Origin of the sequence: Paenarthrobacter sp. YJN-D (assembly GCF_015040335.1) — a bacterium.
GTDB lineage: Bacteria > Actinomycetota > Actinomycetes > Actinomycetales > Micrococcaceae > Arthrobacter > Arthrobacter nicotinovorans.
This window is the reverse complement of sequence record NZ_CP053549.1, coordinates 4,268,497-4,326,167: the sequence shown is the minus strand read 5'-3', so window position 1 is coordinate 4,326,167 and position 57,671 is coordinate 4,268,497. Positions and strand designations below refer to the sequence as shown.

52 protein-coding genes and 1 tRNA gene (1 of these 53 running past the window's edge) are annotated in these 57,671 nt (G+C 62.5%); 31 read left to right on the top strand and 22 right to left on the bottom strand.

Features of this window, described 5'->3' with window-relative positions; translation table 11 throughout:
- Positions 1-3,079 precede the first annotated feature (3,079 nt).
- From trxA to HMI60_RS20150, 5 genes are all read right to left on the bottom strand, one after another.
- A complete protein-coding gene (gene trxA, locus HMI60_RS20170) occupies positions 3,080-3,406 on the bottom strand; it encodes a thioredoxin (RefSeq protein WP_014923339.1) in 327 nt (108 codons plus the stop codon).
- 34 nt (positions 3,407-3,440) lie between these two features.
- Positions 3,441-4,397: a thioredoxin-disulfide reductase gene (trxB, locus tag HMI60_RS20165; RefSeq protein ID WP_018778491.1), complete on the bottom strand. Its 957-nt coding sequence runs from the start codon at positions 4,395-4,397 to the stop codon at positions 3,441-3,443.
- A gap of 228 nt (positions 4,398-4,625) precedes the next feature.
- Positions 4,626-6,269, bottom strand: coding sequence for an ABC transporter substrate-binding protein (locus HMI60_RS20160; RefSeq protein ID WP_039243547.1), 1,644 nt, complete (start codon positions 6,267-6,269; stop codon positions 4,626-4,628).
- A 140-nt stretch (positions 6,270-6,409) separates the two neighbouring features.
- Positions 6,410-8,422 carry a murein biosynthesis integral membrane protein MurJ gene (murJ, locus tag HMI60_RS20155; RefSeq protein WP_193590302.1) on the bottom strand — a complete coding sequence of 671 codons (2,013 nt, stop codon included), beginning with the start codon at positions 8,420-8,422 and terminating at the stop codon, positions 6,410-6,412.
- A gap of 26 nt (positions 8,423-8,448) precedes the next feature.
- Positions 8,449-8,952 (bottom strand): NUDIX hydrolase, encoded by a 504-nt coding sequence (locus HMI60_RS20150; protein WP_018778494.1) that lies wholly within the window; start codon positions 8,950-8,952, stop codon positions 8,449-8,451.
- A 196-nt stretch (positions 8,953-9,148) separates the two neighbouring features.
- On the opposite strand from HMI60_RS20150, the gene HMI60_RS20145 reads away from it, so the two are divergent.
- From HMI60_RS20145 to HMI60_RS20125, 5 genes are all read left to right on the top strand, one after another.
- The gene (locus HMI60_RS20145) at positions 9,149-10,621 is read left to right on the top strand and encodes a CCA tRNA nucleotidyltransferase (protein WP_018778495.1); all 1,473 of its coding nucleotides are present in this window, start codon (positions 9,149-9,151) and stop codon (positions 10,619-10,621) included.
- Positions 10,618-11,199, top strand: a complete 582-nt coding sequence (locus HMI60_RS20140; protein ID WP_193590301.1) for a histidine phosphatase family protein — start codon at positions 10,618-10,620, stop codon at positions 11,197-11,199. The genes HMI60_RS20145 and HMI60_RS20140 overlap by 4 nt, the downstream gene beginning before the upstream one ends.
- Before the next feature lie 603 nt (positions 11,200-11,802).
- A complete protein-coding gene (locus HMI60_RS20135) occupies positions 11,803-11,943 on the top strand; it encodes a hypothetical protein (RefSeq protein WP_018778497.1) in 141 nt (46 codons plus the stop codon).
- Between the two features lie 151 nt (positions 11,944-12,094).
- The gene (locus HMI60_RS20130) at positions 12,095-13,603 is read left to right on the top strand and encodes a glycosyltransferase family 87 protein (RefSeq protein ID WP_055976730.1); all 1,509 of its coding nucleotides are present in this window, start codon (positions 12,095-12,097) and stop codon (positions 13,601-13,603) included.
- Entirely contained in the window at positions 13,596-15,041 is a 1,446-nt protein-coding gene (locus HMI60_RS20125) for an NAD(P)/FAD-dependent oxidoreductase (RefSeq protein ID WP_193590300.1), read from the top strand. Before HMI60_RS20130 ends, HMI60_RS20125 begins: the two co-directional genes overlap by 8 nt.
- A gap of 5 nt (positions 15,042-15,046) precedes the next feature.
- On the opposite strand, the gene HMI60_RS20120 is transcribed toward HMI60_RS20125, so the two are convergent.
- Positions 15,047-15,652 carry an NAD(P)-dependent oxidoreductase gene (locus HMI60_RS20120; protein WP_018778500.1) on the bottom strand — a complete coding sequence of 202 codons (606 nt, stop codon included), beginning with the start codon at positions 15,650-15,652 and terminating at the stop codon, positions 15,047-15,049.
- An 83-nt stretch (positions 15,653-15,735) separates the two neighbouring features.
- Between HMI60_RS20120 and HMI60_RS20115 the strand changes: the two genes are divergently transcribed.
- Positions 15,736-16,134 carry a helix-turn-helix domain-containing protein gene (locus tag HMI60_RS20115; RefSeq protein WP_055976736.1) on the top strand — a complete coding sequence of 133 codons (399 nt, stop codon included), beginning with the start codon at positions 15,736-15,738 and terminating at the stop codon, positions 16,132-16,134.
- A gap of 47 nt (positions 16,135-16,181) precedes the next feature.
- Here HMI60_RS20115 and HMI60_RS20110 read toward each other — a convergent pair whose 3' ends face one another.
- Complete coding sequence (locus tag HMI60_RS20110) at positions 16,182-16,883, bottom strand: ABC transporter ATP-binding protein (RefSeq protein ID WP_018778502.1); 702 nt, start codon at positions 16,881-16,883, stop codon at positions 16,182-16,184.
- Between the two features lie 24 nt (positions 16,884-16,907).
- A complete protein-coding gene (locus HMI60_RS20105; protein WP_079582549.1) occupies positions 16,908-17,987 on the bottom strand; it encodes an ABC transporter permease in 1,080 nt (359 codons plus the stop codon).
- Positions 17,988-18,180: 193 nt separating this feature from the next.
- Here HMI60_RS20105 and HMI60_RS20100 point away from each other — a divergent pair, with 193 nt between their 5' ends.
- The 8 genes from HMI60_RS20100 (at position 18,181) to HMI60_RS20065 (ending at position 31,602) form a co-directional block, all read left to right on the top strand.
- Positions 18,181-19,461 carry a sensor histidine kinase gene (locus HMI60_RS20100; protein ID WP_055976744.1) on the top strand — a complete coding sequence of 427 codons (1,281 nt, stop codon included), beginning with the start codon at positions 18,181-18,183 and terminating at the stop codon, positions 19,459-19,461.
- Complete coding sequence (locus tag HMI60_RS20095) at positions 19,458-20,114, top strand: response regulator transcription factor (protein ID WP_018778505.1); 657 nt, start codon at positions 19,458-19,460, stop codon at positions 20,112-20,114. Before HMI60_RS20100 ends, HMI60_RS20095 begins: the two co-directional genes overlap by 4 nt.
- Positions 20,115-20,264: 150 nt before the next feature.
- The gene (locus HMI60_RS20090) at positions 20,265-24,113 is read left to right on the top strand and encodes an NPCBM/NEW2 domain-containing protein (protein ID WP_193590299.1); all 3,849 of its coding nucleotides are present in this window, start codon (positions 20,265-20,267) and stop codon (positions 24,111-24,113) included.
- A 118-nt stretch (positions 24,114-24,231) separates the two neighbouring features.
- The gene (locus HMI60_RS20085) at positions 24,232-26,211 is read left to right on the top strand and encodes a penicillin-binding transpeptidase domain-containing protein (protein ID WP_055976754.1); all 1,980 of its coding nucleotides are present in this window, start codon (positions 24,232-24,234) and stop codon (positions 26,209-26,211) included.
- A 15-nt stretch (positions 26,212-26,226) separates the two neighbouring features.
- Positions 26,227-27,483, top strand: a complete 1,257-nt coding sequence (locus HMI60_RS20080) for an FAD-dependent oxidoreductase (protein ID WP_193590298.1) — start codon at positions 26,227-26,229, stop codon at positions 27,481-27,483.
- 68 nt (positions 27,484-27,551) lie between these two features.
- The gene (locus HMI60_RS20075; RefSeq protein ID WP_055976759.1) at positions 27,552-29,234 is read left to right on the top strand and encodes an ABC-F family ATP-binding cassette domain-containing protein; all 1,683 of its coding nucleotides are present in this window, start codon (positions 27,552-27,554) and stop codon (positions 29,232-29,234) included.
- Positions 29,235-29,650: 416 nt separating this feature from the next.
- The gene (locus HMI60_RS20070) at positions 29,651-30,418 is read left to right on the top strand and encodes a DeoR/GlpR family DNA-binding transcription regulator (protein ID WP_193590297.1); all 768 of its coding nucleotides are present in this window, start codon (positions 29,651-29,653) and stop codon (positions 30,416-30,418) included.
- Positions 30,415-31,602 (top strand): MFS transporter, encoded by a 1,188-nt coding sequence (locus HMI60_RS20065; RefSeq protein ID WP_193590296.1) that lies wholly within the window; start codon positions 30,415-30,417, stop codon positions 31,600-31,602. Before HMI60_RS20070 ends, HMI60_RS20065 begins: the two co-directional genes overlap by 4 nt.
- On the opposite strand, the gene HMI60_RS20060 is transcribed toward HMI60_RS20065, so the two are convergent.
- Complete coding sequence (locus tag HMI60_RS20060; RefSeq protein WP_227453618.1) at positions 31,547-32,251, bottom strand: phosphatase PAP2 family protein; 705 nt, start codon at positions 32,249-32,251, stop codon at positions 31,547-31,549. The two genes, HMI60_RS20065 and HMI60_RS20060, sit on opposite strands and share 56 nt — an antisense overlap.
- A 55-nt stretch (positions 32,252-32,306) precedes the next feature.
- On the opposite strand from HMI60_RS20060, the gene HMI60_RS20055 reads away from it, so the two are divergent.
- The 8 genes from HMI60_RS20055 to HMI60_RS20020 all read left to right on the top strand — a co-directional run bounded on the left by HMI60_RS20055 (position 32,307) and on the right by HMI60_RS20020 (position 41,490).
- The gene (locus tag HMI60_RS20055; RefSeq protein WP_055976772.1) at positions 32,307-33,812 is read left to right on the top strand and encodes a bifunctional phosphatase PAP2/diacylglycerol kinase family protein; all 1,506 of its coding nucleotides are present in this window, start codon (positions 32,307-32,309) and stop codon (positions 33,810-33,812) included.
- A gap of 153 nt (positions 33,813-33,965) precedes the next feature.
- Positions 33,966-34,907, top strand: a complete 942-nt coding sequence (locus tag HMI60_RS20050) for an ABC transporter ATP-binding protein (RefSeq protein ID WP_018778515.1) — start codon at positions 33,966-33,968, stop codon at positions 34,905-34,907.
- A 14-nt stretch (positions 34,908-34,921) separates the two neighbouring features.
- Entirely contained in the window at positions 34,922-35,812 is an 891-nt protein-coding gene (locus tag HMI60_RS20045) for an ABC transporter permease (protein WP_227453617.1), read from the top strand.
- Positions 35,813-35,838: 26 nt separating this feature from the next.
- Positions 35,839-37,128 (top strand): sensor histidine kinase, encoded by a 1,290-nt coding sequence (locus HMI60_RS20040; protein WP_039243532.1) that lies wholly within the window; start codon positions 35,839-35,841, stop codon positions 37,126-37,128.
- Positions 37,125-37,814, top strand: a complete 690-nt coding sequence (locus tag HMI60_RS20035; protein WP_018778518.1) for a response regulator transcription factor — start codon at positions 37,125-37,127, stop codon at positions 37,812-37,814. Before HMI60_RS20040 ends, HMI60_RS20035 begins: the two co-directional genes overlap by 4 nt.
- Before the next feature lie 184 nt (positions 37,815-37,998).
- The gene (locus HMI60_RS20030; RefSeq protein ID WP_039243531.1) at positions 37,999-39,441 is read left to right on the top strand and encodes an amino acid permease; all 1,443 of its coding nucleotides are present in this window, start codon (positions 37,999-38,001) and stop codon (positions 39,439-39,441) included.
- 72 nt (positions 39,442-39,513) lie between these two features.
- A complete protein-coding gene (alr, locus tag HMI60_RS20025) occupies positions 39,514-40,683 on the top strand; it encodes an alanine racemase (RefSeq protein ID WP_193590294.1) in 1,170 nt (389 codons plus the stop codon).
- Positions 40,684-40,719: 36 nt separating this feature from the next.
- Entirely contained in the window at positions 40,720-41,490 is a 771-nt protein-coding gene (locus tag HMI60_RS20020; RefSeq protein WP_193590293.1) for an IclR family transcriptional regulator, read from the top strand.
- Here the strand turns inward: HMI60_RS20020 and HMI60_RS20015 are convergent.
- From HMI60_RS20015 to HMI60_RS20005, 3 genes are read right to left on the bottom strand one after another with little or no spacing between them, the layout of a single operon-like run.
- Positions 41,481-42,251: an IclR family transcriptional regulator gene (locus HMI60_RS20015; protein WP_193590292.1), complete on the bottom strand. Its 771-nt coding sequence runs from the start codon at positions 42,249-42,251 to the stop codon at positions 41,481-41,483. The two genes, HMI60_RS20020 and HMI60_RS20015, sit on opposite strands and share 10 nt — an antisense overlap.
- Before the next feature lie 42 nt (positions 42,252-42,293).
- Positions 42,294-43,034 (bottom strand): cyclase family protein, encoded by a 741-nt coding sequence (locus tag HMI60_RS20010; RefSeq protein WP_193590291.1) that lies wholly within the window; start codon positions 43,032-43,034, stop codon positions 42,294-42,296.
- Positions 43,031-43,480, bottom strand: coding sequence for a hypothetical protein (locus HMI60_RS20005; RefSeq protein ID WP_193590290.1), 450 nt, complete (start codon positions 43,478-43,480; stop codon positions 43,031-43,033). Before HMI60_RS20005 ends, HMI60_RS20010 begins: the two co-directional genes overlap by 4 nt.
- A gap of 179 nt (positions 43,481-43,659) precedes the next feature.
- Here HMI60_RS20005 and HMI60_RS20000 point away from each other — a divergent pair, with 179 nt between their 5' ends.
- From HMI60_RS20000 to HMI60_RS19990, 3 genes are all read left to right on the top strand, one after another.
- Complete coding sequence (locus HMI60_RS20000; protein ID WP_193590289.1) at positions 43,660-44,556, top strand: 3,4-dioxygenase subunit beta; 897 nt, start codon at positions 43,660-43,662, stop codon at positions 44,554-44,556.
- 74 nt (positions 44,557-44,630) lie between these two features.
- On the top strand, positions 44,631-45,938 hold the full coding sequence (locus HMI60_RS19995) for a M18 family aminopeptidase (protein ID WP_193590288.1): 1,308 nt from the start codon (positions 44,631-44,633) through the stop codon (positions 45,936-45,938).
- A gap of 223 nt (positions 45,939-46,161) precedes the next feature.
- Complete coding sequence (locus HMI60_RS19990) at positions 46,162-47,574, top strand: amino acid permease (RefSeq protein WP_193590287.1); 1,413 nt, start codon at positions 46,162-46,164, stop codon at positions 47,572-47,574.
- A 107-nt stretch (positions 47,575-47,681) separates the two neighbouring features.
- Here HMI60_RS19990 and HMI60_RS19985 read toward each other — a convergent pair whose 3' ends face one another.
- Positions 47,682-48,359 (bottom strand): DUF1345 domain-containing protein, encoded by a 678-nt coding sequence (locus tag HMI60_RS19985; protein WP_227453616.1) that lies wholly within the window; start codon positions 48,357-48,359, stop codon positions 47,682-47,684.
- Complete coding sequence (locus HMI60_RS19980; RefSeq protein ID WP_179128458.1) at positions 48,356-48,511, bottom strand: hypothetical protein; 156 nt, start codon at positions 48,509-48,511, stop codon at positions 48,356-48,358. The genes HMI60_RS19985 and HMI60_RS19980 overlap by 4 nt, the downstream gene beginning before the upstream one ends.
- Before the next feature lie 119 nt (positions 48,512-48,630).
- On the opposite strand from HMI60_RS19980, the gene HMI60_RS19975 reads away from it, so the two are divergent.
- From HMI60_RS19975 to rplI, 5 genes are all read left to right on the top strand, one after another.
- A tRNA-Leu gene (locus tag HMI60_RS19975) sits at positions 48,631-48,713 on the top strand.
- Between the two features lie 281 nt (positions 48,714-48,994).
- Complete coding sequence (gene rpsF, locus HMI60_RS19970; protein ID WP_011776755.1) at positions 48,995-49,300, top strand: 30S ribosomal protein S6; 306 nt, start codon at positions 48,995-48,997, stop codon at positions 49,298-49,300.
- Between the two features lie 50 nt (positions 49,301-49,350).
- Complete coding sequence (locus HMI60_RS19965) at positions 49,351-49,923, top strand: single-stranded DNA-binding protein (RefSeq protein ID WP_018778530.1); 573 nt, start codon at positions 49,351-49,353, stop codon at positions 49,921-49,923.
- 128 nt (positions 49,924-50,051) lie between these two features.
- Entirely contained in the window at positions 50,052-50,291 is a 240-nt protein-coding gene (rpsR, locus tag HMI60_RS19960) for a 30S ribosomal protein S18 (RefSeq protein WP_003800144.1), read from the top strand.
- Positions 50,292-50,309: 18 nt separating this feature from the next.
- Entirely contained in the window at positions 50,310-50,762 is a 453-nt protein-coding gene (rplI, locus tag HMI60_RS19955; RefSeq protein WP_018778531.1) for a 50S ribosomal protein L9, read from the top strand.
- 127 nt (positions 50,763-50,889) lie between these two features.
- On the opposite strand, the gene HMI60_RS19950 is transcribed toward rplI, so the two are convergent.
- The gene (locus HMI60_RS19950) at positions 50,890-51,312 is read right to left on the bottom strand and encodes a DUF1801 domain-containing protein (protein WP_193590286.1); all 423 of its coding nucleotides are present in this window, start codon (positions 51,310-51,312) and stop codon (positions 50,890-50,892) included.
- 59 nt (positions 51,313-51,371) lie between these two features.
- Here HMI60_RS19950 and HMI60_RS19945 point away from each other — a divergent pair, with 59 nt between their 5' ends.
- Positions 51,372-52,223 (top strand): PhzF family phenazine biosynthesis protein, encoded by an 852-nt coding sequence (locus tag HMI60_RS19945; RefSeq protein ID WP_189076616.1) that lies wholly within the window; start codon positions 51,372-51,374, stop codon positions 52,221-52,223.
- A 34-nt stretch (positions 52,224-52,257) separates the two neighbouring features.
- Here HMI60_RS19945 and HMI60_RS19940 read toward each other — a convergent pair whose 3' ends face one another.
- From HMI60_RS19940 to HMI60_RS19915, 7 genes are all read right to left on the bottom strand, one after another.
- Positions 52,258-52,821: a hypothetical protein gene (locus tag HMI60_RS19940; protein WP_064722377.1), complete on the bottom strand. Its 564-nt coding sequence runs from the start codon at positions 52,819-52,821 to the stop codon at positions 52,258-52,260.
- Positions 52,822-52,824: 3 nt separating this feature from the next.
- On the bottom strand, positions 52,825-53,376 hold the full coding sequence (locus tag HMI60_RS19935; protein WP_193590285.1) for a hypothetical protein: 552 nt from the start codon (positions 53,374-53,376) through the stop codon (positions 52,825-52,827).
- On the bottom strand, positions 53,373-53,969 hold the full coding sequence (locus tag HMI60_RS19930; RefSeq protein ID WP_193590284.1) for an ATP-binding cassette domain-containing protein: 597 nt from the start codon (positions 53,967-53,969) through the stop codon (positions 53,373-53,375). Before HMI60_RS19930 ends, HMI60_RS19935 begins: the two co-directional genes overlap by 4 nt.
- Complete coding sequence (locus tag HMI60_RS19925; protein ID WP_193590283.1) at positions 53,966-55,360, bottom strand: hypothetical protein; 1,395 nt, start codon at positions 55,358-55,360, stop codon at positions 53,966-53,968. Before HMI60_RS19925 ends, HMI60_RS19930 begins: the two co-directional genes overlap by 4 nt.
- A gap of 31 nt (positions 55,361-55,391) precedes the next feature.
- Positions 55,392-55,520, bottom strand: a complete 129-nt coding sequence (locus tag HMI60_RS21195; protein ID WP_255520222.1) for a hypothetical protein — start codon at positions 55,518-55,520, stop codon at positions 55,392-55,394.
- A 435-nt stretch (positions 55,521-55,955) separates the two neighbouring features.
- Positions 55,956-57,503, bottom strand: coding sequence for a DUF6297 family protein (locus HMI60_RS19920; RefSeq protein WP_227453615.1), 1,548 nt, complete (start codon positions 57,501-57,503; stop codon positions 55,956-55,958).
- Positions 57,490-57,671 carry the 3' portion of an ABC transporter ATP-binding protein gene (locus HMI60_RS19915; RefSeq protein WP_018779439.1) on the bottom strand. The gene runs 496 nt beyond the window's last position, so the window shows 182 of its 678 coding nt (coding positions 497-678); the start codon falls outside the window, past its right edge; the stop codon is at positions 57,490-57,492. Before HMI60_RS19915 ends, HMI60_RS19920 begins: the two co-directional genes overlap by 14 nt.

Genomic DNA, 57,671 nt, shown 5'->3' with positions numbered 1-57,671 from the left:
TTCTAGCGATTCGACGACTGGCTTTTAGGCCGCTGAGTAGCCGGCTCCCCTATTACGACCTCATCAGCCGGCGCACCTGCAGGCGCTGCATAGGGCCATCATCTCCGCTTGTTTCACGTGAAACGCAGAGGGGACCATTACCTCGTCGTGGTCTAAACTGCCCGTTACAACTGTGCATATCGCAGTGGATAAGCCTGTGGATATCTTTGGGGATAACGTTCGGCCGATGCGGGTCGAACGAGCGAGCGAATATGACTCGACGGCTTCCTCAGAGCCCGTCCGCCGGATGGCCTGAAGTGATGCGGCAAGGCCTGTTCTGGGTTTGATCCCGAGTGGTAGAAATTGAGCTTCAACAGGGGTTTATGACACGTAAAAGCGCTGTATTCTTGCGCAATTTCGGAACTTTCGAGCCTCAGCAGTTTGGGCTTTGTGCATTGGAATCAACTTCCCCAAAAGATGCCATAGATGTCCCACTGTCTTGGCTCTCTTAGTGGGATGGTGAGATTGAACACCCGCAGTGGATAAGCCTGTGGATAACTATGTGCATAAGAAGTGGGCTCCCCTGCGGATAACTTGGGGATGACGGCTAGGATCAATCCTGATCCATCCGAGAGCACGACAGAGTTGAGGCCTTCGCCTAGGCCGGCGATTGGCGCGGACGGTAGGGTGATCCCCTCCCGCTCTCAGCCTGGGATGACAGAACGGGAATGAAGGCCGACACCTGTGGCTGCTGACGGAGCATTGCGCCGAACGTGCCTAAGATGCCGAGCACCTAGGTGCGTGAATCATCGGATGTTCTGTCACGAATGGCCATAGCGACTGAGATACGAGCTGCCTCATGTTGACGTCCATGCATTCCTCTGGCTCCGCATAAACAGTGCGCCACCTGGAGGCACTGAACGGTGGCCGCAGTTGGCCTGGCGTGGGGACCGAGTAGCTGTCAGAGTTCCCCTGCCTCAGCAATCAGAACCCGGGATCAGCATGGCAAGTATCTCGTGATCCTATTCGGCCGTCGTAGTAGGCATCGTCGCAGTCCGCCCCACACACAAGGGTTCAGCGAGGAGACGCGCTGAGTCTACTGAGAGAATAGGTGCCCTCCGTAGCCGCTGGCTAGAGAGTGTTCTGTGGTTCGGTTTCACGTGAAACGACCCATAGCCAGGCATGCCGTTGGTGTTCCGTCGCGAAGAGTTGTCGCCATTAGCCCACAGGGCAATGTGCGGAGTCCTGAGGCGCTGCCGGCGTAGCGGACAATCGACAGCTGAATACCTGAAATCACATGGCGTAATGTGGACGTGCTGCGATCGTCGACATGGGCTTAGGCCGTCAGGCTGAACACTCTTGCGGTCGGGTGACACGATAATCCTCAAGAGAAGAGGCAATCCCGCCCTTGAGCTACTTCTCGGTGGCTTCGATTCAAAAGGCAAAGCAGCAAGCCCCATGGGCGTTCCGGTCACGCGCCATGCTCCTCATGAGATGCTCGCTCCGCAGCAGCAAGCAGCAAGAGTCCTAACGGCGGCAGTCTTTGGCTGTCTTGCTTGTGATCAGATTCGAGTGTGCTTCCCGGGACACTGGTCGTCGTGAAATTACGGATACGTTTCACGTGAAACAGACATTCCGTGTCTCTGTGGGGTTACCGCGGAGAGGTCTCCTCGGAACGAGTCTGCTTGGAGGTGGAACGTTCTGATGCTTTCGTGAATGGGCCTGGTTTAGAGTCTTGAACCTTCAGTTCGCGGAAGTCGTCTAAAGGGCTACTCCGGGTCATACAAGCGCTTCTACACTAGCCTAGAGGCTGTTGGTCGCAACTCTGCCACTTCATGCCACTTCAGGGCCCTGGCAGCCATGGAAGCACGCCTAGAGCGGACAGCATGCCGCTGCTTCGGAATCTGCTTCGGGAAAAGCCGCGATCGCCTTACAGAGCCGGCTGAGCAACCGGAGCGGCCTCCCTGAGGGCATACGTCCCGGTAGGGGCCGATGAAAGAACTTCCGAAGGCCCATAGCACTGAAGGCGCATACGCGTCTGCTGTGCAGCCGCTGGTACGACTCCTCGCCGACCGCAGCGCATACTTCATCGCTGGGTCCTGAGACATCTACTCCGTCGCGTTTCCGGACGAGACGGTGAATGAATCCAATTGTCGGGATCGGATTCATTCACCGTTGGCCTACCCTGTAGTGCTGTCGTAGTGCCATCACCGTGGTGTCGAACGGATCCGATTGGTCTCGTTTCACGTGAAACACCGAGCAGCGGGTGCTGGTCATTTCAGTGCCTGGAGGTCGTTTCACGTGAAACAGGAGGACCCCGTCCTACCGAATTCCGAATAGGGACTTCGATTGCCCTCTTGCCCTGTTAAAAGTGGTAGATGTCATTGTGATGCAGGAAGTGGGCTGATCAACTCGCCATAAAATCTGAACTTGGGCTTTGAAGACCGCGCTCTTGCCGCGAAAGCTCTGATTCTCGACTCCATCAGCGTCGTCTCCGTAATGGTGCGGCGAGGTACACATCCCAAATGGGAACACCGGCCTCTACCAAAGACGAAGCTGTCACTCTTCTTAGCTGAGCCCAGGTGCTGGGTCATCCCATAGCCCTCCCAGGCCGCAACTTGCCCCTCTTCGGCCAGAACGTGAGAATACTTGCGGCCCCTTGATCTATGGAGGAGCCATGACCACACCATTCGGGTTGTCTCAGGACTTAGCTCGCGGTCGAATCGGCATTAACTCTGAGCTTCGCGTGCATCACGTTACGCGCACTGTCGGGCTGCGGGTCTATTCGCGCTAACAGACAGAAGACGTGATGTGGAGGAGGGTCGGGTGGGAAGGTGGCGGGGTGTGGAGGAGGGTCGGGTGGGAAGGTGGCGGGGTGTGGAGGAGGGCCGGATATGAGGGAGGTTTGTGCGATTTGCCCCTACCCCAGGTAGGGAAAGGCGCTAATTCGCCGTCGCATGCAACAGAACGCTTCCAGTCGACGCACTGGCAGGTATGAGACTGGTAGAGGCTGATCTTTACAAACAACAAAAAAACCGGCGGCTCCGCTCCCTTGGGAGCGGAACCGCCGGCTGCAGACTATCCGGTTAAGGCGTAAGCCTTAGGACAGGACGTCCGCGAATTCCTTTTCGAAGAACTGCTTCGGCTTGGCGCCGATCACGGTGCTCTTCACTTCTCCCCCGCTGAACAGGTACACAGCAGGGATGGAGGTGATGCCGTACTCGGCAGCGATTGCCGGGTTGTCATCGACGTTCAGCTTTACGACGTCAACCTTCTCGCTGTACTCAACGGAGATCTCGTCGAGGATGGGACCGAGTTTGCGGCAGGGGCCGCACCACTCTGCCCAGAAGTCCACGATGACCGGCTTTTCGGAAGCCAGGACATCCGTGCTGAAGCTTGCGTCAGTTACGTCTTTTGCGTTGCTCATAACTTTTCCCTTCGTATGGTTGCTTGGATGCAGCTTAGGAGTGCAGGTCTGCGAGGTAGTGTTCGACGTCGAGGGCAGCGACACAACCGGAACCCGAAGCCGTGATGGCCTGGCGGTAAGTCGGATCGATGACGTCGCCCGCAGCAAACACACCCTTGATGTTGGTCCGCGAACTACGACCCTCAACGGCGATGGTTCCCTCGGGAGTCAGTTCGACTTTGCCTTTGACCAGATCCGTACGTGGATCGTTGCCGATAGCCACGAAGACACCCGTGACTGCGAGCTCGGACTCGGTTCCGTCCACCAGGTTCTTCAGCTTCAGGCCAGTGACCTTATCCTCCCCGAGGACGTCTTCAACAGCCGTGTTCCAGACGAACTTGATCTTCTCGTGAGCCTGGGCGCGGTCACCCATGATCTTGGAAGCCTTCAGGGTGTCGCGGCGGTGGACAACGGTGACCGACTTGGCGAACTTGGTGAGGAAGAGTGCTTCTTCCATCGCGGAGTCGCCACCACCGATCACTGCGATGTCCTGATCCTTGAAGAAGAAACCGTCGCAGGTTGCACACCAGCTAACGCCGTGGCCTGAGAGTCGCTTCTCGTTAGGCAGACCGAGTTCGCGGTACGCCGAACCGGTGGACAGGATGATGGCCTTCGCCTGGAAGGTCTCCCCCGTGCCGATGGTGACGGTCTTGATGTCGCCGTCGAGATCCAGCTCGGTGACGTCCTCGAACTGAATTTCAGTGCCGAATCGGGCAGCCTGCTTCTCGAAGTTCTCCATAAGGTCCGGGCCCATGATGCCATCAGGGAATCCCGGGTAGTTCTCAACGTCCGTGGTGTTCATCAGTTCGCCACCGGCAGTGACGGAACCGGCAATGAGCAGAGGCTTCATGTTGGCACGGGCGGTGTAAACAGCGGCTGTGTAGCCGGCGGGGCCTGAACCTACGATGATGACGTCACGCACCTGCGATGCGCTGTTTTCTGCAATGCTCACGTGGCGTGAACCTCTTCCTTAGTCGATGCTGCGGCTTTCGGGGCAGCCACCTGACTCAACCCCTTATGTGTTCCAAATATTCCGTTGGAGTTGGGGACCCTAAAAGCCACCAACATTCAGGGTACCGTCTGGACACCTGCCTTATCGAAGCGGTGACGCTGGCACAGACAGCAGTAAGGGCCGCCCCGACGAATCGAAACGGCCCCTCTGGTAACTCCCGGGATGTGACTACTGAACGGAAACTTCAGCGAGCCGGAGCCCGAAGTTGTACTGCGTCTTGGGTGCGGCCAGCTTGGGCAGCGCCTTGATGACAACAATGACGTATTGGGCCTTTGTGGGGCTTGCCAGCGGAATGGTCAGTTCCGGGGAGGTGAAGCTGTTGGTGCCTACGAGCTTGGCGCCATCCATGGCCGGCCGATCGTTGGTGAACACGCTGATGTTTCCACCGGAACCGCCCAGCTGGTTGAGGACCACGGACTTGATATCCGCCGGTTCCTTCAGCTTGATCATGAGCGGCACCTCTTCTGACAGGCCGCCCCAGTTGGCCGAGGCAAACTCCATGTCAGACCAGTAGCTGGCTGCGTTGCCATCGAAAGCCTTGCCGAGGTCCTTATCGAACGTCGCTGCGAACGGGAAGTTGCCGAGGCGGGTGATCTCCTCGATAGCCGGCGGAGCCGCAGGCGGAGCTGTCTCCGTGGGCGGGGGCTCCTCGCTGGTGGACTCCGAGGGCTGCGGCGTGGAGCTGCTCTGCGTGGCAGCAGGCTGGCCGCTGGGCAGGAGACTTCCCAAATTGGTGACCGCGAGGACAAGACCCACGATCAAGACGGCGGCAAGGAGGCCGCCCACGAGCCAGCGCAGCGACCGAGGCTCCTTTTCGGGAGCCTCTTCCTCATAAACGTCGTCTTCGTCTGAGTAATCCTCTGTGACAGCCGACGACGCCGGGAAGCTGCTTGCCGCCCGGTCGTAGCCTGATTCGCCGCTTCGGTTGGAAGCCGCGGTGCCCGCAGCAGACGCGCCACCGGCTGCGGCGCCACTCTCCGCGTAGCCGTAGTCTTCCTCTGACCACAGGGACACCTTGGGTTCGCGGGCCTGTTCGCGGCCGGGAGCTGCCTGCGACGAAACAGCCTCCGACGAAACAGCCTGCGTGGGCGTCTCAGCGGCCGGACCGGGTGTGGCAGCTGCCGACGAGCCGGCGGCAGCACCGGCGTCGTTGTTGTTCTTTGAACCGGCGTTCTTCTTCAGCGCGGAAGCGGCGGCAACACCTGCTGCACCGGCCCCGGCGGCGGCAGCTGCGAGCTTGCCCGCGATGCCGCTCTTGGCGGACGACGGATTGGACGCCGGCATGGGCGGCACGTGGGGTGCGCTGCGTGCGGGTGCGGCAGGCTCAGGTTCATCATCCGACTCGGGGGTGATGGCATAGCCGTTTTCGTCGTACTGGATGTACTCGGCCTCGTGCTCGTCGTCCTCGTAAAGGCCGTCGTAGGTTTCCGGCTCATAGGTGCGCGCCTGGCCGAAGATCTCACTGCCCAGAGTCTCTGTGAAGAACGGTTCGATGTAGGGCGGGTTGGTAGCCACCACCAGGTCCAACAGATCAGGTGCGGTGCTGTGGTTGGTGATCAGGTAGGTGGTGTTTTCGCTGATGCCGAGGTCCAGGATCTGGACGTGCCCGGGGCGCTCCCCTGTGGCCACTTCGCGGGCGCTCTGGGCAACCTGTTCGGCGTTTCCGGGACCGGCAACAAGGATGCTCACGGGACGGTTGAGGACCTGGTCCACGCCGTCGAGCACCTGATCTTGGTCATGCGAGGTCAACACATTGGCCGTGACCTTGTAGCGGCCGCCAAGTACTGATCCGACGTCGATCGGGTGGGACACGTGTTCCTCCTAGGCTGTCCGGGAGCTGCGGGTCCTGCATACGGCCGGCCCGGCTAGCCGGTTCCACCGCTTTTGCAACTACCTATATTCGTTTCTAGCCTAGCGGATTCAGTGCCGCCGCCCATGTTGGCGGCACCGGCTCACTTCCTGCGGTTTCGCGGAACAGGGAAGTACGGATTGCGTCCGGCCTCGCCTTGGTACGTCCGGCGGCCCGGAAGCGGTACCGATGGGCGGAACTTGCCGCCCTGCGCTGTGCTCGGTTCGTCTTCCTCCGGAAGATACACCTTGGGTGCATCCGGCTGGTCCGGTGCGGGTTCGGGGGCGCGCTGGGGAGCCACTGCGGGTCCGGCGCGGAAGGACGCGGCGTCGAACTCGCCGGAGATACGCGGGATCAAGCCGGTATCGTCCGAGACCGTGGCGCGCGCCGCCGTCGTGGGTTCTGCGGGGGCGCCAGCAGGCGCGGGCGTGCCGCGGCCCAAGCGGCTCATCAGCGGACGCAGGAGGTCACGAAGTTCGGTGACGTGGAAAACGCGAAGCAGGACAAGGTAGGCCAGCAGCATGACGGGTCCGACGACGGCCACCGTCACCAAGGCGGCCGGGCGGCTGCTCCACGCGAAACCGTCAGAACGGTAACTGCCAAGCAGCCACAGTGCGAGGGCGCCGGCCAGGGCGGAGCCCAGCCCCGCGTAGCCCATGCGGATGTATGAATTGGCGATCCGGGGACCGTCCAGGTGCCCCAGCAGGCGGCGCAGGAACACCACGCTGATCACGACGGACAGGATGTTGCCCAGCATGTACAGGATGGCGATCGCGTAGATGATCTGGCCGACGGGGAGGAACTGGATGAAGAAGGCGCCCACAACGTAGATGACGGCCAGCCACAACTGGACATACAGGGGCGTACGGGCGTCCTCGTTGGCGTAGAACACGCGGGACATCATGAAGTTTGCGCTCAGGAACGGGGTGCTCAGGGCAAGGATGGTGAGTGTCTGCGCCAGCATCACGCCGTCTTGCCTTTCACCACCGGAGAAGAACATGCCCAGCGGCCCCGCCAATGCGAACAGCGCCAGGGCGCCGAAGACCGTGGCAACAGCCATGGTGCGGAGGCCATGCGAGAGGGCGTCGCGAAGCTCGGCTTTGTTGCCGTCCTGCGAAGCGCGTGTCATGCGGTTGAAGAGGACCGTGGCCAGGGACAAAGCGATGATCGAGTGCGGCAGCAGGTACAGCTGGCTGGCCACCTCCAGGACGGCGTTGCCTGGCAGGACAGCGGCAGCCGCCCGGTCTCCGGCGTTGTCCAGGCGGAGGCGCTCGGCGCCGGGGATCGTGGCGATCCTCATGACGTACAGGAACGCCAGCTGCCCGACGGCGGCAGTCGCCAGTGTCCAAACGCTCAGCTTGGCTGCCTGGCCGAGTCCAACGCCGCGCCAACCAAAGCGGGGACGCAGGCCAAGGCGCAGCTTGAAGACCGGGATCAGCAGGATGGCGGTTTGGGCCACCACGCCGAAGGTGGAGAAGCCGGCGAGGAGGAACGTTTGGGTTGGCCCCCAGTTGTCCAGAGTGTGGGGGTTTACGATGTTGGCGCCGAGGATCCAAATGAACAGTCCCAGGCCGGCAATGGCCACGAGGTTGTTGAGGATGGGGGCCCACATGGCGGGCCCAAAAGCCCCGTGGGCGTTGAGGACCTGCGTGAGCAGGGCATACAGCCCGTAGAAGAAGATCTGGGGCAGGCACCAGAGGGCGAAGGTGACCGCCAGGGCCTTCTGCTGCTCGGAGTATCCCTGGGTGGTGAGGTCGATGACGAGCGGCGCCGCGAGGGTCACCAGGGCCGTGAGTGCCAGTAGCACCAGCACAGCCAGCGTCAGGAGCCTGCTGATGTAATCCGCGCCCCTGTCCGGAGCCTTGCTGGCCTTGATGATCTGCGGAACCAGGACGGCGTTGAACACGCCGCCTGCCACCAGCAGGAAGATCAGGTTTGGCAGGTTGTTCGCGTTAATGAACGTGTCATTGACCGTGGAACCCAGGCCGAGGGCGGCACCGAGCATCCAGGTTTTGGCGAAACCAAGGAACCGGGAAACGAGCGTCCCTGCGGCCATGATGGCGCTGGAACGTGCTTCTCCGGATTGAACGGACTGGGTTGTTTTGGCTTCAGACATCGCCTTTATCGTCCCATGTACCCGGGTCAGAGGTGTTCGGGCAGCACTTCCCGTGCCAGGTCGGCGATGCGGCGTTCGTTCGGGAAGGACAACTTTCGGGCCAATTCCTGGATGGGAACCCACGCAGCATCCACGGCTTCCTGGTCCGGATCATTCTCGATGGTCAGCTCGCCACCGGTTGCCCTGAGCAGGAAGTGGTGCACCGTTTTGTGGACGCGGTGGCCGCTCACAGTGAACCAGTAGTCGATGCTGCCAAGCGGTGCCAGGATGCTGCCTTCGATCCCGGTTTCCTCGGCGATCTCGCGTACAGCAGCTTCCTCGTTGTTCTCCCGGCCTTCCGGATGGCCCTTCGGCAGGCACCACTCGAGACGGCCACCCCTGTTAAGGCGGGCGATGATCGCAACCCGGAGTTCGCCGTCGGACGTGTCAACTACGACACCACCGGCGGACACTTCCTCAACCGTCGGAAGCGAGGCCTGCACCGGGTGCTGCGGGGCAGGCGCGACGTGGGCACCGATTGCCGACGGCAACGGTGCGTTTGTCCTCCTGCCAGGAGCGCTCGGAATCGGGTTGGCCATGTGGTCCACTCTAACGACTCTTGCCCCGGAGTGATGACCGGGACATGGCCACAAGATGGACTGCAGGAGATGCCCGGCGGACGCATGCCTGATTTCGCATGGAACAGTGGCCCAATGCAGCGCAAAAATCTGCCAAGCTTAAGGAACTATGGCGCACGTATTGGACAGCTCTTCTGTTAACTTCACCATCGATCCGGTGGTGCTCGACCTCGGGCAGCGCTTTGTCGATGCCGGATTCGAGCTGTCCTTGGTGGGTGGCCCCGTGCGTGACCTCTTTCTGGGCCGGACCTCTCCGGACCTCGATTTCACCACCGACGCCACGCCGGACCAGACCATCACCGTCATCAAGAAGTGGGCGGACAACTTCTGGGAAATCGGGCGCGCCTTCGGCACCATCGGGATGCGGAAGAGCGGCTTCCAGATTGAAATCACCACCTACCGGGCCGAGGCGTACGACCCCGATTCCCGCAAGCCGGTGGTCGCGTTCGGCAACTCCCTGACCGACGACCTGCTGCGCCGGGACTTCACCATCAACGCCATGGCACTGCGCCTGCCGAGCCTGGAGCTGGTAGACCCCTTCGGCGGCGTCCGCGATCTGCACGCTTCCGAGCTCGCCACACCCGGCGCACCTGAGTCGTCCTTCTCGGACGACCCCCTGCGCATGATGCGCGCTGCCCGTTTCGCATCCCAGCTGGGCGTGTCGGTCCATGACGACGTGCGCCTGGCCATGTCCAACATGGCCGATCGCATCAAGATCATCTCGGCAGAGCGCGTCCGCGAAGAGCTGGTCAAGCTGATTAACGGTGCGCACCCGCGCGTAGGCATCGACCTGCTGGTGGACACTGGGCTCGCCGAATTCGTACTGCCCGAGGTCTCCGCCTTGCGCCTGGAATCCGACGAGCACCACCGGCACAAGGATGTGTACCAGCACTCGCTGCAGGTCCTGGAACAGGCTGCTGCGCTGGAAACCGGTCCTGACGGTCCGGTTCCCGGCCCCGACTTCGTGTTGAGGTTCGCTGCGTTGATGCACGACGTCGGCAAGCCGGCGACGCGCCGATTCGAACCGGGCGGTGCGGTGAGCTTCCGCCACCACGACGTCGTGGGCGCCAAACTGACGGCCAAGCGGATGAAGGCACTGCGGTTCGACAACGAGTCCATCAAAGCTGTTTCCCGCCTGGTTGAACTGCACATGCGGTTCTACGGCTACGGTGACGCCGGCTGGAGCGACTCCGCGGTCCGCCGTTACGTGACCGACGCCGGCCCCCTGCTGGAACGCCTGCACCGGCTCACCCGTTCAGATGTCACCACGCGTAACCAGCGCAAGGCCGACCGTTTGTCCTTCGCTTACGATGACCTTGAGCACCGCATCACGGCGCTCTTGGAGCAGGAGTCGCTGGCAGCTGTCCGGCCCGACCTGGACGGAGCGCAGATCATGGCACTGCTGGGACTGAAGCCCGGACCCGTGGTGGGACGCGCCTACAAGTTCCTCCTCGAAGAGCGGATGGAACACGGGCCGCTCTCACCGGAGGAAGCTGAGCAGAAGCTCCTGGCATGGTGGGAAGAACAACCCGAGTCCGCCGCCGTCGTCGAGCCTTCGACCGAAACTGAGGAGCCCTCATGAACGCTGTGACTTCCCCGCGTCCGCAACTTTGGATCCTTCGCCACGGTGAAACGGAGTGGTCCAAGAGCGGTCAATACACGGGACTGACGGATCTCCCCCTCACTGTCGAGGGCGAGCAGCAGGCCGTGGAGGCGCGGAAGGTGCTGGAAGGCATCGACTTCGACCTCGTCCTGACCTCGCCGCTGCGACGCGCCCGGAGGACAGCGGAACTCGCCGGCTATCCGGACGCCGTCCACGAGCCACTCGCCGTGGAATGGAACTACGGCGACTACGAGGGCATCAGCTCCGATCTCATCCGCAAGGACAACCCGGAGTACCTCATCTGGACCGACGGAGTGCCCAACGGAGAGACGCTGGATGAAGTAGCTGCCCGGGCCGACAAGATCATTGGGCGTGTCCTGGAATCGGGCATGGACAATGTCCTGGTTGTGGCACACGGACATTTCTCCCGGATCCTCACAGCGCGTTGGCTCGAAATGAACGCCCGCGAAGGCCGGCACTTCATTCTCGGAACCGCGAAAGTGTGCACGCTTGGTTGGGATAAGCGGACGCCCGCAATTGTCCGCTGGGGCCTCTAAACCATAAAATTTGAAAACTTTTGGCAAATTAGCCAATTGTGCTGGTCAAACTCCGTGTTCATGGGGTAGCTTATATCTTGTTCCCAGAGCGACCCGCCGGGAACCAGGCGCGCATTCACCGGTTAGTCAGCCGGGACAATGCCACAGCAGGCTGTTACGGCCAGAAAAGGAGGTTGGGAAAAATGATTACTTTGACTAGCGGACGGAAGTTGACCGTCACTGCTACCCCGGCCTCTGCTGATGACGCGCGCCGTTTTTGCTCTCTGACCCACTCCTGATTCACCGGACCGGCCTGACGCCGGCGGTGTTCATGGCCACCACTCTCCGTGGTTGGCGTTCTGAGTAGTCAGTTGTAGGCGCGGACCCACGCAGCATGCCGCGGGTGCGCAGTTTCCCCAAAGTTCGGAACCAGCTTCTTGTTGGGTCGACTGCAGGAAGCACGCGCTTTTATGCACGACGATTCGGGTTCTCCTGATTCGGTCCGCAAAATCCCCTTATTGGCTTCGGCTATTTATGTCCTTTTGGCTGTTATTTCCTTCGAAATAAATAGCTCTAATTGTTGTGCCTAAATGCCGGGTAGTTCTTTGTGAAAGGAGGTGAACCATGCAAAAACGCCCCGAAGAGATGCGTTTCTACAAGAGCAGCGATGCTCCCAAGGACCGCACACTGTTCAACGGCCAGCTGCTCGACCAGCGCCGTGAAGACGTTTTCGTTGTCCTGCACCAGATGGGACTCATCCGTTGATTCCCCTGAGCCGGCCACGAAGGAGTTCAGATGCCGGATATCCATGCTGAACCTCAAGGAGCCCACGCGGCTACGCGTGGGCTCCCCCCTTTTAACTGGGTCTGGTCCGGCTTAACTGGGTCGGGTTAGGCCATGACTGTAAGCTCGATTCATGCAGGAGACGAAGCCGCACCGGCAACGAAAACGTGCCCGCTTTGTTGTTCCCAGCCGCAGTGACTCCCTGCTTCGAAACTTCACGGAGCTGGTGGGCGGTCCATTGGGCAAACGCTCGTCTCCCGGAGAGGTTTCAGCGCGCCCGTTCACTGTTGAACGGGTACTCATCGTCCTCACTGTGATCGCGGCTCTTTTGGCCGTGCTCGCAAAGGACTACTGCCGGGTCAATGGCTGGGAAACGCCCGGCCAGTTCTACGCCACCTGCTACTCGGACTTCCCCGAGCTCTTCAAAAACCGCGGCCTGGGCGATGGCGTTTTTCCTTTCTTCACCCAGGGCAGCCTGTTTGAGTACCCGGTGCTTATGGGGATCATTGCCGGGGTCACCGCGCTCATGGTTCCCGGTCAGGGGGTGGGAAGCGAGCGGATCCTGGGGTATTTCGACGTCAATGCGACGCTGATTGTGGCGGTCTGGATGGTCACAGTCATCCTCACTGCCCGGATCAACAAGCGTCGCCCGTGGGATGCCGCCATGGTAGCCGTTGCACCCGGGATCATTCTTGCCGGCTTTATCAACTGGGACATGTGGGCCGTAGGTTTGCTGGCCTTGGGCATGTACTTCTTCGCCCGGGACAAGTTGATCCTTGCCGGCGTGTTCATAGGCCTTGGCACAGCCACCAAGCTCTATCCATTGTTGATCCTCGGTGCCGTTCTGGTCCTTTCCCTGCGCAGTGGAAAGTTCCGGGCCTTCTTCGTCACTGCCGGAGCCGCCTTGGCGTCCTGGCTCGCTGTGAACCTGCCCCTCGCGGCACTGAACCCAGCCGGATGGCGCTACTTCTTCGAGTTCACGCAATCCCGGCCTGCCGGCTACAGCTCGCCCTGGTTCGCTTACAACCTGGTGGCGGACCGCCTGCAATGGATGCAGATGAACGCTGCAACCATCAACACGCTGGCCCTCTACCTGTTTATTGCGGCGTGTGCCCTGATTGGAATCCTGGCTTTGTGCGCGCCACAGCGTCCGCGCATCGCCCAGCTGGCCTTCCTGATCGTGGCCGCCTTCATCCTCACCAACAAGGTCTACTCCCCGCAATTCGTCATCTGGCTTATCCCCCTGCTGGCCCTGGCACGGCCGCGTTGGCGCGACTTCCTCATCTGGCAGGCAGCAGAGGGGCTCCACTGGGCGGCGATCTGGATGTACCTTGGACAGGCCACCAGCGGAGGGTCCGTCCAGCACAACCTGGACATGTCCTACTACGTCCTGGCGGTGGGCCTGCACATGGTGGTCACCGCATACCTGATGGCACGGATCATCATGGACATCTGGGATCCTGCCCAGGATCCCCTGCGGATCGACGGCGAAGACGATCCCCATGGCGGGCCCTTCGACGGAGCCCGGGATTGGTTGCGCGTCGACCTCTTGCGGCCGTCGCGATCTGTGTTCCCGTGGAGCCCCCGGCGCGACAGCAGTTCCACAGCAGCCCAGCAATCGGAGGTAAGCAGCGATGGTTGATGTCGCCGTCGTCGGGGCCGGTCCGAATGGTCTGGCCGCTGCCGTGGTCATGGCCCGCGCGGGACTGGACGTGACGTTGTACGAGGCCGCCGATGACATTGGAGGTGGCTCGCGCACCACCGAACTGATCGAACCCGGCTTCCTGCATGACGTCTGTTCGGCGGTGCATCCGATGGCCCTGGCCTCGCCGTTCTTCCGGGAGTTCGAATTATCCCGTCGCGTGGATCTGCGCATTCCCGAGGTCCAGCACGGTACACCGCTGGACACAGGCGGTGCGGCGGTGGCGTACCAGTCCCTGGAACGGACCGTCGCAGAGTTGGGCGTTGATGGTCCGGCCTACGGGCGGCTTCTCGGTCCCCTGCTGGCGCGGGTTGATGGCGTCGTGGAATTCACGTCGAACCAGTTGCTCCGCCTGCCGAAAGACCCCCTTGCGGCGCTGCTGTTCGGACTGGCCACCCTCGACCAAGGCACCCCGCTGTGGGGCCGGCGTTTCCGGGAGGAAGCGGCTCCGGCGCTCCTGACGGGGGTCATGTCGCATGCCCTCGGATCCCAGCCGGCACTCAGTTCCACAGGCGCTGGTTTGTTGCTAAGTGTCCTGGCCCATGCCGGCGGCTGGGCGGTGCCGGTTGGTGGTTCCATGTCCATCGCCAGGGCCATGGCAGATGACCTGACCTCCCATGGCGGAACCATCCGCGTGGGTGAGCGCGTGGATTCCCTGGACCAAGTGCGGCCCGCGAAGGCCATCCTGCTGGACGTTGCGCCACCGACGCTGGCGCGCTTGGGTGGATCTGAAGTGCCCGACCGCTACCGACGCGCCCTGGAAGCATTCCGCTTTGGGAATGCTGCCTGCAAGGTGGACTTCATCCTTTCGGGTCCCGTTCCTTGGCGCTCTCCGGAATTGGCCAAGGCCGGAACAGTCCATGTGGGCGGTTCGCGGCGGGCCATGGCCGAATCCGAAAACCTCGTGGACATGGGCAAACACCCCGCTGAGCCCTATGTGCTGGTCTCCCAACCGTCACTGGTGGATGCTTCGCGTGCCCCTGAAGGGCGTCAGATTCTGTGGACTTACTGCCATGTCCCCAAGAACTCCACGGTGGACATGGCAGAAGCCGTTATCGCCCGCATAGAGCGGTACGCGCCCGGGTTCCGTGACGTGGTGGTGGCATCGAAAACCACGACGGCGGCGGAACTGTCCGCGTACAACGAGAACTATGTGGGTGGGGACTTCAGCGCAGGAATGTTGGACTTGCGTGGCCTGGTGCAGAGGCCCGTGGTCTCTCCTGTGCCCTGGAGAACCCCCATATCCGGTGTGTACCTGTGTTCGTCCTCCACGCCTCCCGGCCCCGGAGTCACAGGTATGCCCGGGTACCACGCCGCGAAACATGCCCTCAAGGACATATTCAATGCACGGGTACCCGGGCTGGGCCTGGGGCTCTAGGCGGGTTAGTTGGCGGCCGTGAAACGGGCGCGGCGGTGTGCCGGGCTTTCGATCTCGTCCAGCATGGCCACGGCGTAGTCCTGGGTGGAGATGGTGTTGCCGGCCGGGGAGTCCTTGGCCACGGTGTATTCGCCCGTACGCTCGCCCGGCTGGATAACCGGTGCCGGTGCCAGAACGGTCCAGTCGAGGGATTCAGGGGACTGCTTCACGGCCTCAAGGGCCTTGGCTGCGGTGGTGGCTTCAGCCTTGTAGGCTTCCGGGAAATCCGGGGAGTCGAGGAGGCGGACGCCATCGACTTCCAGGGTGCCGGCGCCGCCCACGATCATCAAACGGGTGCCTTCGGCATTGCTGTAAGCAGTAGCCATGGCGTCCAACCATTCTGCATGGTCGCCGCCGGTGCGGCTGGGACCCGTCGCCAGCACAACGACGTCGTGGTCCTTCGCGATGGACGCGAACGTCTGGCCGTCGGCCTGGTCCGCGGCCCGGGCGGAAGCGCCGGGAACCTCTGAGCCCTTGCGGGAGATAGCGGTGACCTCGTGGCCACGGGTGATGGATTCGTTGACGATCTGGCTGCCGACCATGCCCGTTGCGCCGTAGACTGCGATTTTCATAGCTCTCCTTGAGGTTGGTATCCTTGCAATAAGACAAAGGTATCTATTGGATACCGATAGCTTCAAAGGAACTCAGTTACCTCATGGATACTAAAGACCTCCCGGCGAACATCCTGGATCCCAATTGCCCGTCGCGCGTGATCTTTCAGCGCATCGGAGACAAATGGGCCTCGCTGGTGATCCAGGTGCTCGGCGACGGTCCCGTGCGTTTCTCGGAACTGCGCAAGATGGTGAATGTGGTGACGCCCAAGGTACTGACCCAAACGCTCCGTGCTTTAGAGCGGGATGGCCTCATTACCAGGACGGTCTACGCTCAGGTGCCGCCGCGCGTGGACTACCAGCTCACGCCCATGGGTGAGTCCCTCCTGCAGCCGTTGTCGCTCCTGCGTGAGTGGGCCGAGAGCCATGTCCCCACCATCATGGAAGCCCGGGAGGCATACGACGACGCACAGGACCAGGCCCTCCTCGGCTCCCCTAACTAGGGGACGCCACTTGATCCAATGAGGCCCTGTTGGGACGTTTGTTGTCCCTAGTTGGGTTGGGTCGACGGAACCGATGCGCGGCTGATCCGGCCGTCCCGCATGGTGGCAACTGCGTCGGTCAGGGGCAGGAACTCGGTGTCGTGAGTGACCATGACCGTCGCGGTCCGGAAATCGTCGGTGACACGGCGCAGGAGCCGGACGATTGACTCGCTCCGTTCGTGGTCAAGCGCAGCCGTGGGCTCATCTACCAGCAGCACCGTGGGACTTCCCATCAGCGCCCGCGCGATATTCACCCGTTGACGCTGCCCGCCGGACAACTGATGCGGCCTCTTATGCATCGCTGCAGACAGGCCCACCACATCCAGCAGTTCCTCCGCCGCGCGGCGGGCCTCCTTCACGGCGTTGCCGCGCAGATGCTCGCGGATGAGCAACTGCTCGACGGCGGTCAGCGCCGGCAGCAGGTTGGGTTGCTGGAAGATGATGCCCACTTTGTCCCGGCGGAGTTCTGTGCGCTCCGAATCCTTCAAGCCGGAGACATCCTGACCGTCGATGACCACCAGGCCGGCGGTGGGCTTGACCAATGTTGCGGCAACAGCCAGGAGTGAGGACTTGCCCGAGCCTGACGGCCCCACGAGGGACAGGAATTCACCCCTGCCGACGCCCAAATCCACGCTATCCAGCGCTTTGAGGGTGGAGCCGCCGTCCGGGTATTCGAGCGAAACGTTCACGAGGGTCAGTGCGGAATTCATGATGTATGCCTTTCGAAGAATGTGTTAGTTGCCGCCGAGGGCCAGCAAAGGATCAACGGTGGTGACCTTGCGGACAGCCAGGACGGCACCGGCGAGCCCGAGGACGACGATCCCTGCCACCGGCAGCAACGTGGTGAGCGGGGTGACAAGGAACGGTGCTGCCTGGGCGGCCAGGATTCCACCGGCCAGGCCAACTGAGCCTCCGACAGCTGCCCCTGCCAGCAACACGAGCGCTGCCTGCGCCAGGGCATCCCGCAGGACGTAGCCGGAGGATGCACCCAAGGCCTTGAGCACGGCAATGTCCCTGGTGCGCTGCACTGTCCACACCGTCAGAAAGGCCACGATCACGAGGGCTGAGATGCCGTAGAGGAACGCCTGCATGAGGAGCAGCGAGCCGTTTTCGCTCTTGTACGAGGCCAAGGCCTGGAAGGAAGCGGTGGGGTCGGCGCTGACCGTACCGGCGGCCGCATTGGCGGCATCGACGCTGACGGAAGCGTCGTCGTCGTACGTCACGGTGAGGACAGTTGCCGTCCCAGGTGCGGCGTGGGCGACAGCGCGCCAGGTATCGAGCGTGGTCCAGACGACGCCGGTGTGCGAGTACCACTGGTCCTCCACAATGTCGGAGACCGTCAGGTCGGTGCCGCCCACACGGAGCCGGCTGCCCTTCGTCAGGTTGAGCTCCTTCGCCAAGGTCTTGCCCACGACTACGGTCCCGTCCTCCACAGTGGATGGAGCTTCCGAACCACCGAAGACGGCCACGTTCGCGGTGCCACTGGGGCTGCCGTCGTTGGCCAGGGATTGGACCCTCGACTGGCTGATGCCCAGCGCCTGTGCGGATTTCACGCCCTGCTGGTCACGCCAGGTCTGAAGCTGGGCGGTGGAAACTTCCGATTCCGTGTAAGACGCTTTCGGTTCGCCGCCTGCCGGTGCGCCGAAAACGATCTGCTGCGCGGGCAAGGCCGCTATGGCTGACGTGGACTGGTTGCCCAATCCCGCGGTCAGGCCGGACAGCATGACGAGCAGCAGCGTGATGAGCGCAACCACGCTGCCCATGAGGGCGAACCGGCCTTTGGCGAAACGAATGTCGCGGATGGCGAGAAACATCGGATTCCTTCTGTTGTTGCGGGCTTGTTCCGTTGCCTTCAACTCTTCCGGCGATGGGCCCCGCGGACATCGTGAGCCGGATGGATTGGCTGGCGCCGGGAGGTTGAAACGGGAGTCAACCGAAAGGTTGATTTGTATGTCCTGGACGGAATATCGGGCTGGCCGGGCGAGGGGCGGGGATACGCTGGAAGGCATGCAGTCCCCCACCGGCGCCACCACGATCCTCCGGGTCCTGCGCGTGTGCCTTCACGTTGGTTTCGCCGTGCTCTTGCTCGTGGCAATCGTCCGGCTGCTGGGCGGCCTGGGCTCTGCCGGTGCGCCATCACCCCTCGCAGTGACCGCCGGTTTGGGGCTCTCGGCTTTGCTGGCCTTGGTGTACCTCGCGGGGACAGTGCTGGAGAAACGGCACGCCAGTGACCCCTCCAGGTTCAACCCAACGCCCTACGCTCTCTGGTGGCTGGCCGCCGTCATGATGCTGTGGCTGCTCTTGCTGCTGGTCAGTGCGGACTTCGCCTGGGTGGCCTTCCCGCTGTTCTTCCTGCAGCTCCACCTGCTTCCGCGGCGCCTGGCACTGCCCGCGATCGGGCTGAGCACCGCGCTGTTGGTGGGTGCTTTGTGGTTCCACGGCAGGGGCTCTGCGGACGGCGGCCTGCAGCTGGCCATGGTGCTGGGTCCCGTGTTCGGTGCGGCTTTTGCCGTCGTGACCGGCCTGGCGTACCGGGCATTGTTCCTGGAGGCGGAAAACCAGCGTCTAGTCGCCGAGGAACTGCGCCGGACCCGCGACGCACTGGCACAAACACAGCACGACGCCGGCATGCTGGCCGAGCGCGAACGACTGGCCCGCGAAATCCACGACACCCTGGCGCAGGGCTTCTCCAGCATCGTCCTCATGGGGCGGTCCGCCGAGAAGGCCCTGGACGGCGGAAATACCGAGACGGCGAAGGAACAGTTGAGGATTGTCCAGGAGACAGCTTCGGCCAACCTGGCGGAGGCGCGCAGTTTCGTGCGGGGGCTGCGGTCGCCGGACCTGGAGCACTCGGGCTTGGTGGACACCCTGCGCCGCCTCTGCGAAAAGACCGAAACCGAGGCGGCGGCAAGGGGAACAGCCTTGCGCTGCCGCTTCGAACTGGTGGGCACGCCCGTCGAGCTTCCCAACACCTACCAGACCACCCTGCTTCGGGCCGCCCAGGCCTCCCTCGCGAACGTCTGGGCTCATGCGAAGGCGCGTGCCGCCGTCGTCACTCTCTCCTTCCCGGGTTCCGAAGTGACGCTGGACATCTTCGACGACGGCGTCGGTTTCGAACCCACGACGGCGACCGGCACCGCGCGCGGCGACGGTACCGGCGTCGGGCTTCTGAGCCTGCGCGAACGGCTGGCGGCGCTCGATGGCAGGCTGGACCTGGAGTCGGCCCCGGGTGAAGGCACGGTGGTGGCCATCCGCGTACCTTTGCCAACCGGGGAGGGGGCGGCGTGACCGGAATCCGGGTGTTGTTGGTAGATGACCACCCAGTGGTCAGGGCCGGGCTTCGGGCCATGCTGAGCGACTTTCCAGGGGTGAGCGTGGTGGCGGAGGCCGCTGACGGTGACGCCGCACTGGCGGAGTTGAGCAAGCTCCACACCCTCGGCGAGCCGGTGGACCTGGTGCTCATGGACCTGCAAATGGGCAGTGGCATGGACGGGGTGACGGCCACGGAAAAGATCAAAGCCGGTGAAGCCGGGACTCCCCCGCCACCCGTGCTGATTTTGACCACTTACGACACCGACGCCGACATCCTCGCCGCTGTGGAGGCAGGCGCCAGTGGTTACATGCTGAAGGATGCGCCGCCGGAGCAGATCCGGCAGGCCGTGCTTTCGGCCGCTGCCGGCCAGACCGCACTGGCACCGGAAGTGGCGGCGCGATTGATGGGGCGGATCAGGAATCCCTCACCCGTGCTGAGCGGCAGGGAAGTCCAACTGTTGGAATTGCTCGCCACCGGCATGAGCAACAGGGCCATCGCCAAGCAGCTCTTCATTTCCGAGGCCACTGTGAAGACACACTTGGTCCACATCTATTCCAAGTTGGGTGTGGACAACCGGACGGCAGCCATCGCGACGGCAACGCAGCGCCGGATCATCCGCGGGCACTGACTTCCGGCGCCAGGCACGCGCCCGGCAGTCCCCTGGTGAGGAAAGCAGTTTTGGTGAAACGGTTGACCTTTTGCCTTTCAGCAGTGACGATTAGTGCACGTTTCGCTATGAGTTAGATCACAAACTGTCACTCGTCGAAAGTTGGCTCACATGTCCGCACCCTCCTTGGGTCTGTCCGGAGCTGCCCCCAACAGCTCCGGACGCATCAGAAAAGGCTCATTCGCCAGGAAGGCCGCGTCCCTCGGTCTCGCCTCACTCCTCCTCGCAGGAACCATCCCGGCCCTCACCTTCGCCGCCGCTGCCAATGCCGCTCCCGGCGACCCCGCGGTCATCAAGGCCGTCACCCCGGAAGTACCCGTCGACGCAGCTGGAGTACCCCTCGGGGCGGTGACCGGCTTTACCCAGTCCGGTAACGTCGTCGACCTCTCCACCGAAAAGGGCGCCATCCGCGTCACCTTCCTGGACGACGGCAACTTCCGCCTGGAAGCCGATCCCAGCGGAAAGTTCACCGACCCTGCGAACACCGACCAGGGCGACCCGGCCAGGACAGCCAACATCGTGGTGGGCAAGGACAAGTTCCCAGGCACCACGCCCACGGTCACCGACGGCGACTGGCTCGTCCTGAAAACTGCCAAAATCAGCGTCGAGATCAACAAAGCGACCACCCTGCTCCGTGTTGCCAGGGCCGACGGCTCGCTGGTCCTGGAAGAGTCCGCACCCATCACGTTCGGTGCGAATTCGGCCACCCAGCACCTCGCCCAGCACGACGGTGAGCAATTCATCGGCGGCGGCATGCAGAACGGCCGCTCAGTCCACACCGGCGCACTGATCAACATCGCCAAGAACTTCGACTGGGACGACGACGGCTACCCCAACGCCGTCCCGTACTACATGTCCTCCATGGGCTACGGCGTCCTGCGTGACACGTTCGCCCGCGGCTCGTACAATTTCGCGGGCGAACCGACCACTACGCATGAGGAAAAGCGTTTTGACGCCTACTACTTCGTGGGCGATTACAAGCAGTCGCTGGGCGCGTACACCACGCTGACCGGCAAGCCGATGATGCCCCCGGTGTACGCCCTGGAATACGGCGACGCTGACTGCTACAACCGCTCAAACCCGGGCTATTCGTCCTCCGGATACGGCGATCCCGACGGCGCCAAGCAGAAAACTCCCGACGCCATCAAGACCGCACGGAAGTTCGTTGAGAACGACATGCCCGCCGGCTGGATGCTGGTCAACGACGGCTACGGCTGCGAGTACCAGCAACTCCCGGAAACCGTGAGCAACATCGAGGACGAAACCGACCTCAAGGTCGGCCTCTGGACGCAACGCTCCCTCACCAACCAGGAATACGAAGTAGGCGAGGCCGGCGTCCGGCTCCGCAAGCTGGACGTCGCATGGGTTGGCCAAGGCTACCGCCAGGCACTCACGGGCTGCGAAGCTGCCCACGGGGGCATCGAGCAGTACTCGAACGCCCGCGGCACCTCGCTGATGGTGGAAGGCTGGGCCGGCTCCCAGCGCTGCGGGATGCAGTGGACCGGTGACCATTCAGGAAACCTCGACGCCGTCCGCTGGCAGGTCTCGGCCCTCACCGGCGCCGGCAACTCGGGCCTGGCATTCACCACCGGCGACGTTGACGGCATCTTTGGCGGGTCCGCCGAGTCCTACGTCCGCGACCTTCAGTGGAAAGCCTTCGCTCCGGCGCTGTACTCCATGTCCGGCTGGGCCGCGACGGACAAGCGTCCGTGGCTCTACGGCGACGAGGCAACAGCCATCAACCGCCAATACCTGCAGCTCCGCCAGCAGCTCATGCCCTTCATCTACTCGCTCGCGCAGGAATCCTCCACCACCGGCGTCTCCATGATGCGCTCCATGGCCCTCGAATTCCCTGACCAGCAGTGGTCCTACGGTGCCGAAGCGAACAACCAGTTCATGCTGGGCTCCGACTTCCTGGTAGCACCCGTCTTTACCCAGACCGACGTCCGCAACGGCATCTTCCTCCCGGCCGGCCAGCAGTGGGTGGACTACTGGACCGGCAAGCTCTACCAAGGTGGCCAGATCCTCAACGGCCACAACGCACCCCTGGATAAGCTGCCGGTGTTCGTTCGTGCCGGAGCGGTGATCCCGCAAGGCATCGTGGCCCGCAACGCGTCCTTGGTCCCGGAAGACTCCATGATCACCCTGGATGTCTATGCCAAGGGCCAGGACACCTTCACGCTCTACGAGGATGACAAGGTCACCCGCGAATTCAAGAACGGCAAGTCCTCCAGCCAGCTCTTCTCCGTGGACGCTCCCGGTACCGGCAACAGCAGCGTCAAGGTGACCATCGGTGAACGCAAGGGCGAATACACCGGCAAGGCCGCAGCCCGCCCCTACGAGCTCAAAGTCCATGCAGGCGCGGCACCCAAGGACGTCAAAATCGGTGGAACCAAACTCACCCAACACACCACCCAGGCTGCTTACGCAGCTGCGGCAACCGGCTGGTACTTCGATGAAGCCAACAACGGCACCATTTGGGTGAAGACGGGCTCCATCGCCTCCAACCAGTCCGCGACGGTCCAGCTCCAGCAGGCAGGTCCGCTCGGCGGCAAGAGCCAGGAAGACACCGCAGCGGAAGTCCGCGTGACCACCGGCCAGCAGGTCTTCCAGGACCATGAAACAACCGTCACCGCGGCATTCGTGAACACCGGAACCAAGGCCAAGAGCAATCTGGTCCTCACCCCGGTTCTTCCCGAGGGTTGGACTGTTGTCTCGTCCTCCGGCGCGACGGCGGCCAAGGTTGAAGGCGGCGCTACAACCACGGCCACTTTCGTCATCAAACCCGGCCCCAGCGCGAAGGCGGGGCAACAGACTCTGCGGGTATCGGCGTCGTACGCTGCTTCCGGCTCAACCCAATCGGTGACCGGCGGCAACCAGATCTACGTCGCCTACGGGTCCTTGGCCGCGGCCTACAACACCGTCTCCGTCACCACGGTGGCCGGCAAGGCGCTCGGGAACTTCGACGGCGGAGGGGCCACCTTCGCTGCCGAGCAGCTGGCTGCCGCTACGGTTCCGGCAGGCGGAGTCCGGCCGGGCAGCACCGTGACGGTGGATGCCGGGAAGCCGACGCAGGTCGATTACACCTGGCCGGCCGTGGGACCCGATGTTCCCAACTCGGTGGCGCTGTCCGCGCAGACCATCGCCGTGAAGGGCAAGGGAACGCACTTGGCTGTCCTCGGTTCGGCTGCGGTGGGCAATGGCACCAGCCCCACGTTGACCTTGACGTACGCTGACGGATCCACGGAGAAACAGTCCATCTTCTTCCCGAACTGGCTGCAGCCCTCCGTACTGAACGGCGCCCTGCTCGCAGTTTCCGAACAAGGCCGCAACAACGCCAACGGTCCGTCGCCGGAGTACACGCAATACAAGTACCAGGCATTCTCCAACACGGTCCGGCTCAACCCCACCAAGGAACTGGCCTCCGTCACCTTGCCCACCGACACCCGGGTGAAGTTCTTCGACTGGAAAGTAACCTCGCAGCCGTTGCCGGACATACCGCATGGAGCGGTGTACGCCTCGGAAACGCCGTGGGTCCAGGCACTCAACGGCTACGGGGTGATCGGCAAGAACGTGGCCAACAAGGACTCCGCGTCGTCCCCGGACAAGCCGTTGGCCATCAACTACACCGATCCCGCCACCGGTCAGCAACCCGTTTTCTCCAAGGGCCTGGGCGTCCACGCTGCCTCCAAGATCACCTATTACCTGGGTGGCAAGTGCACTTCATTTACGTCCCAAGTGGGCCTTGAAAGCGGCTTCGGCGGCAACATCATCTTCAAGGTCAACGCCGACGGGGTGAACAAGTACCAGTCGCGCACGTATACGCCGGGATTCGCTCCGGAATCGGTGTCCGTTGACCTGACGGGGGCGGCTTACGTGGAGCTGGTCGTTGACCCGTCCGGTTCCATCAATGGAGCACATGGTGTCTGGGGTGATGCAAAGTTCACCTGCGCTCCCTAGCCTGACGTTGCAAACAGACCGCCGTCGCTTGCCGCACCTCCCCGGGGTGGCAGGCGGCGGCCGTCCGGCTGCCGGCCATGACAAGAAAGTGTCGGGGGAACCGGGCATAATGTGGCAAATGGGGAAAACACGTACTTTGATTCTTGGTCTGGCCACGATTGTGCTGGCAGGCTCGCTGACCGCTTGCGACGACGGCCGTTCGGGCGCTGAGGGAGCCGCCAAGCAGCTCGCCTCCTCGCTATCAGCGCTCGACGTCGGCCAGCTCGCCGTTGAGGGCAAGGATGCCGCCGCGGCCAACGACCAGCTCAAGGCAGTTTTCGAAGGACTCGACGCCAAGCCGTCGGTGCAGTCCGGTGACGTCAAGCTCGACGGCGACACCGCCACTTTCCCTCTTAACTACAGCTGGAACATCGGCTCGGCCAAGTGGGAGTACAGTTCCGAGGCCACCTTGAAGAAGTCCGGTGACAAGTGGGCGGTTCAATGGAGCCCCGCCCTGCTGGCACCGGAGCTTTCCGATGGCGAAACTCTTTCCGTCAAGACCGTTCCTGCCCAGCGCGGCCAGATCCTGGGCGCCGGGGATGCCCCTATTGTGGAGGACCGGCCCGTCTTCCGGGTCGGCATCGACAAGACCAAGATTCCAGCGGAACAAGCGGATGCTTCAGCGCGTGCGATGGCTGCCCTGCTGGGCTTGGACGTTGAGGAATACGCCAAGCAGGTTGCTGCGTCCGGCCCGCAGGCATTTGTGGAAGGACTGGTTCTCAGGGCTTACACGACGGATATCACGGAGGCCAAGATCAAGGCCATTCCCGGTGGTGCCAGCATCCTGGATTCGATGGCCCTCGCACCAACGCGGACCTTTGCACGTGCACTGCTCGGAAGCGTTGGCCAGGCCAGCGCGGAGCAGATTGAAAAGTCCAACGGCGCCTTGCGTGCCGGTGACACCACGGGAACCGGCGGCCTGCAGCAGAAGTACGACACCCTGCTCCGCGGCAAGGACGGTGTTGAGGTCATTGCGAGCACCGAGGCCAAAGCTGAAGGGGAAACGCCCGGCACCAAGGTGTTCTTTTCGTCCCTCCCCGCTCCCGGTACAACCCTCAAGACAACCCTTGACCTGAAACTGCAGCAACTGGCCGAGGAAACCCTTGCTGGCGTTGGCCCGGCGTCGGCCATAGTTGCCCTTCGACCCTCCACGGGCGCCGTGCTCGCCGCCGCCTCCGGGCCGGGGAGCAACGGCTACAACACTGCAATGCTGGGCCAGTACGCGCCAGGATCCACCTTCAAGATTGTTGACTCCCTGGCGATGTTCCGGAACGGCGCAACCCCCGATTCCAAGGTCGAGTGCCCGCCGACGCTGACTGTTGACGGTCGGACCTTCAAGAACGCGGAGGGGTATCCGGAAAGCTCGCTGGGTTCAGTTGCCCTGAGGGATGCGTTTGCCCACTCCTGCAACACTGCCTTCATCAACGCCCGTGACACCGTCAGCCAGGACCAGTTGGAATCCGCGGCCCAGGCTCTTGGTGTGGCTGTTGAAGCCCCCAAACTCGGTGCTGACGCGTTCCTGGGTTCCGTTCCCGGTGCTGCTGAGGGTACGGAGCACGCCGCTTCCATGATTGGCCAGGGCAAGGTGCTCTTCTCGCCCCTCTCGGCCGCTGTCATGGCAGCTTCGGTGGCCAACGGTGCCCCCGTCTCACCGCAACTGGTGCTCAATGCCGACGCCGTGCCGGCCACCACCTCCACGGCCGCTCCCACGGAAAGCAGCTCCGCCACGCCGTCGCCGGACTCCGCGACGGCCAGCGCGCTGCCTGCCTCGCCGGCATCCACCAAGCCGATCACCAAGGAGGAATCGGCTGCCCTGTCCGACATGATGCGGGCGGTAGTAACCTCGGGCCACGCCGGTTTCCTTGCCGCAGTGCCGGGTGCACCGGTCGGGGCAAAGACGGGCACCGCCGAATTCGGTAATGACAACCCGCCCAAGACCCACGCGTGGATTGTTGCCACCCACGGGGACCTGGCGGTTGCCGTGTTTGTTGAAGACGGCGGACTGGGTGCCACCACCAGTGGGCCGTTGCTGAAAACGTTCCTGACCGCGGCGGGCTGATCCGGAGGAGAACCCATGACAGGCAGTACCCAGTGTGTGGTGGTCGGCGGAGGTCCGGCCGGGATAATGCTGGGGCTGCTGCTTGCCCGGGCCGGTGTGCAAGTCACTGTCTTGGAAAAACACGCCGACTTCCTCCGGGATTTCAGGGGCGACACGGTCCATGCGTCCACCGTCCGGCTCCTGGACGAGTTGGGTTTGGGAGAAGGCTTCAGGGCCCTGCCGCAGAGCCGGCTGGAGAACTTCCGGTTGCCTGTTGCCGGGGGTCGCTCGGTGGTGCTGGCCGATTTCGGACTCCTTAAAGAGCCCTACAACTATGTGGCGATGGTTCCCCAGTGGGACCTGCTTAATTTCCTGGTGGCAGCTGCCGGGCAGGAACCCACCTTTACGCTGCGGATGAATACCGAGGTCACGGACCTGCTGCGGGACTCTTCGGGGGCAGTGACGGGTGTGGCGTACCGGACCAGGAACCCGCTGACCGGCTCCCCGCTGGACAGCGGCGAACTGATGGCCACCCTGACTGTGGCGTGCGATGGCCGGGGTTCGGTGCTGCGGCAGCGAGCCGGACTGGCTCCCCACGAATACCCGGTGCCGTTCGACACCTGGTGGTTCCGGCTCCCCCGCACGGCCGACGAGGATGAGCCAGTGGCATCCATAGCGCCGCGTTTCGGCAGCTCCGACGTCCTGCTGAGCCTCACCCGCAAGGACTACCACCAGATCGCCTATCTGGCCGCGAAGGGCTTGGATCCCCAGCTCCGGGCTGAGGGCGTGGAAGCCTTCCGGGCCAGGGTTGCGCGGCTGCGGCCGGACCTCGCCGACCGCGTAGACACCATCAGGTCTGTCGACGAGCTTCACCTGCTGGATGTGAAGCTCAACCGCTTGGCCCGCTGGCATCAGCCGGGCCTGCTCTTGATTGGCGACGCCGCGCATGCCATGTCCCCGGCCGGAGGCGTGGGAATCAACCTCGCGGTGCAGGACGCCGTGGCGGCAGCGCGCTCTATTGCGTCACCGCTGCTCAGTGGAACACTCGACGACGGCCACCTCGCCGCCGTCCAGAAGCGGCGTTGGCTGCCCACCGTGATTGTCCAGACGTTCCAGCGGGTGCTGCATCGCGCCATCTTTGCCCGGGTGATGGCCGGCAAACAGCCCAAGCCACCCAGGATCCTGGTCCTGATGGCCCGGCACCTGCGCGGTTTTCCCAAGCTTCCCGCCCGCATGATCGCCTTTGGACCGCGCCCCGAGCATGCTCCGGACTTTGCCAGGCGAAAGCCGTAGCGCTGCGTCGACGCCCAAGCCAATTGCCGCCGTCGGGCGTTAATACCCCGGCGTGGGAGGATTGAAACGTGGCCCATATTGACGTTTCCGGCATCGACTACTTCCTCTCCGACGGCACCCAGCTGCTTAACGGTGTGACCTTCAAGGTCCCCGACGGCACCAAAACGGCGCTGATCGGACCCAACGGAACAGGCAAGACCACACTGTTCAAGATCATCGCCGGAGACCTCACTCCTGATGAAGGTGCCGTGGGCCGCTCGGGCAACATGGGCATCATGCGGCAGTTCGTGGGCCAGGTCCGCGACGAATCCACCGTCCGCGACCTCCTGGTTTCCACTGCGCAGGCCGGGCTCGCAGCAGCAGCCAAGGCGGTGGAAGAAGCCGAATTGGCCATGATGGAGCACGACGACGAACCCACGCAGATGAAGTACGCGCAGGCGATCGTGGACTGGGGCGATGCCGGCGGATACGACGTCGAGACCGTCTGGGACGAAGTGTGCATGGCCGCTTTGGGGATTTCCTTCGATAAAGCCCAGTTCCGCCGTGCTTCCACGCTGTCGGGCGGCGAGCAGAAGCGCCTGGTGTTGGAAGCGCTGTTCGCCGGGCCGGACGAGCTCCTGCTCCTGGACGAACCGGACAACTACCTTGACGTGCCCGGCAAGCGATGGCTGGAAGGCAAGCTCAACGAGTCCAAGAAGACCGTGCTCTTCATCAGCCACGACCGCGAGCTTCTCAACAACGCCGCCGGCCGTATCGTGACACTGGAGCCGGGCATCAACGGTGCCGGCGCTTGGATCCACGGTGGAGGTTTCGGCTCCTACGTCGAAGCGCGCGCAGACCGTAACGCCCGGTTCGAGGAACTCCGCAAACGCTGGGACGAGGAGCACATCAAGCTCAAGGAACTCGTCAACATGTACAAGAACAAGGCGGCTTTCCGCTCCGACATGGCCAACAGGTACCAGGCAGCGCAGACCCGCCTTGCGAAGTTCCTGGAGGCCGGGCCGCCGGAGGCCCTGCCCATCGAGCAGAACGTGAAGATGCGGCTCAAGGGTGGCCGCACCGCCAAGCGGGCCGTCGTTGCAGAGAAGCTGGAACTGACCGGGCTCATGAAGCCGTTCTCCACGGAGATCTGGTTCGGGGACCGGGTGGGCGTCCTGGGCTCCAACGGTTCGGGCAAGAGCCACTTCCTGCGTCTTCTCGCGACCGGGGGTACCGACCCGGAGCGCGAGCACCTGCCGGTGTCCGACGTCGTCATCGCGGAAGTCCCGCACGAAGGGTCGGTGAAACTGGGGGCACGCATCCGGCCCGGGTTCTTCGCCCAGACGCATGTCCGTCCGGATCTGCTGGGCCGGACGTTGCTGGAAATTCTGCACCGCGGCGATGAACACCGTTCGGGCCTTCCGCGTGAAGCTGCGGCGGGAGCCTTGGATTCCTATGGCCTGGCGGGTCAGTCGGAGCAGAAATACGAGTCCTTGTCCGGTGGCCAGCAGGCACGTTTCCAGATCCTGCTGCTCCAGCTGTCCGGTGCCACGCTCCTTCTGCTGGATGAGCCCACGGACAACCTGGACCTCCACTCAGGCGAAGCCCTGGAGCGTGCCATCGACGCGTTCGAGGGAACCGTCCTGGCCGTCACGCACGACCGCTGGTTTGCCAAGTCGTTTGACCGCTTCCTGATCTTCGGGTCCGACGGCAAGGTGTACGAATCCGAAGAGCCCGTGTGGGACGAAAAGCGGGTAGAGCGCGCCCGCTGACACCGGACGCTTGCTCACGTCCCGCGCCTTTCGGGTGGACGCTTGTTCACGTTCCGCGCCTTTCGGGGGGGGGGGGACGCTTATTCACGTAACAGGCCTTTCGGGTGGACGCTTGCTCACGTCCCGCGCCTTTCGTGCGGATGCTTGCTCACGTCCCGGCGCGAGAGCTTGAGCTGGCTTCCTAGTTGGCCGCTACCCGATCACCAACGGGTGGTCACTGAGCGAGGGTTGGGTTGAAGGCAGTGGGTTGTGAGCGAGCGTTGGTATGAAGGACGTGGGGTGTGGGTGAGGGTTGGGTTGAAGGGCGTGGGATGTGAGGGAGGATTGGGTTGAAGGGTGTGGGATGTGAGCGAGCGATTGTGCGCAAATGATCACATCACATGATTAAGTGAGCACACCCCTGCTACCGTGGAGGCATGGGAACCACTGACCGCCACAGGCTCATCGCCGAACTGCTGCGCGGACAAGAAGAAGTAACCGTCGACGAACTGGTCTCAACCACCGGAGCTTCCGGGGCGACCATCCGCCGCGACCTCGAGATCCTGGCAGCCAACGGTGTGCTCAAGCGAGTGCACGGGGGTGCCCGCAGCCTCCTGGCCCGTGGAGAGAACCCCGGCTACGGGCAGCGCGAACTCGAGGACCACGAGGCCAAAGCCCGCATAGCCAAAGCCGTGGATGGACTCATCAGGGATCGCGAACACGTGTGGCTGGACAGCGGATCCACTGCCACGGAAATTGCACGTCGGCTCAGCACACGAGAGCTCACGGTCATGCCCATGTCCTTGCACGGCGTCCAAGCCCTCACGCAATCCTCGGAGGGCCGGGCTCCTGAACTCATCCTCCCAGGTGGCCGGTTCACCCCGGGTGAGCAGTCTTTCAGGGGACCCATGGCGGAAGCCAACGTCCGCTCGCTTAGGTTCGACACCGCCGTCGTAACCCCTTGCGCCCTCAATCTCAAAGACGGCCTGCTGGCCCACGACCTCGATGACGCGGCCGTGAAGCGTGCCGGTCTGGAGTCGGCGTCGCGCGTGATCGTCGCTGCCGCGGGAAGCAAATGGAATGCCGGCGCCAGGGCCCTGGTTGCCGCGATGGACAGCGTTGACGTCATCGTGACGGACCTGGAACCATACCCCGAAGACCTTGCCCAGCTCAACAAACTCTCCGTGGAAGTTGTGATTGCATGACCACCAACACCAGAAGCACCACCAACGTCAGGGCCGCGGCAGTGGCGACGTTCCTGATCTTCGGCATGAACGGTCTGGTCTTCGCCAGTTGGGCAGCCCGCATTCCGGCAGTGACCGAAGCGCTCAGCCTCACGTCCGGCCAGATGGGCACGCTCTTGCTCTGCACCGCGGTTGGCTCGTTGCTGGCGCTGCCGTCTGCGGGTTGGGTGGTGGGCCGGATCGGCACGGCGAACACGGTTCGGTTGGCCGGCATCGTGGCAGGAGTCGCGGGTGCGGCAATTGCTTTCTCCCTGATGGCCGCGTCCGTGCCGGCCACAGCCATAGCGCTCTTCTTCTTCGGCATCGGCATTGGCCTGTGGGACGTAGCCCAGAACATTGAAGGCGCCGACGTCGAACACCGGCTCGAGCGGACCATCATGCCGCAGTTCCATGCAGCATTCAGCGGCGGGGCCTTCCTCGGCGCGCTGATCGGTGCGGGGTTGTCCCAACTGGGAGTCGGCCTGCCCGAGCACTTGCTGGTCATCGCCGCCGTCGCTGTCGCGTTGGCCCTGACCGTCCCCAAGTACTTTTTGCCGCATGAAGCGGTGGAAATTCACGACGGCGGCGGGTCGGCCGCCAAGGGTCCCACGGCTTGGCGGGATGGCAGGACGCTGCTGATCGGCGTCGTGGTCCTGGGTGCCACGCTCACCGAGGGTGCCGGCAATGACTGGATCGCCAAGGCAGCGGTGGACGGGCTGGGTGCTTCAGAGTCCACCGGCGCTTTGCTGTTCGCCCTGTTTGTACTGGCCATGACCATCATGCGGTTCCTGGGCGGCAAGGCGATCGACAAGTTTGGCCGGGTAGCCGTTCTCCGCGCCAGCATGGCCGCAGCCGCCTTGGGCCTGGCCCTGTTCGTATTTGCGGGCAACGTGGTTTTGGCCGGAGTCGGCGCGGCTCTCTGGGGCATTGGGGCGGCGCTGGCCTTCCCCATGGGTATGTCTGCGGCTGCCGATGATCCCAAACACGCCGCTGCCAGGGTTTCCGTAGTTTCCACCATCGGCTACATTGCCTTCCTGGCAGGGCCGCCGCTGCTGGGCTACTTGGGAGACCAAACAGGAATCCACCTGGCCTTGCTGGCCATTGGGGCGCCTATTCTGCTGGCTCTCCTGCTTGCCGGTGTCGCGAAGCCCTTGCCGCCCAAATAGTCCTGCCATCCGTCAAAGCATTCTCCCGAATGCATACGTCCCGGAGTCGCCACCACGCCAGGAGCACCAAGCCGGCGGCCAGGCAGGCGCCGCCCAGCACATCGCTCAGCCAGTGCGCGGAGAGATATGTCCGGCTGATCATCATGGCGATGATGCCCAACGCGGCCAATGTCGTCATCCACCAACGGCCGGCGAGGACAGCCAGAACCACCAGGAAGGCGGTGGTGGCGGATACATGCCCGGAAGGGTATGAACCGGTATCGGTGAGAACCTTGGCCCCTACCGGCCTTTCCCGGCCTACTACGACTTTGGCCAGTTGGGTGAGCGCCAGTGTGGCTATTCCGGAGCCCGCAACGAATAACGCCGTCACCGGTCGTTTCCAAGCCACCAAGGCGAGGGCCAGCACTCCCTGGGCCGACAGCATCCCCACGTAGCCCACCCAGTTGAGGATCCCGTTGACGCCATCCCAGAAGGGAGAGTGCAACGTAAAGGAGAAGGCCTGCCACCAGGTGTCTACGCTGTTGAAGGCAGGTTGGCCATGTCCTGCCAGGATCATGACTCCCGGAACCACAAACGCACACAGCAGCAATATTCCAGGGGCAAGCAGCTTCCAGCCCGGTTGCCTTCGGGGAGTCAGGACGCGAATCATCAACTCATCGTAGCCATGGCGGCCCTGCAGTACCGGCAGGCGATACTGTGAAGGGATGCGAGGCTTCGTGGGCAAAGGTCCCAAACGTGTTGTCAAACTCGACCACTTCCTGGTGCGGGCTGTTTCCCGGCAACCGCAGGGCGACCATGACGTCTTCTTCCGGCGGCTTTCGTCCGCGGCGACGAAAGGCAAGCTGTGGTTCGGCATTGCCGGGATCATGGCGACGGTTCCAGGGAAACCCCGCAGGGCGGCGCTCCATGGCTTGCTCGCACTGGGTGTTGCTTCCGGCGTTACCAACGTCATTTTCAAGCGGGCTTTGCCCCGCAGGCGGCCGCTTCCTGAACATCTGCCGTTGTTCCGGTTCGTGAATCCGCAGCCCACAAGCTCTTCGATGCCATCCGGCCACTCTGCGTCCGCTGTGGCCTTCGCGGTGGGCGCAGGAATCGTCTCGCCTGCGATAGGGGTTGCATTGGCGCCCATCGCCGTGGGGGTGGCCTACTCGCGGGTGCACACGGGTGCCCACTGGCCATCCGACGTCGTCTTTGGCTCGGCTTTGGGTGCCGGCGCCGCATTTCTCACGCGTAAGTGGTGGCCTGCCCGCCCGGCGGAGCCGACTCCCCGCCGCACCCCCGCTGAGGTTCCGGCAATTCACGACGGCGAGGGGCTGAGTATCGCGGTCAACGTCCTGGGCGGGTCCTACTCCCCCGAAACCGGAGAACTGCTGCGACGAGTATTCCCCAAGGCTTATATACGAGAGATTTCCGAAGGGGAGGATGTCGCCGAAGAGGTCAAGGCCGCAGCAACCCGGCCCGGAACCGTAGCGCTGGGCGTATGGGGCGGCGACGGAACGGTGGGAGCGGCGGCTGCTGCCGCCGTCGAACATTCACTGCCTCTGGCGGTTCTGCCGGGAGGGACGCTGAACCACTTTGCGCGCGATCTCGGCGCCCGCTCGATCGAGGATGTCCTGGACGCCTTGACCAATGGTTTCGCAGCGTCCGTGGACCTGGGGCATGTTGTTGTCCAGCGCGGCCTTGCTGAGAAGCCGGAGACCTCGGAGCTGGCCATGCTGAATACGGCGAGTGTGGGCGTGTACCCCAATCTGGTCAGGCGGCGTGAGCGCCTGCAGCCGGCCATGGGCAAGCCGCTCGCCAGTGTGGTGGCATCGCTCCGGACCTTCGGCGTGAATTCCCCCACCACGCTCACGGTGAACGGACAAAAGCACAAGCTCTGGATTCTCTACATGGGCAGGGGAAGGTTCTATCCCAGCGACCATGCGCCCATCCGCCGTCCTGTGCTTGATGATGGTGTGTTCGACCTCCGCATGATCACGGCGGACGAACCATTCGCACGTGCGCGTTTGCTGTGGGCCGTCGTTACCGGCACCGTGTCGGCCTCGAAGGTCACCCACCTTGCCGAGGCTACAGAGATTACCGTCGAAGCCATTGGGCAGCCGTTGGTGCTGGCCGTCGACGGTGAACCTACGCCTGGAGTCCGCTCGGCTACCTTCACGGTGAAGCCTCGCGTCCTGCGCGTGTACTCGTCGCTTCCGGTGGCTGACTGAAGCGGACTGACCGGGGTCATCCGGTAGGACTACCCTGACTGAACCCTGAATCATCCCTGAGACAGGCGATTTGGGCGGCCTCCCTGAGTAGCGTGGTGAGTACATTCAAAACTCACCTGCACATTTATGTGCTCCGAGGAGGGGAACGCTTCCATGATCGAAGCAAAGGGCCTGACTAAGGTCTACGGCCAAAAAACTGCCGTCGGCGGTGTCAGTTTCACTGTCCAGGCTGGACGGGTGACGGGCTTCCTGGGCCCGAACGGTGCCGGCAAGTCCACCACGATGCGCATGATCATGGGGCTTGACTCTCCCACATCGGGCGACGTCACGGTCAACGGCCTGCACTATGCGCAGCACAAGGCTCCCCTGCACCAGGTAGGTGCCTTGCTGGATGCCAAGGCTGTCCACACCAGCCGCAGTGCCTACAACCACCTGCTGGCCATGGCTGCAACGCACAGCATTCCTACCGCCCGCGTTCACGAGGTCATTGAGATGACCGGGCTCGGCGCCGTGGCGAAGAAGAAGGCCGGGGGGTTCTCGCTGGGTATGGGCCAGCGCCTCGGCATTGCGGCCGCACTCCTCGGTGACCCTCAGACCCTCATCCTCGACGAGCCCGTCAACGGACTCGATCCTGAAGGCGTGCTGTGGGTGCGCAATCTGGTCAAGTACCTGGCCAGCCAGGGCAAGACCGTTTTCCTTTCGTCGCACTTGATGAGCGAAATGGCGCAGACCGCCGACCACCTGATTGTGATCGGCCGGGGCAGGATCATCGCGGATGCTCCTGTGCAGGACATCATAGCCGGAGCCCAGCAGGCCAAAACGTTGGTTCGTACCTCGGCTGCCAGCCAGCTGTCGGCCTTGCTTGTGGGAGACGGTGTCCGGGTGGACCAGAGCCAGACGGAGACCCTGGAAGTGGTGGGTCTGCAACCGCGTGAGATCGCCCAGGTTGCCCTGGACAACAACGTGCTGGTCTACGAACTGACGCCGCAGGTTTCCTCGCTGGAAGATGCCTACTTCAATCTCACCAAGGACGAAGTGGAGTACCAATCCCATATGTCCGGTGAGCCTGTCTCTGCCGCCCCGGAAGGAAAGTAAGGACAATGAGCACCATGACTGAAAACCGCACCAAAGCACCGGCCCACGCATCGGCCGGGGTCCGCGGCGTTACTTTTGGGGGAGTAGTCAAGTCGGAGTGGATCAAGCTCCGCTCACTGACGTCCACCGTGATCCTGCTCGCTGTGACTCTTATTGCCACAGTGGGCGTGGGTGCCCTTGCCGTTTTGATCCGCTTCACCTTCCTTGATCAGATGATCAAGCAGGCCAAGGATGCCGGCCAGCCCGTCACCGGCGAGATGCTGACGAAATCCTTCCCGCCGGGGTCCGGATTCGACCTCTACAACCTGCCCAATGCCGGCATCCAGATCGGCACCTTGGTCCTTGGCTCGCTGGCTGTGCTCTTCATTTCGTCCGAGTACGCCACCGGCATGATCCGTTCAACCATGAACGCAGTTCCCAAGCGCATTCCGGCCTTCGCGGCCAAGGCGCTGCTTCTGGTGGTCCTCTCCTACGTCATCACCACCATTGCCGCCGTATTGACATTCCTCATCGCCATGCCCGTCTTCCAGGGCCTGGATATTGATCTGACGTGGTCCACTGACGGTGTCTTGTACAGCATCTTCACCGGTGGCCTGTATGTTGCCGGCGTAGCTTTGATCGGTCTTTCGTTGGGAACCCTCCTGCGCAACTCGGCCGGTGGCGTGACCGTACTTGTCGCATTGTTCTTCGTACTGTCGATCGCGTCCGGCTTCCTTTCACTGGTGCCGGGCGACTTCTGGAAGTACGTGCCGCAGTACATTCCCAGCGAGGCTGGTGGCAGGTTCCTTTCCATCGGTCACACCGACGGCGTCATCGACCCGTGGCAGGGTGGGTTGATCTTCCTGGGCTACGTGCTGGTCTTCCTGATTCCGGCCATCATCGTGATCAAGAAGCGCGACGTCTAGGCCGACGTGCCCTCTAGGCTCAATTCATGACTGAAGCTCCACAGATGAAGGACGCGCCGGCCGCCGTGGCCGACGCGTCCTTCGCTGAAATTGCCCAACGCCGACGGGGCAGGATCCGGCGGTACTTCTTCACGCGTCCCCGTGCCATGGACGCCGTGGTGGTGCTTTGCTACGTGTTGTTGGCGTTGCCCACCATCGTCGCCTCGATCGGTGAGGGCAAATGGCTCGTGGTGGCCATACTGCTCCTTATTGCCTTGGCACTGGTCTTCAGGAGGCAGTTCCCGCTCCAGGTGGTCCTGGCCGTGGCCCTGCTGGAAATCTCGGCGACCATCCTGAACCCTTGGGGCTCCAACGTTTCGGCGGGCCTGTGGTTCGCCCTTTATGCGGTGGCTTCCCTCCGGAAGCGCGGGATCACGTTTGCGGTCTTTATCGCCGCAAGCCTGCCCCTGAGCCTGCTTTACCTGTTCATGTGGACTAGCCCGGCCCAGATGGACACGCTTCAGGACGTCCCGGAGAATTTCCACCTCATCAACAACATCGCCACGGCGGTCACCATCATGTTGTCGAACCTGCTGGCCACGGGCATTGGCATTTCGGTTCGCCAGCGACGGGAACACGAAGCGGAGATCGCTGCCTGGGCCGCCCGGACCACGCGGCTGGGCAAGGTCACCGAACGCAACCGCATCGCCCGCGAAATGCACGACGTCGTCGCCCACTCTTTGACGGTCATGATCAGTCTTTCGGATGGTGCGGCAGTTGTGGTCAAGAAGGATCCGGAACGTGCCGGCGAGGTGCTTGGCGAACTCTCGCGGACCGGACGCACCGCCCTGGCGGATATGCGGCGTGTTCTGGGGGTTCTACGTGATGATTCAGGCCGGCCGGCCCCGCTCACGCCGCTTGAGTCCGGGTACAACCTGGCCAAGCTCCTGGAGGGCTTCCGCACGGCCGGCCTGCCACTGCACTATGCGCACACCGGGCCGGCATTGCCGGCTGACCCGGCGTTCGAGCTCACCGTCTACAGGATCGTGCAGGAATCCCTGACCAACGTGTTGCGTTACGGTCGCTCGTTGAGCCGGGTGGACGTCCAGGTGGCCCGCGACGGCGATGTGGTCACCATTGATGTCCTCGACGACGGACGCGGAACCAGGGACGGTGGCAGCGAATCGATTGGCAGCCTGGGCACAGGGCTGGGCATTGCCGGGATGAATGAACGCGCTGGAATCTATGCTGGAATCGTTACTGCCGGTCCAGGCAAAAGAGGCGGTTGGGCGGTCCACGCCGACCTCCACTGGAACGGCGACAAGGGGGAATCATGACCAATGACATCAAAGTGCTGCTCGTGGACGACCAGCCGCTGCTCAGGATGGGCTTCCGGCTCATTCTGGAAGGCGAAGAAGACTTCCATGTAGTGGGCGAGGCGTCCGATGGCGCTGAAGCCGTCCGCCAGGTCGAAGCCTTGCAACCTGACGTGGTGCTGATGGACGTCCGAATGCCCACCATGGACGGGATCGAGGCAACGCGGCGTATCTCCGATTCAGGTTCGGAAGCGCGGGTCATCATCCTGACCACGTTCGACCTCGATGAGTACGCCTTCACCGGTTTGCAGGCCGGAGCCTCTGCCTTCCTCCTCAAGGATGTTGCGCCCGTGGAGCTCGTCCATGCGGTGCGGCTCGTGGCGAGCGGCGACGCCGTCGTCGCCCCGCGTGTAACGCAGCGGCTCCTGGAGACGTATGTCCGGGGCGGTGCAGTGCCGGGCCATTCGCCCGCACCCCACCGGGATCCCTTGCTTGGTGAACTCACGCCGCGCGAAACCGAAATCCTCACGACCATCGCCGAGGGTCTGTCCAATGCGGAGATCGCCCATAAGTTCTTCCTCTCGGAGGCCACTGTCAAGACGCACGTCCGCCGGATCCTGAGCAAGCTGCAGCTGCGGGATCGCGTGCAGGTGGTTGTCTACGCCTACGAGACCGGACTGGTGGTGCCGAGCAACCCGGACTATTGATGCGGTGGGCCCGGCCCGGGCCCACTTTCTTCACAAGATGTGCGTTATAGACATTCATAAATGTTTTTAATGACTATTTGAGCCGATTCTGTGTTACCTTCGTCACTACAAGCGCGCCTCCGGCTCCCCCGCGCAGGAAGTCCCAGGCGTCCCGATCGCATCTTTCACTTATCGGAGACGAGTCATGGAATCATCAACCCCCCTGAAACTGGACCACCCGGCTGACGCCCCTCCGGCGCCTTTGGAAACAGGCCTTCGCCGTTCCATGGGTCCGCGTCACCTCATCATGATTGCCATGGGAGGTGTCATCGGCTCAGGCTTGTTCCTCAGCTCGGGCTACACCATCTCCCAGGCAGGCCCCCTGGGCGCAGTCATCGCCTACCTGGTGGGAGCCTTCGTGGTCTACCTGGTGATGGCCTGCCTTGGCGAGCTCGCCATTGCCTACCCGGTCTCGGGTGCCTTCCACATCTACGCTTCCCGTTCAATTGGTCCGGCTACCGGCTTCACCACCGCCTGGCTCTACTGGCTGTGCTGGGCGGTGGCGATCGGTTCGGAGTTCACGGCCTCGGGCCTGCTCATGCAGCGGTGGTTCCCGGGTGTCGAGGTATGGGTGTGGTGCCTGGTGTTCGCTGCCATGCTCTTCGGCTTCAATGCGCTCTCGTCCAAGTTCTTTGGCGAATCTGAATTCTGGTTCTCCATCATCAAAGTCGGAGCGATCATCGCACTGATCGTGTTCGGCGGGGCGGCCCTCTTCGGATTCCATCCACTCTCGGACAACGACCACCACCCGTTCCTGTTCGAGAACTTCAATACCTCAGGCGGCCTGTTTCCCAACGGCTTTTCCGGCGTCCTGGTGACAGCCCTGGCCGTCTTCTACGCCTTCTCCGGCTCGGAATTGATTGGCGTGGCGGCAGGCGAAACCAAGGATCCGGCACGGAACATCCCCAAGGCCATGCGCAGCACGGTCATCCGCCTCCTGATCTTCTTCGTGGGGGCAATCGCCGTCATCGCCGCAACCGTTCCTTATGACCAGGTGGGACTGGATGAGAGCCCGTTCGTCACTGTTTTCTCGTCCGTAGGCATTCCCTTCGCGGCGGACATCATGAACTTCGTCATCATCACCGCCCTCCTGTCCGCCGGAAACAGCGGCCTGTTCTCCTGTGCCCGCATGCTCTACTCCCTTGCAGACGAAGGGCACGCTCCCAAGGCGCTCAAGCGCCTCACCCGCCGGGGCATCCCACTCCTTGCCCTGTCCGTCAGCATGGTGGGAGGGCTGGCGTCCCTGATCAGCAGCGTGGCTGCTCCGGAGACCGTGTACCTGGCCCTCGTCTCCGTAGCCGGCTTCGCCGTCGTCGGGGTATGGATGTCCATCACCGCCTCGCATTTCTTCCATCGCCGGGCCTTTGTCCGCAACGGGGGACGGGTGGCTGACCTTGCCTATAAGGCACCGTTCTTCCCTGTAGTTCCGATCCTGGCCTTCGGACTGTGCCTGCTCTCACTGGTGGGCATTGCGTCCGATCCCGCGCAGGTGGCTGCCCTCTACTTCGGTATCCCCTTTGTGGCTGCCTGCTACCTGTATTTCCACTTCCGATACGGCCGGACTGTGAAAGTAAAGCAGTCGGTCTGATCCAGGTTGCCACGTCAGGCGGCAGGGCAATATTGCCCCGCCGCCTGACTGTCTTGAAAGGGGGAGGGCAGGATGGCCCAAACAACCCAGTCCACGGAACCGGCCGGGAAGTTTTCCAGTTGGTTGGAAGTTGACGGTGACGCCTTTGATGGCAACGTCCGATCCATGAGGCAACTCCTGGAAGGCCGGGCCTTGCTGTGTGCCGTGATCAAATCCGACGCCTACGGCCACGGGGCTGACATGTTGCTGCCGTTCCTGGTTCGTCAGGACGTTCCCTACATAGGGGTGGGGTCGAATCATGAAGCAGAGCTGGCGCGGAGACATGGTTTTCATGGAAAACTGCTCCGCGTTCGAGCAGCGGCCCCGCAGGAAGTCAGGGCGGGCATGGACTTCTCCATCGAAGAACTCGTCTCTGATCCGCAGAGTGCCTTGGCCATGAGCGGGATCGCCGAGGAAACGGGCCGGAAATTACGGGTGCACCTGGACATTAACTCGTCGGGTATCAGCCGCCACAGCCTTGACGTGTCTTCTTCCCGCGGCAGGGCCTGCGCAGTCGGGATCCTGAGCCAGCCTTGGCTTCAACCCGCCGGCATCATGACGCATTTTCCCTGCGATGACGTGAAGAACATAGAAGAATCGCTGCGGCGTTTCAGGGCCGAGTCCGAAGCTATCCTCCAAGCCGCGCAAGTGCCCCGCAGCGAAGTGCTCCTCCACGCGGCGAACTCATTTTCAACCCTGAACGTCCGGGCGTCGTGGATGGACATGGTACGGACCGGGGCCGTCCTCTACGGTGACACGGAACCCGCGCAGCCCGGATTCAGCCGCTGCCTGACCTTCAAGGCACGCATCGGCTCGGTGAACACCTATTCCGCGGGAAGCAAGGTGGGCTATGGGCTGACCCATACCCTGGCGACAGAATCCCGTTTGGCAACAGTCACTGTGGGCTATGGCGATGGGTATCGACGCGCACTCGGCCGTCGAAGCGCCGACCATCGCGGCGATGTCCTGGTCCGCGGCCGACGCGTGCCCATCGTCGACGTGATTTCCATGAACTCAATGGTGGTTGATGTGACATCCGTTCCGGAGGTCCTGCCCGGGGACGAAGTGGTCCTGTTCGGGCGCCAGGACCGGTCCGAAATCACTTCGGGAGAGCTTGAAGCAGCCAACGCCGGAATTCTCGCAGATTTGTACACGGTGTGGGCCAAGGATGCCAGGATCCTCAGGGTCTGCGCCAACGTGTGAGAATGGCGTGAGCGCTTGGTGGAAGGAGCCTGATTCGTGGATGTGTCAACAGAGGCTTCGTCGTTGGCGCAGGGCCTTCGCCTGATCCGGCTGGTCACGGACCGCGAAAAGCAGGGACGCCAACTTCTGGGAGTCTCGCAGTTGGCTGCGGAGCTGGATATGGAACAAAGCCGGGTCTCACGATTGGCGCAGGAACTGTGTGATCTTGGGCTGCTGGAACGCGTGGATCGGGGTCCTTTCCGCACAGGGCCGCGGTTCTTCACCCTGGCAGCCTCCCTGAACGGAGGCTGGGTCCAGCAATCCGGACCCGAGCTTGAGGAGCTGGTGTCCTCTTATGGATTGCGCTCCAGGCTCTCAGTGCGCGACGGCGTCCGGGTGCTCCTGCTGCGTTCTTCCGCCAACAACTCCGTCCTTGGCGGCTTCGCCAAGCCCGGCATGGTGACCCCTGTGTGGTGCACGGGCGCCGGCCGGGCCTTGCTGTGGGACCATTCGGGAAAGGAGCTTGAGGGTCTGCTCCGCGAGGCCAACTTCATTGGCGTTGGCGGCCCCGCCGCGGCGCATTCCGCAGCGGAGGTGGCCACCCTCATGGACAAGGACAAGCCACAGGGGTATGTCCTGGCTGCGGAGGAATTCGAGCACGGCGTCTGGGAGCTGGCAGTACCGGTCCGGGCAGGCGGAGCCCGCATTATTGCCGCACTCAGCGTCCTGGGAAGCCGCGCTGATCTGGAGAAAGCGGCTCCACACATTGCAGCGGCGCTTCACTCCGCTTCCAACCGGCTCGGCAGCGCGGCCCAACCTCAGGATTGACCTGACTGTCCTCCAACTGAAGACTCAAGCCAGTCCCGCCACGAACCAAGAGCCGTGGCGAAGGCTTCGCGCTGGGGTTCCAAACGTGATTTCGGGCCGACAATCTGCAATGCAGCAGCGACTTCGCCTTTGAAGTCCCGGACGGGCGCGGACAGGGAGTAGAGGCCCGGTTCGGCTTCCTCGTCCACGATCGAGTAGCCGCGTTCCCTTGCCTTGGCCAACCGCTCCAGGAAATCGTCAACGGACACAGGCGTATTGGGCCCGTGCTTCACGAACTCGACTCCGTCAAAGATCTTCCGGACGTCTGAGTTCGGCGCATCCCACAAGAGCGCCTGGCCGGCGTCGCTGCAGTAGGCGGGGTAGGGCCGGCCGAGCCACGAACCCACCAGATTGGCGCTTTCAGGCACCTGCTCGCCGATGGTGACAGTACTGTTTCCGCTCAGCACACCCAGGAAGCAGGCTTCGTTGGTTTCGGATGCCAGACCCTCCAATGCGGTCAAGCCGTCAGTCTTGAGCCGCTGTTCGGTGACCAGCTGCGCGTCCGTCAGGAAGGACCAGTCCAGGCAATACTCGCGCTGCTCGGTCCTTGTGAGGAAACCTTCCAGCTGTGCACCTTTGAGGCTGCGAGAGACCTGGCTGCGGTCCTTGTCCAGGTGGGCTGCAATGTCAGCCACCGTACCGCCGTCGAATCCTTCCGCGTGACGCGCCCCAACGGTGAGTAAGGCCATCATGCCGCGGCCCATGCTGGAGGTCTTTGACATGGATTGATTCTAGTCAGCCCCGGGCGCCGGACCGGTACGGCGTCAGTGAATGGCGAACACCCGTGCCGGAAAACCGCTGCCCTCCAAGGGCTTTGCCCACGTGGCCATCAGCATGGCGCCGGATTCCGGTAGTTCATCCAGGTTGGCCAGCAGCTCGATCTGCCAGCGGTCCTGGGCCAGGACGTACGTTTCCAGGCTGAAGTCCTGCCGTGAGGTAGCCATGCCGGGATCCGTGTCGGTCTGCTCGTGGCCTACGGCAGCAACGGAGCGCTCCTCGACCAGATACCGAAGCACCTCCTGTGACCACCCGGGTGTGTGGCTGATGCCGTCGTCATCCCTGTTGGCCATTGCCGATGCGTCCGGCCAGTGTTTGCTCCAGCCGGTCCGAAGGGCAACGAACGCCCCGTTTGGGACGGCCCCGTTGCGTGCTTCCCATTGCCTTACATCGTCAAGGGTGGGGGTTGCGTCCGCATCGGTTCGGACACGGTGGCTGATGTCCAGGACAACCAGGGGAAGCATCATGTCCTCCACAGGTATCTGGTCCAGCGTCCGGCCTCCCCGGACAAAATGCGACGGCGGATCCACGTGCGTGCCCCACTGGCCCACAATCGAATACCTGTGGGCAGTGAATCCGTCGCCCTTTTCCATGTCGAAAAGGGCTTCCCGTGTCTCGTCGGGAAAGGCCGAAAAGTGCGGTTGGCCGGGGTGGAAGGCGTGGGTGAGATCCGTGAAGGTCCTGTTGCGGAGGAGTGGTGCAACCTCTTCCCAGACTGAGGCGCTCATGATGCCACCCGCATTTCGGTGCGGGAGTCCATAACACTGCTTGAGACGCTGAGGGGTCCCGAAACCTCGATCACGGGAACCTCCCATGGGTGAATGTCGACGATCGTCTGGACGAGCTGTTGGACGGCGGCGTCGTCAAGGGAGTCGTCAAAGTAAGTCGTGAAGACAAAAGTGGGTGAGATGGTCCGCTGGCCTACCCTGCCCAGGGTGGGATTGGCTCCTTCTGCCACTGTGAATCCCTCAAAGCCGGCCGAGGATTCGAAGACATGGTGGTAGTTCCCGAACCCGCCCAGCTCCGGGGTTGATGTCAGCGCGTCCAGCAACGAGGCGATACCGGCGTCGGACTCAAGGGCCTGAAGCTGGCCGTCGGCGAGCTGGGTCATCGTCTCTACCGAAATGGGCCAGTGGATGCGAAGCTTCCGCACCGGTTTCAGTTGGATGTTCATGGCAGGGGACCTTCCGTCAGTTGCTGTTGCAAGCCATCGTGCCACGACGTGACGAGCATTACAAGCATATCGAAATGCTTATTATGCACGCATGTCACTATTTCGGAGTCTTCACCGGTCACAGTCCTGACACAGATTCCCCATGTACAACTCACAGTGACTGCAGCTTTGATGGAGGCATGACATCTCCTCAACAGCCGCACCCGAACCACGACAAGGGACTGGAGTTCGACCTCTCCACGCTCCTGAGCCGGCGGCGGACCTTGGGCGTTCTTCTCGGGACGGGAACCGTTGCCGCCCTCGCCGCCTGCACGCCGGGGACGCAAGGCGGCGGCGCGACGCCGTCGGGAACCTCCACCGGTACCGTCACCCCATCGCAAGGCACGACGGCGGCCACCTCATCGTCGGCGGAGGCCACCAGTACGGTGACCCGCGCCTTGGCCGAATGCGGAGCGGAAATCCCGGAGGAAACGCTGGGGCCCTACCCGGGCGACGGCTCAAACGGACCCAACGTCCTGGAGGCTTCGGGAGTTGTGCGACGGGACATCAGATCCAGTTTCGGAGCGTCCAGTACGAAGGCCGCGGGCGTGCCGCTCACTGTCACCTTGACGCTTCTGGATAACGCCAACGGGTGCTCTCCCCTGGCGGGCGCGGCTGTGTATGTTTGGCATTGCGACCAAAACGGCAAGTATTCGCTCTACGATTCCGGCCTGGAAGACGAGAACTACCTGCGGGGTGTCCAGGAATCGGATGAAAATGGCCAGCTCACTTTCAGTACGGTCTTTCCCGGCGCCTACATGGGCCGCTGGCCTCATATTCACTTTGAGGTATTTGAGTCGATGAGCAACGCAACCAAGGCGGGCCAGGTGCTGGCGGTGTCGCAGATAGCCTTGACTGAGAGCGCCTGCAAGACCGTGTACGCGACCGCCGGTTACGAAAACAGTGCCCGAAGCTTCCCGAAAACCACCCTGTCCTCTGACAACGTCTTTGGTGACGATGGGGGCATATACCAGTTGGCGACTATTTCCGGCTCGGTTGCCGGCGGCTATACGGCCGCCCTGAACGTTACCATCTGACCCCGCAGCTGTCCGGGGCAGGGTGCCAGGTGGTCCGGACAGGCGGTTGAATCCATGCGGCTAGACTCGGGAGCATGCCTTCAAACGCTTCCGCAGCAGTTGACCATATCCAGGATCTCGGCGTGTACGTCTCGGCGTCGCCGTCGAGTTTCCACGCAGTGCACGAGGCCGCGCGCCGCCTTGACGAGGCCGGTTTCACTGGATTGGACGAGCGGCAGCCGTGGGACGGTGGAGCGGGAAAGTTCTATGTCATTCGTGACGGCGCGTTGATCGCCTGGGTTACCCCCACCAATGCCGGACCCACTACCGGATTCAACATCCTGGGTGCACACACAGATTCACCGTCCTTCAAATTGAAGCCGAAACCCACCACCGGCAAGTTCGGCTGGCTCCAGGCGGGAGTCGAGGTCTACGGTGGCCCGCTCCTCAACTCGTGGCTGGATCGCGAACTGCAGCTCGCCGGCCGGCTGGTCATGCGCGACGGCACCGAGCACCTCACCTCAACAGGACCGCTGCTGCGTTTTCCCCAGTTGGCCATCCACCTTGACCGGGGCGTCAATGACAACGGTCTGCACCTGTCAAAGCAGCAGCACATGAACCCGATCTTTGGCCAGGGCGATCCCGTGGGCGAGGACCTTCTGGGACTGCTGGCCGCCGGCGTCGAGGGCACCTCGGTGGATGCCTCCGAAATCGGCGGATACGACGTCGTCGTGGCGGACACGCAGGCTCCTGCGGTTTTCGGGGCCAAGGGCGAGTTCTTCGCCTCCGGCCGCATGGACAACCTTTCCTCCACTCACGCGGGGTTGGTGGCCTTGATTGCCCACGCTTCCTCGTCCCCGGAGGACGGCCCGATCGCTGTTCTTGCAGCGTTCGATCACGAGGAGATCGGCTCCAATTCGCGCTCGGGCGCTTGCGGTCCCATCCTTGAGGACATGCTGGTGCGCATCTCTGATGGATTGGGAGCCTCGGTGACCCAGCGGCGGCAGGCCGTGGCGGCGTCGTTCTGTGTTTCCGCGGACGCCGGCCACGCTGTCCATCCGAACTACGCCGAGAAGCATGACCCGGCGAACAAGCCGGTTCTTAACGGTGGTCCCCTCCTGAAGATCAATGCCAACCAGCGCTACGCCACCGATGCCGCGGGAGCTGCGCTGTGGGCCAGGATGTGCGCCGAGGCGAACGTGCCCTACCAGGAGTACGTCTCCAACAACGATCTTCCCTGCGGATCGACCATCGGCCCGTTGACTGCCACGCGCCTGGGGATCCGCACCGTGGACGTCGGTATCCCGCTGCTGTCGATGCACTCGGCGCGTGAGCTGTGCGGCGTGCAGGATCCGCATCATCTTGCGGCGGTGACGGAACTGTTCTTCCGGACGTCGGTCTAGCCGAAAGCCTCAAACACTCGTTTCGCGCATATTTCGAATGTTTTCATAAGGAAACTTATGTTGCCTGTGAAAATACATTTTGTGCAGTCTCCCTTTTTTGGAGGTGTCAAAATGTCCAATTGCACAGCAATCCGCCCTCTGGTGCTGGCTAGTGTGGGAAAGTCGTGTGGCCCGTGGCACACCACTCATGGCCCAACTCAAACCCAAAGGACGGCGCCGATCCATGCACGCTGACCAACAGCTTTCAAAGTCACTGAAACCCCGCCACCTCTCCATGATCGCCATTGCGGGCGTCATCGGAGCAGGTCTGTTTGTTGGCTCCGGTGCTGCTATCCAGCAGGCCGGACCCGGCATCCTCGTGGCCTATCTGGCCGCCGGCCTGGTTGTCATCCTCGTCATGCGCATGCTTGGTGAGATGGCGGCCGCCAACCCGGAGACGGGTTCGTTTTCCACATACGCAGACAAGGCCCTTGGCCGCTGGGCAGGGTTCAGTATTGGCTGGCTTTATGCCTGGTTTTGGATCATCGTCCTCGGCATCGAGGCAACGGCGGGTGCCGCCATCATGCACCGCTGGGTTCCCGGCGTCGATCAGTGGATCTGGGCGTTGGTTCTCATGGTTCTCCTGACGCTGACCAACCTCGGATCAGTCAAGTCCTACGGCGAGTTCGAATTCTGGTTCGCTTCGATCAAGGTTGCGGCGATCGTGATCTTCCTCCTTGCAGGCATCGCAGCAATTCTCGGTCTCATGCCCGGTGTATCCGCCCCGGGTGTCGCCAATCTGCTGGACCAGGGCGGCTTCATGCCCAACGGTCCCGGCGCAGTGTTGGCGGGCATCCTCGTCGTGGTCTTCTCCTTCTTCGGTGCCGAAATCGCGACCATCGCTGCGGGTGAATCCGAGAACCCCGTAGACGCCGTCAAGAAGGCCGTGAAGTCCACAGTGTGGCGCATCCTGATCTTCTACATCGGCTCCATCGCCATTGTTGTCACACTCCTGCCGTGGAACGACGCGTCCGTCGCCAAGAGCCCCTACGTCGCCGTCATCGAGCTTTATGGCATCCCGGGCGCCGGCACCATCATGGACATCGTGGTCCTCACCTCGGTGCTGTCCTGCCTGAATTCAGGGCTCTACACCGCCAGCCGCATGCTCTTCTCGCTCTCCCGGCGCGGCGATGCTCCCAAGTCGTGGATGAAGATTTCCAAGCGCGGTGTCCCCGCAGCAGCCGTCCTTGCTTCCACGGTGGTTGGTTTCATCACGGTTGGCTTGAACTACATCGCGCCGGACACGGTGTTCCTTTTCCTGGTGAACACCTCGGGCGCGATCGCCCTGTTCGTGTGGCTGGTCATTGCGACTTCCCAGCTCATCCTGCGCAGGCGCATGGGTGCTGCAGCCAAGGAGCTCGAGCTCAAAATGTGGTTCTTCCCGTACCTCACCTGGATCGCCATCGGCAGCATCGTTGCGCTCATCATCGGCATGGTCATCCTCGAGTCCACCCGCGAGTCGCTGTTCCTGTCGCTGGGCCTCGCCGCTGTGGTGGTGGGCATCGGAGTGTTCCGCTACCGCAGGAACGGTGGCAGCCCGCACCAGGATGCCGCTTCAGCCGAACCTTCCGCGGTCGGTTCCGGACCGGCGGCGTAAGTTTCTTTCTGATGCGGGGCAGTTGCCGTCGGTGTTCGACGGCGGCTGCCCCGTTTCGTTTTGGCCCGCCATGATGAGCGGCTGCTTGGGCTACGCGGCTGCGTGGGCTACTGGGCCAGGCCGATCACCAGGTTGATGGTGACGGCAAGGATCACCGTGCCAAACAGGTAGGAGAGCAGGCTGTGTTTCAAGGCTTCCGCCCGGATCCGGTGGTTGCCGAGGTTGGTGTCGGACACCTGGTAGGTCATGCCCAGGCTCGTGGCCAGGTAAGCAAAGTCCGTGTACTGGGGTGGCCGTTCCTGGTTGAAGCTGATTCCGCCCACCTCACCTCCGGCATCTTCTGCAGGGCTGTAATAGAGCTCCGCGTAGCGAAGCGTGAAGAGGGTTTGAACCAGCATCCAGGACAGCGCGACGCAGGCAAGTGCCAGAGCCCCCGAAGACAGGCGTGATCCGGTGCCTTCCGTGTGGGAGTTGACGATCACCGCCACGGCCGCGGCAATACTGGCAAGGTTCGCGATGAGGATCAGGAGATCGGTGACTCCGCGGGAAGGGTCCTCGGACGTTGCGTGCTGCTGTGTTTGACCAGGGTCCATCCGGGCGATCACCAGCCAGACCCACGCTACATAGACCAGTGCTGCCGTCGCCCAGCCCACGGCGGGCGCGTCCACCCAGCTCCCTGCCAGCCCCGTTGCGAGGAACGTCGACGCGCCGGCAACCATCATGGCGACGAAGCGCAATCTGCTGCGTCGGACCCTGACGCTTTTCACTTGCCCGCCGCTGGTCACGGTTGTTCCCGTGAGGTGGAGTCCTGGGAGATCTTCTTCGCCTGGAGGATGCCGTCCCTCACTCCAGCGCGGACCACGAAGTACAGGGCGTAGAGGGCTATCGCGGCAAAAACAACGGTCAGGACCAGGTTGTTCAACGGTGTGGCATCCATGGCGCCACTCTAACGGGACGTCCTCAAGGTGCCAGGAATCCACGAATCGGACATGTTCGTGTTACTGTCTTTGTCGCTGTCAAGGAGAAAAACGAAAGTTGCTTTCTCCTGATCACCTTGCGCGGGTGGCGGAATGGCAGACGCGCTAGCTTGAGGTGCTAGTCCTCGAAAGGGGGTGGGGGTTCAAGTCCCCCTCCGCGCACAAAGAAACCCCTGGAAGATCCACGATCTTCCAGGGGTTTTGTCGTTGGGCCATGCGGCATGACGCCGACCCAGGCGGATTTATCCACATACGCCAAGTGCCCCGTTCCGGGCCGGGATCCGCCCGAATAGCTTTGAGTGCAGGAGATGCACTAAGATATTGAAGTCTGTGTTACGCCCTCCTTCCGAATCTTCGGCGGGGGAGCGGTGCACAGCATCGCAAATGAACCTCCTGTTACGGAAATACCGTAACCGCTTAGCCCAAAGGAGGTGGGTTCACATATGCGTCCTTACGAATTGATGGTAATCATCGACCCCGAGGTCGAAGAGCGTACCGTAGAGTCGTCGCTTCAGAAGTTCCTTAATGTCATCACCACCGATGGTGGAACCATCGAAAAGGTTGACATCTGGGGCCGTCGCCGTCTGGCATACGACATCAAAAAGAAGTCCGAAGGTATCTACGCCGTGGTGAACTTCACCGCTGCGCCGGCTACCGCCAAGGAACTTGATCGCCAGCTGTCTCTCAACGAGACGATCATGCGCACCAAGATCATCCGCCCCGAAGACCAGAAGGTCGTTGCTGAGTAATCAGCCCCTTCAAAATCTTTACACCGCAGGAACGAACAAGGAGGCAGTAGATGGCAGGCGAAACCACTATTACGGTCATTGGTAATCTCACCAATGACCCGGAGCTGCGGTTCACCCCGTCTGGCTCAGCAGTAGCGAACTTCACCATCGCTTCTACTCCCCGGACCTTTGACCGCCAGTCCAATGAATGGAAGGACGGGGAAACCCTGTTCCTCCGTGCATCGGTATGGCGCGAAGCAGCCGAGAACGTAGCCGAGTCCCTCACCAAGGGCATGCGCGTGATCGTTTCCGGCCGCTTGAAGAGCCGTTCCTACGAAACAAAAGAAGGCGAAAAGCGCACCGTTATCGAGCTTGAGGTCGACGAAATCGGCCCCAGCCTGCGTTACGCAAATGCCAAGGTCAACCGTACCCAGCGCTCCGGCGGTGGACAGGGTGGCTTCGGCGGCGGTAACTCCGGTGGCTTTGGAGGTGGCGCTCCTGGTGGAAACCAGGGCGGCGGCAACTCCGGTGGAAGCTGGGGCGGCAACCAGCCCGCACAACAGCAGGATGACCCTTGGGCTACGCCCGGTGTCAGCAACGCTGGCGGCTGGGGCAACGGCCCGGATTCCGAACCTCCCTTCTAAACACCAAATAAAAGTCCGACGCCGGACACCCGCCGGGACTGCCGCTAGGCACCTTGGCGATCACCGCCGTCGAACACCACCATCCCGTGGATCAATATCCACGGGCTCCATAGAAAAGGAGCTCCACGATGGCTAAGGCTGAACTCCGTAAGCCCAAACCAAAGTCCAACCCCTTGAAGGCCGCTGACATCACTGTCATCGACTACAAGGACGTAGCACTGCTGCGCAAGTTCATCTCCGACCGCGGAAAGATCCGCGCTCGTCGCGTTACTGGCGTTACCGTTCAGGAACAGCGCAAGATCGCCCAGGCAATCAAGAACGCCCGCGAAGTTGCTCTGCTGCCTTACTCCGGCGCTGGCCGCGGCTAAGGGAAGGGATTAACTAACATGGCAAAGCTCATTCTGACCCACGAAGTAACCGGTCTCGGTGCTGCTGGCGACGTTGTCGAGGTCAAGGACGGTTACGCACGTAACTTCCTGCTGCCCCGCGGTTTCGCCCTGACCTGGTCGAAGGGTGGCGAGAAGCAGGTTGAGTCCATCAAGGCTGCCCGCGCTGCTCGTGCCCACGCTTCCGTTGAAGCTGCACAGGCACAGGCCCAGGCTCTGTCCTCCAAGAAGGTCAAGCTCGAGGTGAAGGCCGGCGAGTCCGGTCGTCTCTTCGGTACCGTCAAGCCGGCCGACGTCGCTGCTGCTGTTGAGGCCGCTGGCCTCGGCGCCATCGACAAGCGCAACGTTGAACTGCCGAACCACATCAAGTCTGTCGGTTCGTACCAGGCCAACGTTCGCCTGCACGAGGACGTTTCCGCTGTCATCGACCTCGAGGTCGTTGCAAGCAAGTAGTCTCTGACTGCAAGGAAGGCCCCCGCTACCGGATTCCGGTGGCGGGGGTTTTTCTGTGCACCGAAGTGACACTTAATGCCAATACTGATGCCTGGAACTGTCATCAACTGCCACCTCGCCGGAACGGCTAAGGCGTGTGGTGCTCCGTCATCACGTGTTTGTAGCCGGCGCGGATCATCTCTGCCAGCACGTCCCGATCCACGTCGTCCAGCTTGTTGAGGTACAGGCAGGCCGTGCTCGTCTTGTGCTTGCCAAGCTCAGGGAGGAGCCTGTCGGCGGCGGGTCCTTCCGTGACGCCGTACAACACCAGGTTCGCTTTTCGCGGCGAGAACCCGACGGCGGGGGCGTCGCCTTCGCGGCCGGTCTGGTACTTGTAGTGGTAGCTGCCGAACCCGACAATCGTGGGACCCCACATGACAGCTTCATGGCCGGTGGCTTCGCGCATCATCTCCAGCAGCTCAACGCCGTCCGCACGCCGGGTAGGGTGCTCGACGGCCGCCAGGAATTCCTCGACCGACACGTCCGTGGGCTGGGTCTTGTTCTCTGCCATGATCGTAGTTTTGCAGACGCAGGTCATGGCCGCCAGCACCCCGGTGATAGCCTTCCTGGGTGACTTCAGAAGCTTTGCGCACCCGTCCGTTCCATCAAGTGGACGTCTTCTCCGACCAGCCGTACCGGGGAAACCCCCTCGCCGTCGTGGTGGACGCCGAGGGCCTCAGCACGGAGGCAATGCAGCATTTCGCCAACTGGACCAACCTCTCCGAGACCACGTTCCTCCTTCCGCCGACGGATCCCGCAGCGGACTACAGGGTGCGGATTTTTACCAGCAGCGAGGAGTTCCCGTTCGCGGGGCATCCCACCTTGGGGTCCGCGCACACCTGGCTGCAGTCCGGGGGAGTGCCAAAGGCGGATGGCGTTGTGGTTCAGGAATGCGGCGCCGGCCTGGTCCGGGTGAAGCACGACGCCGGACGGCTGGCTTTCGCCGCTCCGCCGCTGACGCGTTTCGGTCCGGTAAGCGAGACTGAACGCGCCCAACTGGCTGCAGGGCTGAGCCTTCCCGAGGCTTCGCTTCTGGATGTGTCGTGGCTGGTCAACGGCCCGGAATGGATCGGCGTGCTCCTTGAATCAGCCGAACAGGTGCTGGCCCTTGAACCTGATTTTGCTGCGATGGGCGACCTCAAGGTTGGCGTGATCGGCCCGCATGAGCCAGGTGCAGCTGCCGATTTCGAAGTCCGCACGTTCGTTCCGGGTGACGCCATGGTGGAAGACCCCGTAACGGGCAGCTTCAACGCGGGAGCGGCCCAGTGGCTGATCGGTACCGGGCGTGCACCAGCGGAGTATGTCGCGGCCCAAGGAACGGTCCTTGGCAGGGCCGGACGCATCCATGTCTCTGCCGAGGATGACGTGATCTGGATCGGTGGGGAATCGACCACCTGCATCGAGGGCAGCGTGCTCCTGTAGCTACTTCATATCGGTCCTCGGAGCACGGATGTCGCTATGCAGTCCCCGCCACCAGCAGTACGGAATTGATAATTGAGGAGATGACGAAGAGTACGGCGAGGCGGCCGTTGGGAGCCCCGAATACTCTGCGGGCAAGCACTGCGTAGAGTGCGGCGGCGATGGCCCCGAACAGAATTCTCAGCCAAGTTTGTCCCAGCATCAGCGTCGCTGCCGGTTCAAGAAACAGACCCACGAAAAGCGTCGTCAGCATGAACGGTATCTGGCCCAGCAGCACCCAGAGCCAGCTTGTGCGCAGTGTTGGCACCTCGACCCCGACAATGAACTTGTAGATCAGCCGCAGTGCAAGGGCCTGGAGGAAAGATGCCACCATGCTCCAAAGAAGTACGCCTACGCGCATGAAAGTGAGCAGTACTTCCTGGCTGGAGAACTGGTTGTATTGGGCATTCTCGCTGACCAGTTGTTCAAGCCTGGGGCCTGCCGCGTATTGCGCCGCCGCGGTGTAGGCGAGAAGCAGGCAGATTATCCAGACGGCGTTGATCTTGGGTGCTCCAGGAGCCTGAAGGGATTCGTGGGACGGGGAGGGGTAGCTCGGGGTCATCGATTACCTTTTCAGTAGTGCGTACTCAGCCCATTCGGCCACGGCGGCCAGAACGTAAAACACGGTGAAGGCGGCGATGGTGCGCATTAACGCTGGGAGGAACTTCGTCCGAATGCCTTCCTTCCTGAGGACTGCGACCAGCGTCGGCCAGAACAGGCGAGCACCCTGGATTGTCATCACCCACGCAACGATCTCGAGCGGGACGTGGACCAGTGTGAGTGCAACGGTCTGCCCCAGGCCTGCCGAGGCGACACTTCCCACCAAGCCCATCCCCAGATAGAAGCCGTTGGCAAGCATCATGATCCTCGCACCGTATTGCGTCAGGAGGAGGGCGACCAATGCCAAGGAGAAATTGTGGGCAAAAATTTCGTAGGCCGTGAGGGCGGTTCCATCAGTAACGGGCTTCCAGGTAAACAGCGATGCAAATAATCCGCCCGCCACCACCGTAATGACTGGCGGGACCAGATCCTTGGCAAAAGACGGGAAGAGCCCGCTTATCGAACTGTAGAAAAATCGGAAGCCCGAGGGCCGCGCAGGCAGCTGGGATGCGTTCAAGCTGCGACTCCAGCCTCGGACAACCTCACCTTGCGGTCCTGCCCGATGGTGAGATCGTAGTCCGTCCATCGGTCCTCTTCATGGGTGGCCAGGATGAGAAGACGATCTTGGCCCGCGGCCAGGAGGGCACTGCGGGCCGCTTTGGAACCATCCCGGTCCAGCCCATTAAGGGGTTCGTCAAGCAAGACAACATCCGTGTGCTGGAAGGCCAATGCCGCTGTAAGGACGAGTCGTTGGCGCTGGCCAAGTGAAAGATCACTGACCTTGGTAGCCAGCATCCCATCGGTGAGGAGCCCGTTGTCTGGGATGGGTCCGGTGAGGGGCCTGATCATGTCAAGCAATTCGCTCGCTGTGAGGTAGTCGAGCGTCAGGTATTCCGTGTCGAGATAGACCGCGTTGAACCTGTTCCGCCAGTCGCGGACAGTTCCGCAGGATGAATGGATCACGCCGCCGAGCAGTTTCAGCAGAGTCGTCTTTCCGCTCCCGTTGCTCCCACGGAGGGCCACCACGCCTCTTTCCGGCAAGTCGATCTTCGTGCTGGCGAAGATGACTTTGCTTCCGAAGGCGTGTTCAACGCTCGTCAGGGACTTCATGGTTCCTCTGTTTCTGTTGCCGTCAGGTCGCGTAACCACGATGGTGTATCTGCCATAAGAACGCCGAAGAGCAGCGCGGCTACTATCACCAAGGCGCCAGCGACGGCGGCCAGCCATGCTGGCTCTGCCGCTCCGGGAATGATGCCTCCCAGGACCCCGGAAAGCACGACAGCCATCCCGCCGCACAGAGCTGCGCCCAGGCCTGCCCTTGAGCGTTGGGACAGTTCGGCGATACGCGACGCCGGCAGGACCGCTGTCTTCCGCTGGATGATTAGGGCATCAGCGGCGATTTCAAAGACGGCCAGAGCGGCCAGGAGCAAAGCCGACTGCGGATTTCCGTGGAAGAGCAGAGTTGCGATGAGACACGCCAAGGCAGGCAGTACAAGCACGGCATTGGTAAACAGGCTTCTGGGTAACAGTGCCCTTGCTTTCCCCGGGACAGTGCGGAAAACGAACAACCCAAATCCGAGAGTCTCAAGTGACGACGTCCGCACGAAGCCTGACCTGAAAAGTATCATTCCCAGGAAGAACACAGCAATGGATACAAAAGGCGCAACTCCGGGCCAGGGCGTATTTTCACCAATTATGAGTGCTAGTGAAGCCAGAAGTACTATACCGCCAGCCTTTATGCCCATATCCAGGAATAATCCCCGTGACTTGAACGCACAATTATGGGCAATTCCGGTGAACAAAAGAGGGGTTCCTGATGCCGTAAGGACCATCGAGGCCAGGGTAACTGCCAAGTCAATCGCGTACTGGTCTTTGCCGCCGGAGAAAATGATGAGCGCAGGAGATTGGGCTATGAGCATGATGACGCTCCCTGACGCCGCTGCTGCTGCAATGATTCCGGGCGTCCAGACCCACGATCTGCCGTTTGGAAGCAGGGCAACCGTGGCTCCAGCCAAGCCAAGGGTTGCCAGTACATTGATCAGGCTGCCCCAGTGGAGGTTCTGGACTGCCAGCATCAAAGCCAAGCCGATGTCCGGGATGGCCAGCCCGGCGCGCATGCCGCATCCCAGCGCTCCCGATACGGTAGTCCACTGCCGGTGAGCCCGCCGGAAGCGACGCCTCGCCTGTAAAAGCCCCAATGCCAGCATGGCGCCGGCTATTGTGGTCAGGTCCGGAGCGTTGAGCGGAATACCCAAAGGGGACAGGCCGGCGTGGGGTGCTGTCCATACAAGGCCAATCACTATGACAAGCAATGTTGCAGCCTGTCCTGCCGTCACTACGGCTTTGCTGGCGCCCAGGCTGAAGCGGAACCCAAGGTCGTCAAGGACACCTTGAAGGCGGCTGGATCTGCGACGGAATTCGTTGATATACGTGGCATGGCATCCGGTAAGGGCCACAGCGAAAGCACTGCGCCAGCGTGGCTGGGTGCTAAGTGGATCCATTGTGGCCCCCTCCGGGTTCACTTGCTGCGGTTTACCAGGCCACGAACTGCTTCACCACGGACAAGGTTGCGAACAGGGCAGCCGTCACGCCGCCGACCTTGGCCGCCTTGGCCGCGGCTGGGCTGATATCACGCTTAACTCGCGTAATTGATGCCGACATGGAAATGCTCCTTTCAATATCATGCGAATAGATTCTTCTGGATCACTTGAGAGGGCTGTTTGTCTTCGGCCGAATGACATTTTGCAGCCAAGAAGGAGCATTGCCTACGAAGTTGTGCCGGTCAACCCCGTTATTGGTCCAGAGAAGGATTAGGGTGCAGGTGTTTGAATCTACAAGTTTCATCAAATCGCGTAACAATTATGTATTTAGTGCCCTAGGGGATGATCTTTGCAATTTCGGCGTCATGAATCTGGCACTGGCCTCACTCAGGAAAATCACCTGCGCTCCCGTAGACCAGCAGGGCCAAAAAAATTTCAAAAAAAGTTTCAAAACCTGCGACACGGACGGCGTGCTACTCAAACATATTGCGGGCATGGTGAGTAACACCTACCTCTGTTGACAGGGCCCGACCTTGCTCCTGTAGCGCCCCGGCCCTCACGCCCGCTTGGGTCTGGACAGCACTGCAACCATGACGATGCCCGCACTGAACAGGGCCTGGACCATACCCACGGCCCACGGAGTGTAGCCAAGATAGAGCCCTACCAGCAGCGGAACCATGGCCAGGATGGTCACGTCGAGTCCGCGCATCAGGGAACCCAGCTGGGCGCGTGGAACGGGGCCGAAGGGCGTGTCCACCGGGGGAGCCGACCAGTCCGGCGCGGCCTTGGTGGCGGAACGGAGCGATCCCGCACCCATCCCGATTCCTGCCAGGGCACCTACCGCAATCAGGGCAGGATCGGAAGCGCCCAAAAGAACCAGGAGTCCACTGAGGGCGGCCATCCACACGGCCATGGCCAGGCACGGCATGAGGGCACGGCTGCTGCGGACCAGCGCCGGGTGGAGGGGGAGCAACGCATCGAGTTCGGGCACCAGTGCCGCCTTGCGGGCCACGCCGCCCATGCCGGAAGCCGTGGCGCAGCCGGCGATGACGATGATGCCCAACTGCGCGAATTCGGGCAGGCCGCCTTCGACCAACAGCATGGCGACGCAGGCCACCAGCCACAGCAAAGAAGATAGCAGGGGCGGATTCAGCCTGAGGAATGCCACAACATCCGCCCGGATCAGCGCCCGAAGCGGACCTCCGGCCGGGCGGGCGAAGAAGCCCGCTGCCCTGCCGCCGTCGACCGTTTTCCGACCGGCGCCCAGCGCACGCAGTACCTCGTTGGAATCCATCATGAACAGGGAAGCTCCGGCATGCCCGGCCACCGCCCCGCCGCGGATCAGCTCCTCGCTGCGCACCTCACCCGTGCGCGGACCCGCAAGGACCAGAAGTACGACGGCGGTGGCTCCGGCCAGCGCTGCCGGCCAGGGAGATTCAGGGAGCGCAGGAAGGACCGTGCAGGCAAGGAGCACGACCATGGTCATCGCGCGGCCAAGCCGGGGTCGGACCATGCCGAGCTGCTGGAAGGCCGCTAACGCCACGGCGATGACCCCGGCCGCTGCAAAGGTGACTGATGCAAGAAGATGCCCGATCGGCGTGCGGTCAACAGCGGTGACCATGCTGAATGGCAGGAAGACCACGGCCAGGCCGGCTGCGGTGAGGACCACTTTGCGCAGGAACGGGGGCAGGACCATGGGGCGGCGGTCGATGGGGAGGGACAGCCACCAGGTGCTCTCAGGTCCACCCACCGTGACAGGACCGAGCTTCCGGGCGAGGTTGGCCACGATCAGCAGGAAGGCGTACGTCACGGTCGTCCACAGCACGGACTCGGGGAGGACAAGCCACTGTTCCCCGATGATGCTGCTGCCCGCGGAACTGCGGTCGGCGATCTCGTTGCGGAGGGCCAGTACGAACGAGGCCGCGATGGTCAGCGAAACGGCAATGCCAAGTCCCCAGCTGTACGCGTCGACGAAGCGTTCACTCAACGAAATCCGGCTGCGCTTGTAACGCCGGGTGGTGCTGCGGGTGAAACGGACGATCTCCGCGGCGAGGTGACGGTCCGCCGTCGAACCATCAACTGTCAGCAACTCAGGACCCGGCAATGATCGACGCTCCCCGCTCGGGCTCCAGCTCGCGGACTTCATGGTCGATGACCAGGCAGGAAGAGGCCGTGGCGAGCAACAGCTCCGGATCGTGGGTCACCAGCACCACGGCACCGCCGTTCCGGGCGTGTTCAGCGATGCGCACCCCGAGTGCCACCCGCATCATCG

Coding starts and splice junctions, on each gene's coding strand:
- HMI60_RS20140 (WP_193590301.1), top strand. CDS start 10,618: ATGAACGCTGTGACTTCCCCGCGTCCGCAACTTTGGATCCTTCGCCAC.
- HMI60_RS20000 (WP_193590289.1), top strand. CDS start 43,660: ATGACATCTCCTCAACAGCCGCACCCGAACCACGACAAGGGACTGGAG.
- HMI60_RS20060 (WP_227453618.1), bottom strand. CDS start 32,251: ATGATTCGCGTCCTGACTCCCCGAAGGCAACCGGGCTGGAAGCTGCTT.
- alr (WP_193590294.1), top strand. CDS start 39,514: ATGGCCCAAACAACCCAGTCCACGGAACCGGCCGGGAAGTTTTCCAGT.
- HMI60_RS20115 (WP_055976736.1), top strand. CDS start 15,736: ATGGATACTAAAGACCTCCCGGCGAACATCCTGGATCCCAATTGCCCG.
- HMI60_RS19925 (WP_193590283.1), bottom strand. CDS start 55,360: ATGGATCCACTTAGCACCCAGCCACGCTGGCGCAGTGCTTTCGCTGTG.
- HMI60_RS19965 (WP_018778530.1), top strand. CDS start 49,351: ATGGCAGGCGAAACCACTATTACGGTCATTGGTAATCTCACCAATGAC.
- HMI60_RS19995 (WP_193590288.1), top strand. CDS start 44,631: ATGCCTTCAAACGCTTCCGCAGCAGTTGACCATATCCAGGATCTCGGC.
- HMI60_RS20090 (WP_193590299.1), top strand. CDS start 20,265: ATGTCCGCACCCTCCTTGGGTCTGTCCGGAGCTGCCCCCAACAGCTCC.
- HMI60_RS20030 (WP_039243531.1), top strand. CDS start 37,999: ATGGAATCATCAACCCCCCTGAAACTGGACCACCCGGCTGACGCCCCT.
- HMI60_RS19940 (WP_064722377.1), bottom strand. CDS start 52,821: ATGACCCCGAGCTACCCCTCCCCGTCCCACGAATCCCTTCAGGCTCCT.
- HMI60_RS20005 (WP_193590290.1), bottom strand. CDS start 43,480: ATGAACATCCAACTGAAACCGGTGCGGAAGCTTCGCATCCACTGGCCC.
- HMI60_RS20110 (WP_018778502.1), bottom strand. CDS start 16,883: ATGAATTCCGCACTGACCCTCGTGAACGTTTCGCTCGAATACCCGGAC.
- HMI60_RS19950 (WP_193590286.1), bottom strand. CDS start 51,312: ATGGCAGAGAACAAGACCCAGCCCACGGACGTGTCGGTCGAGGAATTC.
- rpsF (WP_011776755.1), top strand. CDS start 48,995: ATGCGTCCTTACGAATTGATGGTAATCATCGACCCCGAGGTCGAAGAG.
- HMI60_RS20010 (WP_193590291.1), bottom strand. CDS start 43,034: ATGAGCGCCTCAGTCTGGGAAGAGGTTGCACCACTCCTCCGCAACAGG.
- HMI60_RS20135 (WP_018778497.1), top strand. CDS start 11,803: ATGCAAAAACGCCCCGAAGAGATGCGTTTCTACAAGAGCAGCGATGCT.
- HMI60_RS19990 (WP_193590287.1), top strand. CDS start 46,162: ATGCACGCTGACCAACAGCTTTCAAAGTCACTGAAACCCCGCCACCTC.
- HMI60_RS20070 (WP_193590297.1), top strand. CDS start 29,651: ATGGGAACCACTGACCGCCACAGGCTCATCGCCGAACTGCTGCGCGGA.
- HMI60_RS19980 (WP_179128458.1), bottom strand. CDS start 48,511: ATGGATGCCACACCGTTGAACAACCTGGTCCTGACCGTTGTTTTTGCC.
- HMI60_RS20045 (WP_227453617.1), top strand. CDS start 34,922: ATGACTGAAAACCGCACCAAAGCACCGGCCCACGCATCGGCCGGGGTC.
- HMI60_RS20085 (WP_055976754.1), top strand. CDS start 24,232: ATGGGGAAAACACGTACTTTGATTCTTGGTCTGGCCACGATTGTGCTG.
- HMI60_RS20120 (WP_018778500.1), bottom strand. CDS start 15,652: ATGAAAATCGCAGTCTACGGCGCAACGGGCATGGTCGGCAGCCAGATC.
- HMI60_RS21195 (WP_255520222.1), bottom strand. CDS start 55,520: ATGTCGGCATCAATTACGCGAGTTAAGCGTGATATCAGCCCAGCCGCG.
- murJ (WP_193590302.1), bottom strand. CDS start 8,422: ATGTCTGAAGCCAAAACAACCCAGTCCGTTCAATCCGGAGAAGCACGT.
- HMI60_RS20125 (WP_193590300.1), top strand. CDS start 13,596: ATGGTTGATGTCGCCGTCGTCGGGGCCGGTCCGAATGGTCTGGCCGCT.
- HMI60_RS20100 (WP_055976744.1), top strand. CDS start 18,181: ATGCAGTCCCCCACCGGCGCCACCACGATCCTCCGGGTCCTGCGCGTG.
- HMI60_RS20035 (WP_018778518.1), top strand. CDS start 37,125: ATGACCAATGACATCAAAGTGCTGCTCGTGGACGACCAGCCGCTGCTC.
- rplI (WP_018778531.1), top strand. CDS start 50,310: ATGGCAAAGCTCATTCTGACCCACGAAGTAACCGGTCTCGGTGCTGCT.
- HMI60_RS19930 (WP_193590284.1), bottom strand. CDS start 53,969: ATGAAGTCCCTGACGAGCGTTGAACACGCCTTCGGAAGCAAAGTCATC.
- HMI60_RS20055 (WP_055976772.1), top strand. CDS start 32,307: ATGCGAGGCTTCGTGGGCAAAGGTCCCAAACGTGTTGTCAAACTCGAC.
- HMI60_RS20015 (WP_193590292.1), bottom strand. CDS start 42,251: ATGTCAAAGACCTCCAGCATGGGCCGCGGCATGATGGCCTTACTCACC.
- HMI60_RS20050 (WP_018778515.1), top strand. CDS start 33,966: ATGATCGAAGCAAAGGGCCTGACTAAGGTCTACGGCCAAAAAACTGCC.
- HMI60_RS20065 (WP_193590296.1), top strand. CDS start 30,415: ATGACCACCAACACCAGAAGCACCACCAACGTCAGGGCCGCGGCAGTG.
- rpsR (WP_003800144.1), top strand. CDS start 50,052: ATGGCTAAGGCTGAACTCCGTAAGCCCAAACCAAAGTCCAACCCCTTG.
- HMI60_RS20145 (WP_018778495.1), top strand. CDS start 9,149: ATGGCGCACGTATTGGACAGCTCTTCTGTTAACTTCACCATCGATCCG.
- HMI60_RS20080 (WP_193590298.1), top strand. CDS start 26,227: ATGACAGGCAGTACCCAGTGTGTGGTGGTCGGCGGAGGTCCGGCCGGG.
- HMI60_RS20105 (WP_079582549.1), bottom strand. CDS start 17,987: ATGTTTCTCGCCATCCGCGACATTCGTTTCGCCAAAGGCCGGTTCGCC.
- HMI60_RS20130 (WP_055976730.1), top strand. CDS start 12,095: ATGCAGGAGACGAAGCCGCACCGGCAACGAAAACGTGCCCGCTTTGTT.
- HMI60_RS20040 (WP_039243532.1), top strand. CDS start 35,839: ATGACTGAAGCTCCACAGATGAAGGACGCGCCGGCCGCCGTGGCCGAC.
- trxA (WP_014923339.1), bottom strand. CDS start 3,406: ATGAGCAACGCAAAAGACGTAACTGACGCAAGCTTCAGCACGGATGTC.